70 protein-coding genes and 1 tRNA gene (2 of these 71 running past the window's edge) are annotated in these 52478 nt (G+C 67.0%); 52 read left to right on the top strand and 19 right to left on the bottom strand.

Going from position 1 to position 52478, the window contains the following annotated elements; genetic code table 11:
• From G4Q83_RS08855 to G4Q83_RS08800, 12 genes are all read left to right on the top strand, one after another.
• Positions 1 to 94, top strand: the 3' end of a protein-coding gene (locus G4Q83_RS08855) for a potassium transporter Kup (RefSeq protein WP_128418694.1). It extends 1829 nt beyond the left edge of the window; only the last 94 of its 1923 coding nucleotides appear in the window; its start codon lies off the left edge, out of view; the stop codon is at positions 92 to 94.
• Between the two features lie 178 nt (positions 95 to 272).
• Entirely contained in the window at positions 273 to 1307 is a 1035-nt protein-coding gene (gene ruvB, locus G4Q83_RS08850) for a Holliday junction branch migration DNA helicase RuvB (RefSeq protein ID WP_128418695.1), read from the top strand.
• Positions 1308 to 1359: 52 nt separating this feature from the next.
• Positions 1360 to 1815, top strand: a complete 456-nt coding sequence (gene ybgC, locus G4Q83_RS08845) for a tol-pal system-associated acyl-CoA thioesterase (RefSeq protein ID WP_128418696.1) — start codon at positions 1360 to 1362, stop codon at positions 1813 to 1815.
• 14 nt (positions 1816 to 1829) lie between these two features.
• Entirely contained in the window at positions 1830 to 2606 is a 777-nt protein-coding gene (gene tolQ, locus G4Q83_RS08840) for a protein TolQ (RefSeq protein WP_128418697.1), read from the top strand.
• Between the two features lie 37 nt (positions 2607 to 2643).
• Positions 2644 to 3081 (top strand): protein TolR, encoded by a 438-nt coding sequence (tolR, locus tag G4Q83_RS08835; RefSeq protein ID WP_128418698.1) that lies wholly within the window; start codon positions 2644 to 2646, stop codon positions 3079 to 3081.
• On the top strand, positions 3071 to 4072 hold the full coding sequence (tolA, locus tag G4Q83_RS08830; protein WP_128418699.1) for a cell envelope integrity protein TolA: 1002 nt from the start codon (positions 3071 to 3073) through the stop codon (positions 4070 to 4072). Before tolR ends, tolA begins: the two co-directional genes overlap by 11 nt.
• Before the next feature lie 196 nt (positions 4073 to 4268).
• Positions 4269 to 5588: a Tol-Pal system beta propeller repeat protein TolB gene (tolB, locus tag G4Q83_RS08825; RefSeq protein WP_128418700.1), complete on the top strand. Its 1320-nt coding sequence runs from the start codon at positions 4269 to 4271 to the stop codon at positions 5586 to 5588.
• A gap of 71 nt (positions 5589 to 5659) precedes the next feature.
• Positions 5660 to 6181 (top strand): peptidoglycan-associated lipoprotein Pal, encoded by a 522-nt coding sequence (gene pal, locus G4Q83_RS08820; RefSeq protein WP_128418701.1) that lies wholly within the window; start codon positions 5660 to 5662, stop codon positions 6179 to 6181.
• 3 nt (positions 6182 to 6184) lie between these two features.
• Complete coding sequence (ybgF, locus tag G4Q83_RS08815) at positions 6185 to 6979, top strand: tol-pal system protein YbgF (protein WP_128418702.1); 795 nt, start codon at positions 6185 to 6187, stop codon at positions 6977 to 6979.
• 46 nt (positions 6980 to 7025) lie between these two features.
• A complete protein-coding gene (gene queE, locus G4Q83_RS08810; protein WP_128418703.1) occupies positions 7026 to 7703 on the top strand; it encodes a 7-carboxy-7-deazaguanine synthase QueE in 678 nt (225 codons plus the stop codon).
• A 181-nt stretch (positions 7704 to 7884) separates the two neighbouring features.
• A complete protein-coding gene (queC, locus tag G4Q83_RS08805) occupies positions 7885 to 8550 on the top strand; it encodes a 7-cyano-7-deazaguanine synthase QueC (protein WP_128418704.1) in 666 nt (221 codons plus the stop codon).
• A 63-nt stretch (positions 8551 to 8613) separates the two neighbouring features.
• Positions 8614 to 8689, top strand: a tRNA-Lys gene (locus tag G4Q83_RS08800).
• Positions 8690 to 8703: 14 nt separating this feature from the next.
• On the opposite strand, the gene G4Q83_RS08795 is transcribed toward G4Q83_RS08800, so the two are convergent.
• From G4Q83_RS08795 to G4Q83_RS08740, 13 genes are all read right to left on the bottom strand, one after another.
• A complete protein-coding gene (locus tag G4Q83_RS08795) occupies positions 8704 to 9918 on the bottom strand; it encodes a site-specific integrase (RefSeq protein ID WP_128418705.1) in 1215 nt (404 codons plus the stop codon).
• On the bottom strand, positions 9918 to 10238 hold the full coding sequence (locus G4Q83_RS08790; RefSeq protein WP_386272022.1) for a hypothetical protein: 321 nt from the start codon (positions 10236 to 10238) through the stop codon (positions 9918 to 9920). The genes G4Q83_RS08795 and G4Q83_RS08790 overlap by 1 nt, the downstream gene beginning before the upstream one ends.
• Positions 10239 to 10366: 128 nt before the next feature.
• Positions 10367 to 10744, bottom strand: a complete 378-nt coding sequence (locus tag G4Q83_RS08785; RefSeq protein ID WP_128418706.1) for a hypothetical protein — start codon at positions 10742 to 10744, stop codon at positions 10367 to 10369.
• Between the two features lie 21 nt (positions 10745 to 10765).
• Entirely contained in the window at positions 10766 to 11200 is a 435-nt protein-coding gene (locus G4Q83_RS08780) for an Lcl C-terminal domain-containing protein (RefSeq protein WP_128418707.1), read from the bottom strand.
• Between the two features lie 40 nt (positions 11201 to 11240).
• The gene (locus G4Q83_RS08775; RefSeq protein ID WP_128418708.1) at positions 11241 to 11654 is read right to left on the bottom strand and encodes an Lcl C-terminal domain-containing protein; all 414 of its coding nucleotides are present in this window, start codon (positions 11652 to 11654) and stop codon (positions 11241 to 11243) included.
• Positions 11651 to 11773 carry a hypothetical protein gene (locus G4Q83_RS24075; RefSeq protein ID WP_281401997.1) on the bottom strand — a complete coding sequence of 41 codons (123 nt, stop codon included), beginning with the start codon at positions 11771 to 11773 and terminating at the stop codon, positions 11651 to 11653. The genes G4Q83_RS08775 and G4Q83_RS24075 overlap by 4 nt, the downstream gene beginning before the upstream one ends.
• 76 nt (positions 11774 to 11849) lie before the next feature.
• Positions 11850 to 12182, bottom strand: coding sequence for a hypothetical protein (locus G4Q83_RS08770; protein ID WP_128418709.1), 333 nt, complete (start codon positions 12180 to 12182; stop codon positions 11850 to 11852).
• Positions 12179 to 12895 carry a hypothetical protein gene (locus tag G4Q83_RS08765; protein ID WP_185817384.1) on the bottom strand — a complete coding sequence of 239 codons (717 nt, stop codon included), beginning with the start codon at positions 12893 to 12895 and terminating at the stop codon, positions 12179 to 12181. Before G4Q83_RS08765 ends, G4Q83_RS08770 begins: the two co-directional genes overlap by 4 nt.
• Entirely contained in the window at positions 12892 to 13194 is a 303-nt protein-coding gene (locus G4Q83_RS08760) for a hypothetical protein (protein WP_128418710.1), read from the bottom strand. The genes G4Q83_RS08765 and G4Q83_RS08760 overlap by 4 nt, the downstream gene beginning before the upstream one ends.
• Positions 13191 to 13466 (bottom strand): hypothetical protein, encoded by a 276-nt coding sequence (locus tag G4Q83_RS08755; protein WP_128418711.1) that lies wholly within the window; start codon positions 13464 to 13466, stop codon positions 13191 to 13193. Before G4Q83_RS08755 ends, G4Q83_RS08760 begins: the two co-directional genes overlap by 4 nt.
• A complete protein-coding gene (locus G4Q83_RS08750; RefSeq protein ID WP_128418712.1) occupies positions 13466 to 14137 on the bottom strand; it encodes a hypothetical protein in 672 nt (223 codons plus the stop codon). Before G4Q83_RS08750 ends, G4Q83_RS08755 begins: the two co-directional genes overlap by 1 nt.
• 608 nt (positions 14138 to 14745) lie before the next feature.
• Positions 14746 to 16320 carry an MASE1 domain-containing protein gene (locus G4Q83_RS08745; RefSeq protein WP_128418713.1) on the bottom strand — a complete coding sequence of 525 codons (1575 nt, stop codon included), beginning with the start codon at positions 16318 to 16320 and terminating at the stop codon, positions 14746 to 14748.
• Between the two features lie 59 nt (positions 16321 to 16379).
• Complete coding sequence (locus G4Q83_RS08740) at positions 16380 to 16994, bottom strand: helix-turn-helix domain-containing protein (protein ID WP_128418714.1); 615 nt, start codon at positions 16992 to 16994, stop codon at positions 16380 to 16382.
• 82 nt (positions 16995 to 17076) lie between these two features.
• Here G4Q83_RS08740 and G4Q83_RS08735 point away from each other — a divergent pair, with 82 nt between their 5' ends.
• Positions 17077 to 17352, top strand: a complete 276-nt coding sequence (locus G4Q83_RS08735; RefSeq protein WP_128418715.1) for a transcriptional regulator — start codon at positions 17077 to 17079, stop codon at positions 17350 to 17352.
• 17 nt (positions 17353 to 17369) lie between these two features.
• On the opposite strand, the gene G4Q83_RS08730 is transcribed toward G4Q83_RS08735, so the two are convergent.
• Positions 17370 to 17717 carry a hypothetical protein gene (locus G4Q83_RS08730; RefSeq protein WP_128418716.1) on the bottom strand — a complete coding sequence of 116 codons (348 nt, stop codon included), beginning with the start codon at positions 17715 to 17717 and terminating at the stop codon, positions 17370 to 17372.
• Positions 17718 to 17949: 232 nt separating this feature from the next.
• Positions 17950 to 18198: a hypothetical protein gene (locus G4Q83_RS08725; RefSeq protein ID WP_128418717.1), complete on the bottom strand. Its 249-nt coding sequence runs from the start codon at positions 18196 to 18198 to the stop codon at positions 17950 to 17952.
• A 123-nt stretch (positions 18199 to 18321) separates the two neighbouring features.
• Here G4Q83_RS08725 and G4Q83_RS08720 point away from each other — a divergent pair, with 123 nt between their 5' ends.
• The 14 genes from G4Q83_RS08720 to G4Q83_RS08655 all read left to right on the top strand — a co-directional run bounded on the left by G4Q83_RS08720 (position 18322) and on the right by G4Q83_RS08655 (position 29280).
• On the top strand, positions 18322 to 18948 hold the full coding sequence (locus G4Q83_RS08720; protein ID WP_185817383.1) for a hypothetical protein: 627 nt from the start codon (positions 18322 to 18324) through the stop codon (positions 18946 to 18948).
• Positions 18948 to 19244, top strand: coding sequence for a hypothetical protein (locus tag G4Q83_RS08715; RefSeq protein WP_128418719.1), 297 nt, complete (start codon positions 18948 to 18950; stop codon positions 19242 to 19244). The genes G4Q83_RS08720 and G4Q83_RS08715 overlap by 1 nt, the downstream gene beginning before the upstream one ends.
• A 105-nt stretch (positions 19245 to 19349) precedes the next feature.
• Positions 19350 to 19697, top strand: coding sequence for a hypothetical protein (locus G4Q83_RS08710; RefSeq protein ID WP_128418720.1), 348 nt, complete (start codon positions 19350 to 19352; stop codon positions 19695 to 19697).
• Between the two features lie 34 nt (positions 19698 to 19731).
• Complete coding sequence (locus tag G4Q83_RS08705; RefSeq protein WP_128418721.1) at positions 19732 to 20673, top strand: helix-turn-helix domain-containing protein; 942 nt, start codon at positions 19732 to 19734, stop codon at positions 20671 to 20673.
• Positions 20561 to 21244 (top strand): hypothetical protein, encoded by a 684-nt coding sequence (locus tag G4Q83_RS08700; RefSeq protein ID WP_185817382.1) that lies wholly within the window; start codon positions 20561 to 20563, stop codon positions 21242 to 21244. The genes G4Q83_RS08705 and G4Q83_RS08700 overlap by 113 nt, the downstream gene beginning before the upstream one ends.
• Positions 21241 to 21765, top strand: a complete 525-nt coding sequence (locus G4Q83_RS08695) for a hypothetical protein (RefSeq protein ID WP_128418723.1) — start codon at positions 21241 to 21243, stop codon at positions 21763 to 21765. Before G4Q83_RS08700 ends, G4Q83_RS08695 begins: the two co-directional genes overlap by 4 nt.
• Entirely contained in the window at positions 21762 to 22256 is a 495-nt protein-coding gene (locus G4Q83_RS23235; protein WP_246432328.1) for a hypothetical protein, read from the top strand. Before G4Q83_RS08695 ends, G4Q83_RS23235 begins: the two co-directional genes overlap by 4 nt.
• Entirely contained in the window at positions 22253 to 22876 is a 624-nt protein-coding gene (locus G4Q83_RS08685) for a KilA-N domain-containing protein (RefSeq protein ID WP_128418724.1), read from the top strand. The genes G4Q83_RS23235 and G4Q83_RS08685 overlap by 4 nt, the downstream gene beginning before the upstream one ends.
• On the top strand, positions 22870 to 23523 hold the full coding sequence (locus tag G4Q83_RS08680) for a hypothetical protein (RefSeq protein ID WP_246432327.1): 654 nt from the start codon (positions 22870 to 22872) through the stop codon (positions 23521 to 23523). The genes G4Q83_RS08685 and G4Q83_RS08680 overlap by 7 nt, the downstream gene beginning before the upstream one ends.
• A complete protein-coding gene (locus G4Q83_RS08675) occupies positions 23516 to 26173 on the top strand; it encodes a DNA methyltransferase (protein ID WP_128418725.1) in 2658 nt (885 codons plus the stop codon). The genes G4Q83_RS08680 and G4Q83_RS08675 overlap by 8 nt, the downstream gene beginning before the upstream one ends.
• An 11-nt stretch (positions 26174 to 26184) precedes the next feature.
• Positions 26185 to 26358 carry a hypothetical protein gene (locus G4Q83_RS08670; protein WP_158254954.1) on the top strand — a complete coding sequence of 58 codons (174 nt, stop codon included), beginning with the start codon at positions 26185 to 26187 and terminating at the stop codon, positions 26356 to 26358.
• 7 nt (positions 26359 to 26365) lie between these two features.
• Positions 26366 to 26785 carry a hypothetical protein gene (locus G4Q83_RS08665; protein ID WP_128418726.1) on the top strand — a complete coding sequence of 140 codons (420 nt, stop codon included), beginning with the start codon at positions 26366 to 26368 and terminating at the stop codon, positions 26783 to 26785.
• Complete coding sequence (locus G4Q83_RS08660; RefSeq protein ID WP_128418727.1) at positions 26782 to 28530, top strand: SNF2-related protein; 1749 nt, start codon at positions 26782 to 26784, stop codon at positions 28528 to 28530. The genes G4Q83_RS08665 and G4Q83_RS08660 overlap by 4 nt, the downstream gene beginning before the upstream one ends.
• Positions 28531 to 29280 carry a hypothetical protein gene (locus tag G4Q83_RS08655; RefSeq protein WP_128418728.1) on the top strand — a complete coding sequence of 250 codons (750 nt, stop codon included), beginning with the start codon at positions 28531 to 28533 and terminating at the stop codon, positions 29278 to 29280.
• On the opposite strand, the gene G4Q83_RS08650 is transcribed toward G4Q83_RS08655, so the two are convergent.
• From G4Q83_RS08650 to G4Q83_RS08635, 4 genes are all read right to left on the bottom strand, one after another.
• Positions 29281 to 29856, bottom strand: coding sequence for a hypothetical protein (locus G4Q83_RS08650; protein WP_128418729.1), 576 nt, complete (start codon positions 29854 to 29856; stop codon positions 29281 to 29283). It abuts the gene before it with no gap.
• 99 nt (positions 29857 to 29955) lie between these two features.
• Positions 29956 to 30939, bottom strand: coding sequence for an IS5 family transposase (locus G4Q83_RS08645; RefSeq protein ID WP_185817191.1), 984 nt, complete (start codon positions 30937 to 30939; stop codon positions 29956 to 29958).
• A 193-nt stretch (positions 30940 to 31132) separates the two neighbouring features.
• Positions 31133 to 31429 (bottom strand): addiction module antidote protein, encoded by a 297-nt coding sequence (locus tag G4Q83_RS08640; protein ID WP_128420728.1) that lies wholly within the window; start codon positions 31427 to 31429, stop codon positions 31133 to 31135.
• A gap of 79 nt (positions 31430 to 31508) precedes the next feature.
• Complete coding sequence (locus G4Q83_RS08635; protein WP_128420727.1) at positions 31509 to 31799, bottom strand: type II toxin-antitoxin system RelE/ParE family toxin; 291 nt, start codon at positions 31797 to 31799, stop codon at positions 31509 to 31511.
• A 342-nt stretch (positions 31800 to 32141) separates the two neighbouring features.
• Between G4Q83_RS08635 and G4Q83_RS08630 the strand changes: the two genes are divergently transcribed.
• From G4Q83_RS08630 to G4Q83_RS08515, 25 genes are all read left to right on the top strand, one after another.
• Positions 32142 to 32813, top strand: a complete 672-nt coding sequence (locus tag G4Q83_RS08630) for a glycoside hydrolase family 19 protein (protein ID WP_128420726.1) — start codon at positions 32142 to 32144, stop codon at positions 32811 to 32813.
• Position 32814: 1 nt separating this feature from the next.
• Positions 32815 to 33273 (top strand): hypothetical protein, encoded by a 459-nt coding sequence (locus tag G4Q83_RS08625; RefSeq protein WP_128420725.1) that lies wholly within the window; start codon positions 32815 to 32817, stop codon positions 33271 to 33273.
• On the top strand, positions 33270 to 33761 hold the full coding sequence (locus G4Q83_RS08620) for a hypothetical protein (RefSeq protein ID WP_128420724.1): 492 nt from the start codon (positions 33270 to 33272) through the stop codon (positions 33759 to 33761). Before G4Q83_RS08625 ends, G4Q83_RS08620 begins: the two co-directional genes overlap by 4 nt.
• On the top strand, positions 33758 to 33883 hold the full coding sequence (locus G4Q83_RS24070) for a hypothetical protein (protein ID WP_281401996.1): 126 nt from the start codon (positions 33758 to 33760) through the stop codon (positions 33881 to 33883). The genes G4Q83_RS08620 and G4Q83_RS24070 overlap by 4 nt, the downstream gene beginning before the upstream one ends.
• A gap of 2 nt (positions 33884 to 33885) precedes the next feature.
• Complete coding sequence (locus G4Q83_RS08615; protein ID WP_128420723.1) at positions 33886 to 34323, top strand: XF1762 family protein; 438 nt, start codon at positions 33886 to 33888, stop codon at positions 34321 to 34323.
• Positions 34320 to 34805 (top strand): hypothetical protein, encoded by a 486-nt coding sequence (locus G4Q83_RS08610; RefSeq protein ID WP_158255036.1) that lies wholly within the window; start codon positions 34320 to 34322, stop codon positions 34803 to 34805. The genes G4Q83_RS08615 and G4Q83_RS08610 overlap by 4 nt, the downstream gene beginning before the upstream one ends.
• Before the next feature lie 32 nt (positions 34806 to 34837).
• Complete coding sequence (locus G4Q83_RS08605) at positions 34838 to 35179, top strand: hypothetical protein (RefSeq protein ID WP_185817381.1); 342 nt, start codon at positions 34838 to 34840, stop codon at positions 35177 to 35179.
• Between the two features lie 197 nt (positions 35180 to 35376).
• A complete protein-coding gene (locus G4Q83_RS08600) occupies positions 35377 to 35880 on the top strand; it encodes a DUF1441 family protein (RefSeq protein ID WP_128420721.1) in 504 nt (167 codons plus the stop codon).
• Positions 35858 to 37942 carry a phage terminase large subunit family protein gene (locus tag G4Q83_RS08595; RefSeq protein WP_128420720.1) on the top strand — a complete coding sequence of 695 codons (2085 nt, stop codon included), beginning with the start codon at positions 35858 to 35860 and terminating at the stop codon, positions 37940 to 37942. Before G4Q83_RS08600 ends, G4Q83_RS08595 begins: the two co-directional genes overlap by 23 nt.
• Position 37943: 1 nt before the next feature.
• On the top strand, positions 37944 to 38165 hold the full coding sequence (locus tag G4Q83_RS08590; RefSeq protein WP_128420719.1) for a phage head-tail joining protein: 222 nt from the start codon (positions 37944 to 37946) through the stop codon (positions 38163 to 38165).
• Complete coding sequence (locus G4Q83_RS08585) at positions 38158 to 39660, top strand: phage portal protein (RefSeq protein ID WP_128420718.1); 1503 nt, start codon at positions 38158 to 38160, stop codon at positions 39658 to 39660. Before G4Q83_RS08590 ends, G4Q83_RS08585 begins: the two co-directional genes overlap by 8 nt.
• On the top strand, positions 39650 to 41077 hold the full coding sequence (locus G4Q83_RS23230) for a S49 family peptidase (protein ID WP_170069173.1): 1428 nt from the start codon (positions 39650 to 39652) through the stop codon (positions 41075 to 41077). The genes G4Q83_RS08585 and G4Q83_RS23230 overlap by 11 nt, the downstream gene beginning before the upstream one ends.
• Before the next feature lies 1 nt (position 41078).
• Positions 41079 to 41756: a head decoration protein gene (locus G4Q83_RS08575; protein WP_170069172.1), complete on the top strand. Its 678-nt coding sequence runs from the start codon at positions 41079 to 41081 to the stop codon at positions 41754 to 41756.
• A 72-nt stretch (positions 41757 to 41828) separates the two neighbouring features.
• Complete coding sequence (locus G4Q83_RS08570; protein ID WP_128420717.1) at positions 41829 to 42836, top strand: major capsid protein; 1008 nt, start codon at positions 41829 to 41831, stop codon at positions 42834 to 42836.
• Positions 42837 to 42884: 48 nt separating this feature from the next.
• Positions 42885 to 43652, top strand: coding sequence for a hypothetical protein (locus tag G4Q83_RS08565; RefSeq protein WP_128420716.1), 768 nt, complete (start codon positions 42885 to 42887; stop codon positions 43650 to 43652).
• Positions 43649 to 43972: a head-tail joining protein gene (locus tag G4Q83_RS08560; protein ID WP_128420715.1), complete on the top strand. Its 324-nt coding sequence runs from the start codon at positions 43649 to 43651 to the stop codon at positions 43970 to 43972. The genes G4Q83_RS08565 and G4Q83_RS08560 overlap by 4 nt, the downstream gene beginning before the upstream one ends.
• Positions 43965 to 44399 carry a hypothetical protein gene (locus G4Q83_RS08555; protein WP_128420714.1) on the top strand — a complete coding sequence of 145 codons (435 nt, stop codon included), beginning with the start codon at positions 43965 to 43967 and terminating at the stop codon, positions 44397 to 44399. Before G4Q83_RS08560 ends, G4Q83_RS08555 begins: the two co-directional genes overlap by 8 nt.
• A gap of 33 nt (positions 44400 to 44432) precedes the next feature.
• Complete coding sequence (locus G4Q83_RS08550) at positions 44433 to 45188, top strand: phage tail tube protein (protein WP_128420713.1); 756 nt, start codon at positions 44433 to 44435, stop codon at positions 45186 to 45188.
• Entirely contained in the window at positions 45185 to 45628 is a 444-nt protein-coding gene (locus G4Q83_RS08545) for a hypothetical protein (protein WP_128420712.1), read from the top strand. The genes G4Q83_RS08550 and G4Q83_RS08545 overlap by 4 nt, the downstream gene beginning before the upstream one ends.
• A gap of 26 nt (positions 45629 to 45654) precedes the next feature.
• Positions 45655 to 45822 carry a hypothetical protein gene (locus G4Q83_RS08540; RefSeq protein ID WP_158255035.1) on the top strand — a complete coding sequence of 56 codons (168 nt, stop codon included), beginning with the start codon at positions 45655 to 45657 and terminating at the stop codon, positions 45820 to 45822.
• Positions 45822 to 48488 (top strand): phage tail length tape measure family protein, encoded by a 2667-nt coding sequence (locus G4Q83_RS08535; protein WP_128420711.1) that lies wholly within the window; start codon positions 45822 to 45824, stop codon positions 48486 to 48488. The genes G4Q83_RS08540 and G4Q83_RS08535 overlap by 1 nt, the downstream gene beginning before the upstream one ends.
• The gene (locus G4Q83_RS08530; RefSeq protein ID WP_128420710.1) at positions 48488 to 48844 is read left to right on the top strand and encodes a hypothetical protein; all 357 of its coding nucleotides are present in this window, start codon (positions 48488 to 48490) and stop codon (positions 48842 to 48844) included. The genes G4Q83_RS08535 and G4Q83_RS08530 overlap by 1 nt, the downstream gene beginning before the upstream one ends.
• Complete coding sequence (locus G4Q83_RS08525; protein ID WP_128420709.1) at positions 48841 to 49305, top strand: DUF1833 family protein; 465 nt, start codon at positions 48841 to 48843, stop codon at positions 49303 to 49305. The genes G4Q83_RS08530 and G4Q83_RS08525 overlap by 4 nt, the downstream gene beginning before the upstream one ends.
• Positions 49305 to 49697: a peptidoglycan endopeptidase gene (locus tag G4Q83_RS08520; protein WP_128420708.1), complete on the top strand. Its 393-nt coding sequence runs from the start codon at positions 49305 to 49307 to the stop codon at positions 49695 to 49697. The genes G4Q83_RS08525 and G4Q83_RS08520 overlap by 1 nt, the downstream gene beginning before the upstream one ends.
• On the top strand, positions 49688 to 52478 hold the 5' portion of the coding sequence (locus tag G4Q83_RS08515) for a host specificity factor TipJ family phage tail protein (protein WP_128420707.1). The gene runs 1247 nt beyond the window's last position; the window shows 2791 of its 4038 coding nt (coding positions 1–2791); its start codon is at positions 49688 to 49690; the stop codon falls past the right edge of the window. The genes G4Q83_RS08520 and G4Q83_RS08515 overlap by 10 nt, the downstream gene beginning before the upstream one ends.

Below are 52478 nucleotides of genomic sequence, written 5' to 3'. Positions count from 1 at the left end.
CGCGCTCATGCACCGCAACGCCGCGCCCGCCACCGACTTCTTCCGCATTCCGGGCAACCGGCTGGTGGAGCTGGGCGCGCAGGTGGAGATCTGATGGGGTCGGGACCCGGGACCCGGGACCGGGGACCCGGAAAAGCGGTGATTCGCGCTGTTGTTGCCTACAATGGCGGGATGCAATTTGCCGCTTCCTCTCCCTGTCATTTGCCGATGCTCCGTCGGACCCTGGATCCGCTTTCCGGGTCCCCGGTCCCGGGTCCCGGGTCCCGGCCCTGATGGACCGCCTTATCGCCACCGGCGCCACCCGCGAAGACGATGCGGTCGAGGCCAGCATCCGCCCCCGGCGGCTGGACGACTACCTCGGCCAGCAGCCGGTGCGCGAACAGCTGTCGATCTACATCGAGGCGGCCAAGGCGCGCGGCGAGGCGCTGGACCATGTGCTGATCTTCGGGCCGCCGGGGCTGGGCAAGACCACGCTCAGCCATGTCATCGCCAACGAGCTGGGGGTCAACCTGCGGGTGACCTCCGGCCCGGTGATCGACAAGGCCGGCGACCTGGCGGCGCTGCTGACCAACCTGCAGCCGCACGACGTGCTGTTCGTGGACGAGATCCACCGCCTGTCGCCGGTGGTGGAGGAAGTGCTGTACCCGGCGATGGAAGACTTCCAGATCGACATCATGATCGGCGAGGGCCCGGCCGCGCGCTCGATCAAGATCGACCTGCCGCCGTTCACCCTGATCGGCGCCACCACCCGCGCCGGCCTGCTGACCGCGCCACTGCGCGACCGCTTCGGCATCGTGCAGCGCCTGGCGTTCTATACCCCGGAGGAGTTGGCCCGCATCGTGCGCCGTTCCGCCGGCATCCTCGGCATCGCCTGCGACGGCGACGGCTGCGCCGAGATCGCGCGCCGCGCGCGGGGCACCCCGCGCATCGCCAACCGGTTGCTGCGGCGGGTCCGCGACTTCGCCCAGGTGCGTGCCGGCGGGCACATCGACGTGGCGGTCGCGCAGGCGGCGATGCAGATGCTCAAAGTCGACCCGGAAGGCTTCGACGAGCTCGACCGGCGCCTGTTGCGCACCATCATCGACTATTTCGACGGCGGCCCGGTCGGGGTCGAGTCGCTGGCCGCCTCGCTGTCGGAAGAGCGCGGCACCCTGGAGGACGTGATCGAGCCCTACCTGATCCAGCAGGGCTACCTGATCCGCACCGCGCGCGGGCGCATGGCCACCAACAAGGCCTATCTGCACCTGGGCCTCAAGCCGCCGCGGGACTCGGGACTGGGGACTGGGGACTCGGGAGAGCTGTTTTGAGTCGCGCCGCCGCCGCGCTGCGCCTGGTTTTCTCATCGACCGGGCGGAGTCCATGACCACCGAGTCCCCAGTCCCCAGTCCCCAGTCCCGGCATCTATTCAGTTGGCCGACACGCATCTACTGGGAAGATACCGACGCCGGTGGCGTGGTCTACCATGCGCGCTACGTGGCTTTCCTGGAACGGGCGCGCACGGAGTGGCTGCGCGCGCTGGGCCACGGCCAGGAACCTCTGCGCCTGCAGCACGACCTGGTGTTCGCGGTGCGCGCGATGCAACTGGATTTCCTGCGCCCGGCACGCCTGGACGATATGCTGCAGGTCGGCGTCGCGCTGTCGCAATGCAGGCGCGCCAGCCTGCTGTTCGCGCAGTCGATCCATCGCGACGGCGAGCTGTTGCTGCGTGCGCAGGTGAAGGTGGCGGCGCTGGGCGCCGGCAGTTTCCGCCCGCGCGGCATGGACGACATGTTGTACGACGCATTGAAAATTCTCGAAATCACTGAAGCGGAATGACTGAGGAACGACGGATGATCGCATTGCTCCTGGCCCTGCAGGACACGGTGGTGGAGGCGCTGCCGCAGGACGTGACCGGTACCGCCGCGCAGGCTGTCGCCAGTACCGCCGCCCACGGCGGCATCAACTATCTGGACCTGATGCTCAAGGCCAGCCTGCCGGTCAAGGTCATCGTGTTGCTGCTGCTGCTCGGCTCGCTGATCAGCTGGGTGATCATTTTCCGCAAGGCGCGGGTGTTCAAGCAGGCCAACCGCGAGGCCGACGAGTTCGAGAACCGCTTCTGGTCCGGCACCGACCTGACCAAGCTCTACGCCGGCGCGGCCGACCGCAACCGCGTGGTCGGCGGGCTGGAGGCGATCTTCGAGGCCGGCTTCCGCGAGTTCGCCCGCCTGCGCGACAAGCGCAAGCTCGACGCGCGCATCCAGCTGGAAGGCGCGCAGCGGGCGATGCGCGCCACCTATGCGCGCGAAGTGGACCGCCTGGAACGCAACCTGGAACTGCTGGCCAACATCGGTTCCACCGCACCGTACGTCGGCCTGGTCGGCACCGTGTTCGGCATCATGGTGACCATGCACGACATGCTCAACAGCGGCCAGCAAGCGGGGATCGCCGCGGTCGCACCGGGCATTTCCGAGGCGCTGTTCGCCACCGCCATCGGCCTGTTCGTGGCGATCCCGGCGGTGTGGGCGTACAACCGCTTCACCACCCGGGTCGAGCGCCTGGCCGTGCGCTTCGAGACCTTCTCCGAAGAATTCAGCTCCATCCTGCAGCGCCAGGCCAGCGGCGACTGAGCGCCGCGTCCCGCCCAAAAGATCCCAGGATTCCCGCATGACCGCCGCCATTTCCCGCCGCAAGCGCCGCAAGCTCAAGTCCGAGATCAACGTCGTGCCGTACATCGACGTGATGCTGGTGCTGCTGATCATCTTCATGGTCACCGCGCCGTTGCTCAGCCTGAGCGTGGACGTGGACCTGCCCGATTCCACCGCGCGCTCGGTGGAAAGCAAGAAGGATCCGGTCATCGTCACCGTCGACGGCGAGGGCCGCTACACGCTGACCCTGCAGGACGGCAAGCCGGAGAAGATCGGCGCGCCGGAGCTGGAGGCGAAGATGCAGGCCTTCGTCGGCCAGAACAAGGACGTGCCGGTGTTCGTCGCCGCGCCCGGCAGTTCCAACTACCAGCTGGTCATGGACACCATGGTCATGCTGCAGCAGGCCGGCGTTCCCAAGGTGGGCCTGATGAGCCAGCCCGGTACCAATGCACGCTGAAGCCGATTCCCGACCGCATCTGGCCCAGGGCGACAATGATGGCCTGATGTACGGCATCGTCCTGGCGGTGGCCGTGCACGTGCTGCTCGCGCTGCTGTTCTTCCTCGCCTGGTGGTGGTCGCCGGTGCGCGAGGTGGAGCCGGCGGCGGGCTCGCCGATGGTCGAGGCGTCGCTGGTGGTGTCGTCGGCGGATGTGCGCTCGGCGCAGAAGGCCGTGCGGGACGCGCCCAAGCCGGTCCCCGAGCCGCTGCCCGAGCCGGTCAAGGAAACGGCCGAGGAAGACACGGTGCCGCCGCCGCAGCCGGTGCCCGTGCCCAAGCCGCAGCAGGCGCCGACCCCGCAGCAGCAACAGGCCCAGGACGTCATCCCGGTGCCGGACAAGATGGACCAGGACCGCGCGTCCCGCACCGCGATCTCCCAGGAAAAGGAGAAGCAGGAGCAGGAAGCCAAGCGCCGCCAGGAACAGGTCGACCTGACCGAGCGGAAGCGGCAGCAGGAAGCCGAGCAGAAACAGCGCCTGGCCGCGCAGCAGGAAGAGGAGCGGCAGAAGAAGATCGCCGAGATCCGCAAGCAGCGCGAGCAGGCCGACCGCGAGGCCAGGCTGGCCGAGCAGAAGCTGCGCCAGCTGGCCGACGTGCGCGCCCAGCAGGCCTCGGCCGCCGCCGCGGCCACGCCGCAGGCCGCGCCCGGGCAGAACGGCACCAATACCGACCTGTCGGCCAAGTACGCCGCGGCGATCCAGCAGGCGGTGCTGAGCCAGTGGGTGCGGCCGGATTCGGTGCCGCTGGGGCAGAAGTGCAAGATCGCGATCAAGCAGATCGTCGGTGGGCAGGTGATCGAGGCTAGGGTCAGCCCCGACTGCCCCTACGACGAGGCGGGGCGGCGCTCGATCGAGGCCGCGGTGCTGCGGGCGCAGCCGCTGCCGTACCGGGGTTTCGAATCGGTGTTCGCGCGCGACCTGACCTTCAACTTCACCGCGCAGGACCGGTGAGGCCGGGTGGCGCGGAAGCGCGCGGCACCCGGACCCGGGCCCGCGATCGATGGGCGGGCTCCCGGCGGCGTCGCGATGGGCGATAATCCGCGTATCCTGCCACCGGCTTCACATCGCGGTGTTCATGGTTGGGAATATGTTCACCCGCGCATTGCTATCTCTACTTTGCGCCTTTCCGAGTACCGTTGAGCGATCCATGAAGAAACTGCCACGCTGGCTTGCCGTCCTGACCGCCCTCTTGCTCCCCTTGGCCGCGTTCGCCCAGGACAAGGGCTTGGAAATCGATATCGTCGGCGGCAACGCGTCGGCGACCCCGATCACCGTCGTGCCGATGCCGTACCAGGGATCGGCTGCCGCGCCGTCCACCGACGTGGCCGCGGTGGTCCGCGCCGATCTGGACCGTTCCGGCCAGTTCCGCAACCTGCCCGAGGCGCAGATCGTCGAACGCCCGACCCGCGGCAGTGAAGTGCAGTACGCCACCTGGCGCGCGCTGAAGCAGGACTACCTGGTCGCCGGCCGGGTGATGGACGCCGGCGAGGGCGCCTACCGGGTCGAGTACGAACTGTTCGACGTGGCCAAGGGCGAGCGCATGCTCGGCCTGGCGATGACCGCACGCGCCAGCGCGATGCGCGACGTGGCGCACCAGATGGCCGATGCCATCTACGAGAAGATCACCGGCGTGCGCGGCGCCTTCTGGACCCGCATCGCCTACGTCACCGCCAGCGGCAAGGGCGGGGCGATGCGCTATGCGCTGATGGTCGCCGATTCCGACGGCTACAACCCGCAGACCATCGTGCGCTCGGCCGAGCCGCTGCTGTCGCCGAACTGGAGCCCGGACGGCAAGAAGCTGGCCTACGTGAGCTTCGAGCGCGGCAACTCCTCGATCTACATCCAGGACATCGCCACCGGCGCCCGCCAGCTGGTGTCCAGCTTCCGCGGCATCAACGGCGCGCCCTCGTTCTCGCCGGACGGCCGCAAGCTGGCCCTGGCGCTGTCGCGCAGCGGCAACCCGGAGATCTACGTGATGGACCTGGGCAGCAAGCAACTGACCCAGCTGACCAACCACTTCGGCATCGACACCGAGCCGACCTGGGCGCCGGACGGCAGCACCCTCTACTTCACCTCCGACCGCGGCGGCCGCCCACAGATCTACCAGGTGGCGGCGACCGGGGGCAGCGCCAGCCGGGTGACCTTCCAGGGCAACTACAACGCCACCGCCAGCGTGTCCTTCGACGGCAACAAGATCGCCGTCGCCCAGGGCAGCGGCAACACCTACAAGATCGCGATGATGGATCGCAGCCTCGGCGCGCCGCGCTGGAGCACTCTGTCCACCGGCTCGCTGGACGAGTCGCCAAGCTTCGCGCCCAATGCCAGCATGGTCCTGTACGCCGCTCGCGAGGGTGGGCGCGGCGTGCTCTACGCAGTCTCGGCCGACGCCCGCGTTCGCCAGCGCCTGGTCCTGGCCGATGGCGATGTGCGCGAGCCGTCGTGGTCCCCGTACCGGACCGCGCGTTGACATGAATGTTTGATGTTAATATTTCGCTGCGTTGAACCCCTCATCGGCTCAGGAGCCACAAAGGTATCGCCATGAACAAGACCACCCGCGTTCTGCTTGTTTCGCTGTTGTCCGTCGCAGCCCTGGCCGGCTGCTCCAAGAAGGTCAAGGAAGTTCCCCCAACGACCGACACCACCGGCACCACCGGCACCACCTCCCCGACCGGCCCATCGACCTCGGGCCTGTACGGCCCGGGCGACCTGGACACCGATGCCTGCCTGCGCCAGCGCGTGGTCTACTTCGATCTGGACCAGGATTCGCTGAAGCCGGAGTTCCAGGCCATCATGGCGTGCCACGCCAAGTACCTGCGCGACCGTCCGTCCTCGCGCATCACCCTGCAGGGCAATGCCGATGAGCGCGGTTCGCGCGAGTACAACATGGGCCTGGGCGAGCGTCGCGGCAACGCCGTGTCGTCGGCGCTGCAGGCTGCCCGCGGTCCGGCTGCGCAGCTGAGCGTGGTCAGCCACGGCGAAGAGCGTCCGGTCTGTACCGAGTCGAACGAGTCCTGCTGGTCGCAGAACCGTCGCGTCGAGATCGTCTACACGGCGCAGTAATAGATGCGTATCGGTGTCCTCACATCGATGATCGTCGCGGCGACCCTGGTGGTCGCCGCGCCGGCTCATGCGCAGCGCGCAAGCCTGGCCGACCGCGTGTCCGCGCTCGAGCAGCAGGCGATGAACACCCAGGCCAACACCGACATGCTGAACCAGCTCAACCAGCTGCGGACCCAGATGCAGTCGCTGCAAGCCACGATCGAGCAATTGCAGCACGACAACGAACAACTCAAGCAGCGCGCCAAGGACCAGTACCTGGACCTGGACGGCCGCCTGAACCGGATCGAGGGTGGCGCGATGCCGCCGGCCGCCGCCGCCGCACCGGCCGCACCCGCGGCCAAGCCGGCTGCGGTGTCCGAGCGCGCGCCGTCGGTGCATGGCGATGCCGGGACGCTGGCCGCCGCCGGCGATGAGCGCACCAGCTACAACGTCGCCTTCGATGCGCTGAAGGCCGGCAAGTACGCCGACTCGGCGAACCTGTTGCAGAGTTTTCTCGAGCTGTACCCGAACGGCGTCTATGCCCCCAATGCCTTGTACTGGCTGGGCGAAAGCTATTACGCCACCAAGAATTTCCCGCTGGCCGAGGCGCAGTTCCGCGATCTGATCGGCCGCTATCCGACCCACGACAAAGCATCCGGCGCCCTGCTCAAGCTGGGCCTGTCCCAGTACGGCGAAGGCCGCGCCCAGGAGGCCGAGCAGACCCTGCAGCAGGTCATCAGCCAGTATCCGGGATCGGATGCTGCGCGGACCGCGCAGGATCGTTTGCAGTCGATCCGCATCGGCCAGCACCTGCACTGAGCCCCGAACGCTGCCGCCATCGCCGCGGGAGCAACCTTCTCCCGCCATGGCCGCCGTTCCCAGCGATATCGTGCAAAGCCCGCTGCCGCGCCTGAAGCTGACGGAGATCTTCCTGTCGCTGCAGGGCGAGGCCGACAGCGCCGGCTGGCCGACCGTGTTCGTGCGCCTGACCGGTTGCCCGCTGCGCTGCAGCTATTGCGACACCGCCTATGCCTTCCATGGCGGGCAGTGGTGGGACATTGGCGCGATCCTGGCCGAAGTGGCGCGCCATGGCGTGCGCCACGTCTGCGTGACCGGCGGCGAGCCGCTGGCGCAGAAGCGCTGTCTGCACCTGCTGCGCCAGTTGTGCGACGCCGGTTACGACGTATCGCTGGAGACCTCCGGCGCGCTCGACATCGCCGAGGTGGACCCGCGCGTGTCGCGGGTGCTCGACATCAAGACCCCGGCCTCGCAGGAAGCGCAGCGCAACCGCTGGGAGAACCTGCCGCTGCTGACCGTGCGCGACCAGATCAAGTTCGTGCTGTGCAGCCGCGCCGACTACGACTGGGCGCGCGCGATTGTCGCCGAACACCGCCTGCACGAGCGCTGCACCGTCTGGTTCTCGCCGAGCAAGAGCGAACTGGCGCCGCGCGACCTGGCCGACTGGATCGTCGCCGACCGCCTGCCGGTGCGCTTCCAGATGCAACTGCACAAGCTGCTGTGGAACGACGAGCCGGGCCGTTAGCTGCGCGGACGTGCAGCCGGGAGTCGGGAATGGAGAAACGGCAATCGGCAAGGCGCTGCGCCGCGGACGTGTTGTCGGTTGCCTCGCTTCTGCTTCTCGAAAGCCGGCGATCTCCCATGTTCGGTGCAGCTGTTACGCTCTGTCCATTCCCGTTTCTCCATTCCCCATTCCCAGCACCCACATGAAAAACGCCGTCGTCCTCCTCTCCGGTGGCATGGATTCCGCCGTCGTCGTCGCCATCGCCCGCGAGCAGGGCTATGCCGTGCATGCGCTGAGCGTGCGCTATGGCCAGCGCCACACCTCGGAGCTGGACGCGGCCACGCGCGTGGCCGGCGCGCTCGGCGCGGTGGCGCACAAGACCGTCAACGTCGACCTGCGCAGCATCGGCGGTTCCGCGCTGACCGACGACATCGAGGTGCCGGACGCGGGCGGCGGGGGCATCCCGGTCACCTACGTGCCCGCGCGCAACACCATCATGCTGTCGGTGGCGCTGGGCTGGGCCGAGGTGCTGGGCGCGGCGGACATCTTCTGTGGCGTCAACGCCGTGGATTACTCCGGCTATCCGGACTGCCGCCCGGAGTTCATCGACGCGTTCCAGACGCTGGCGAACCTGGCGACCAAGGCCGGCGTGGAGGGCGCCGGCCTGCGCGTGCATGCGCCGCTGCAGCGCATGAGCAAGGCCGACATCGTGCGCGAGGGCATGCGCCTGGACGTGGATTTCGGCCTGACCGTGTCCTGCTATCGCGCCGATGCCGACGGCCGCGCCTGCGGCCACTGCGATGCCTGCCGCCTGCGTGCCGCCGGCTTCGTCGACGCTCGCGTGGCCGACCCGACCCGCTACGCCTGATTTCGCGTTGGCCCGGGGCTGGGGTAGACTACGCACCCCGGCGCAAGGCCGGGGCATTGTTTTGGGCCGTTAGCTCAGTCGGTAGAGCAGAAGACTTTTAATCTTTTGGTCGATGGTTCGAATCCATCACGGCCCACCAAAAAAATCAGGGATTTAGGCGTCGCCTTTGGTGGTTTTTTCGCCACCTCCTGAAATCACTCCTGAAAACGCGGGCAGTTTTGCCGGTTCCACGGTGGGCACCTCGTGGTTGTAGCGCTGACGCATCGACTCGGTCACGTGGCCGCCGGACGCCTTGTCTTCGCTGTCGGTGATCCCGCGGTGCTTGATGCCGTGCAGCGTGAAACGGTCCTCCGGCGCGAGCAGGGGCGGCTGGTCACCGACCTGCTTCGTGGCCACGTCCATCAGGCGCTGCCAGGCCGAGTCGAGCGACGATTTGCTGAGCGGCTGGCCCGTCTCCGACACGACCAGTGGGCGATTTTTCGGCATCAGCTGCACCACCGTGTCGATGTCGTGCCGTTTGTAGGCCGCCTTGCGCAGCTCTACCAGCGCATCCCAGGCACCGCGCAGCTCGGGGGTCCACCGCGTCACGTTGTCCCTTGAGCCCTTCCTACGGTTGCTCAGGACCCCCACCTCGGTGGCGTTCGCGTCGGTGAGCGTCACCAGCTCGATTCCGCGTAGCCGGCACGCATAGGCGATGACCATCAGGTGCCCCAGGTACGGTGCGACGCTGCCCTTAGTGTGAGCCTTACGCATGCCGCGCTCGGTGGCGAAGGCTACGAGCCGGGCGAACACATCCGGGGTGGGCATCCGAAAGCGAGCGCGCTCCCTCGCCTGCCTGACGCCGGCGGCGGGGTTCGAGGCGCATGCGCCGTGCCGAATGCCCCAGGCGAACGTGCGCCGGAGGTAGCGCAGCAGGTGGTTCGCCTTCGTCGGCTGGCCGACCTTGCCGTCCTTGCCCTTCGCGATCGACTCGACGATGCGCTGGATCGCCGCCGGTCCAAGCCGGCTTACCTGCAACGTGTCCAGCGTCGCGCCCATGGGCGTCCGGTATGCACGCACCAGTTTGGCCTGGTGCTCGTAGCCCTTGCGCGTCCCGGCGGCCAGCTCCGCAAACTCAGTGCTCGCTTCGAACTGCTCAATGACGAACCCCACGGTTCCGCGCGCCGCGCCGCCGGCGCGGGCCTCCATGATCGCGTGCAGGTCGGACAGTTGCGCGTCGCACCCTGCCACCGTGACAGCCCTGCGTGGGTGCTCCAGCACGTACCAGCGGCCGTTGCCGCTCTTGTCCCAATACACGCCCTTCGGCAGCTTCGCCTGGTCGATGTGGGGCGGAATGCTCGGGTTGTGTTTGGCGCGGGGTCGCGGCATTACGCGATGTCCTCGGGGTCATACGGTGCGTCTGGTTCTTCGGCTTGCCTCAGGCCCAACGCCTGATTGAGGGCTTCCCTGGTGGTCCAGATCCCGCCGACACCATCGTAGCGGTATGGGATGTGCTCGCGCTTCGCCCAGGCCTCGACGGTCGCGCGACGCGGCGCGCGGCGCGGCCGCCCAGGCAGATCCGGGCGACAGAGCTTCTGCAGATCCTCGTAGGTGAGGATGTCGGGAAGCCTTTCAGCTGCGGCCACCAGCCCCTCCCTTCCCGACTTCATGTCCTCCCAGAATTCGCGGAAGCGGAAGTCCCCAAACACCGCGGCATGAGCAGGAGGTTCCGGGCCGGCGGAACCGCAGGTGCCGGTGCAGCCCCTGGTCGAGCACGATCTCGAGCTGATGGTCTGCGGTGTCGCCGGCGAACCGATGCATCGCTTCCTTCTGAATATCACGCATAGCGCACCTTCCTGGGGATAGCTTTTTGGGTATGGCGAATCCGTATAGAGATCTGGATCGAAGAGGCATGTACAGCGCCCTGCAGCGACGCGCCGGCGAACTGATGAAACCCTCGGGGCTGCGCACGCCGGACGAACGCGCTGCGCTGGCGCAGGACACGGCGTATCTCCTGCTCGCCGTCGCGTTCTTCGTGGCGCGCAGCGAGCATTCGGCGGCGTCGCCGCAGAAGTCGATCGCTCACGGCACGATGGGATTCGCGGAGGCCTTTGCGGAGGACTACGAGGCGCTCAAGCGCGAGGCGCACTGCCACCTCGACGTCCGCGCGCAAACGGCGGACATCCTGCACGAGCTTGGGGACTTGGTAGCTCATCGCGCTCAGTCCAAAATCAAATTACTGACCGACCACGCGCACCGCGCGCGCGAACGCGCGGCCGTCGGCGTCGTGGTCGTAGACGTAGCCGCCGTAGAAGCCGACGACGACGCGGCCACCCTCGAACCAGGGCGTTTCCTGGCTGGTCCAGTACGGGCCTTCCTTCAGGCTCTCGTCGCGGGTGTAGGCGCCGTGCTTGTTCTTGTGGCCGTAGTCCACCAGGCCGAACAGCTCGTGCGGTGTCTCCAGGCGCCAGCCGGTGCCGAGCTCCGCGACCTCGCGCAGGGCCTGTGCCTGTGGGATGCGATCGCCGCCGCCGAGATCGCGGTACTCGCTCGGCACCTGGACCCCTTCGGCGACCGAGGAAAGCACAGCGGACAGTTCCGCGCCGCGCGGCGGCTGGGTGATGTTGATGGTCAGCCGCTCGACGTTGAGCAGGATCTTCTGAGGATTCATGGTTGAATGTCCTTGAAAGGAGGAAAGGCCCAAGGGCCAATTACTGACCGACCACGCGCACCGCGCGCGCGAACGCGCGGTAGCCGGCGAGGTCGTAGTCGACGTAGCCGAGGTCGAAGCCGACGACGACGCGGCCACCCTCGAACCAGGGCGTTTCCTCGCTGGTCCAGTACCAGCCCGCCTTGATGCTGTCGTCGATGCTGTGCGCCTTGTTCGCGTTCTCGTGGGTCAGCGGCGAGCGCAGGGCGAAGAGCTCGTGGGGCGTCTCGAGACGCCAGGTCGTGCCGGCGGGCGCCGTCTTGTTGAGCTGCTCGAGCTCGGCCAGGAACTCGCGCTGCAGGAGCCTTTCGCCGCCGCCCAGGTCCCGCACCTCCAGTGCCAGCGCGCTGGCGTAGCTGATTTGCGGGATGACGGTCGGGGAGATGGTGGAGCTTTCGGTGGTGGCACTGTTCACTGCGGATCCTTTGCCGGCTCGCCGGCGGTGGTGTATTGGGTGGGGTGCTGCTCGGCGATCTCGGCGACCTTGCGCTCAAGCAGGTCGTTGACCACCGAGCCGGGGTTGCGGAAAAACATGGGCTGTCCCCGGCGGGTTCGGAGTTGGCGAGGAACACGTGTGGCCGCGCGACACCGGGGATGTAGACGCTGACGCTCAGCACGGGAGTCGGCTCCGCTCGATGCGCGCCAGATCGCGCGCAATCGTGACAAGGCGAGGCCAGCGGCCGCGGCGCCAGGCGGCCTGGTAGCCCTCGCCGATCATCCGGCGCAGTTCCGCCTGGCGGTCCGGCCGCGCCGCGCAGGCGCGCTCGTAGCGAGCCAGGCGCTGCGCGGCAGTCACTGCAGGCTGGTGCCGCTGGTGCTGCATGAAGGCGTCCTCAAGCGACAGCTCCAGGAGCGTGCGTTGCACGATCGCGTCCAGGCCGGCGCCCATCAGGTGCAGGCCGACCAGCGCCTGCGTGCGCGGCGAGCGAACCGGCCGGCTCACAGCTTCACCAACCTGGCGTGCTCCGGCACGACCCGCTCGGCGCGCGCGTGGTGCGCTGCGACGGCCTTGGGCGCAGGGTGGTGCCTGCGGTAGGGATGCGTCTTCGGCGCCTTCGCGCGGTCCATCGCGGCGCGCTGTTCGTCGATCGGTTTGCCGGTGGCGATGACGTCGCGATTGAGCGCGCGGCCGTAGGGGGCGTTGAATTCAGCCGCTGTGGCCAGATCGCGCAGCGCTGCGCACAGCTCTTCCTCGCCCGGGAGCCACTCGGGGCTGCTGTCGTCCGCCGCCACCACAGCGTTGGCGCGCGCGCACGCGGCCGGTGAGGGCGTGTAGTCGCCGCTGCGCACCGCGTCGACGGCGTCGAGCGCGGCCTGCCAGCGACGCGGGTCGAACTGGTGGCTCAGCGCTGCGGTGACGGGGGCCGCGCAGTCCGGCGGCCCGCCGGCGGCGGCGAACGCGTTCAGCGCGGTCTGCGCCAGCGTCGTGCGCAGGCCCCAGTCGTCGGCGCTGGCCATCCGGTAGACCACCAGCGCGGCGCATAGGCGCGGCGACGTGATCGACAGCCCGGCCGGCACGTGCACGGGCTGCTCGCCGCGCGCGTCCGCGGTGGCCGCGCCGGCGGCGAGCGCCACGGCGCCGCCAACACACAGTGAGCCCAGGCCGAGCCAGAAGAACGAAGCGCGCCGGCCGCGCGCGGGCTGGTGGCGCTTCATGCAGCCACCCGCTGCGGTTGCGGCTTGCCGATCGCGTCGACCTTCTCGACGATGGCCCGGGCCGCTTCGTTGTCCGCGCCCAGCTCCGCCAGTTGCTGCAGCGCGACGCGGAGGTGCTCGACGGCCGAGGCGCCCAGCGCCAGCAGCTGCGCGTTGGCGGCGTTCCCGGCAGGGCTCAGGTGCGGGGACTTGCACTCGGCGACCAGGGTCTCGCCGTTGGCCGTCCAGACGGTGCAGGCGCCGCGCGGCGCGACGAACGGGCCGCGGCTCGGGGTGGCGTACCGCATGTCGGCGCTCATGCCGATGCCTGCGCGGGCTGGGCGACGGCCGGAGCGATCCGGTGGTCCCACCATTGGAAGACCACGGTGACCGAATTAGAACCCATGTCGCCAAGCGTCTTGGAGGTGCAACGCCGCTCCCACTGTTTGCCGTCCGCCTTAATCAGCGTCGTGGTGGCGTCCGGCTTCCAGTCGTGCACGGTGGCTGGAAGCTCGAGGCGGTCGAAGTCCTCGCGGCTGCTGGGGCCGGCGTAGACGAGAGTGGGGGTGGGAATACCGCAGTAGGCATCCATCACACGATCTCCTGGCCGACGAAGACGTAGCGCACCCCGCCGAAAGCCTCGGTCCAGGCGCTGGTCGCGTAGTTGTACGAGTCGGTCATCCCGTCGAAGGAGCCGAGCTCGAAGGACGTGGCGATCGCGTTCGCCGCCTGCAGGTTGGCTTCGGTCGCGTCGGCCGGCAGCCGCACGTGGTACGCGCCACCGCTGGCGCGCACGCGCGCCTTGATGCCGCGGTGCTTCAGGTGCGCGCGCAGGTTCTTGCCGACGGCGGCGAGCCCGCGGTGCTCGGGGCCGACAGGCGTGAGGTGCGGGTGGGCGGCGATCAGCGCGGCGACGTTGTCCAGCAGGCGCTGCGCGGCGGTCGCCTTCTTCAGCGACTCCGCCGCTGCCACGTCCGCGGCGTTCTGCTTCACCACCTCGATCAGCCGCGGACCGTGGACGCGGTCCAGCAGCTGCCAGGGGCGGACACCGGAGAAAGCAGCCTTCGGGAGGCGGCGGAACGCCCGGCCGTCGAACAGGAGCGCGTCGACGTGGTGGTCGGAGACCGCGACGATGAGGCCTTCGCCGCTGTGGGAGGCCATGTTGCCGGGGTAGCGGACGCGGCGCCCGCAGGAAAAGGGGGCGACCTGCAGCGCGGCGCTGGGCTGCGCCTGGAGCGTCTGGGTCTGCTCGGTGCTGATCATGGGTTCCGTCCGTCCCCTCCACCGGCGCGGTGGGTTTCAGTGGGCACGGTTCAAGTAAACATCATGTTTATCCTATCGTCAATGGCAAATACACAATATGTTGACTTTTCGTGCGGCAAAACCACTGTCTTTATGTTTGGAAATTCCCTACATGCCTGCCGTCTGCGTGTTACGGCGTAAGCCGCCACTTGTGCAAGAAAGAGGTGAGGCGGGTGCGTTAGGCTGTCGCTGCCAGAGAAGCTGGCATACAGGGAGTTGGACGTGAACGCAGTTCTTAAATTGGCGGCGGCTGCTGGCTTAATGGGGATCGGAGCTGCAGCGCATGCACAGGGGTGCTGCCCTTCGGGAGGGAGTGGTACACCTGCGGGGAAGGTCGCTGCCACAGGCCTGGGCGAGAGTGCGCCGAACGCGGTGGACCTATCGGCGGATCCGGAGTGGAGTGTCTACGAGTTCGAGCGCGAAGGCATTCGCTACGTCCAGATCAATGATCTGCGAGGTGTGGTGCGCGCCGCTGCGGGCGCGGTCGGAGATAGGGCGTGGGTGATGCCTATGGGTACCGATGTCGCTCGGGTCGCGATCGCTAGCGACAGTCAGCTCGGCTCGGTGATCTACAGTTCTGGCGACTTCGAGGTAAGGGTGATCAAGGGAGCTAGCGGCGTGTCGTGGGTGGTTACTCCGCGGGCTGCCCGTTGATTGGCCTCGGCGACGACGAAAGAGATGCGGCTCTCCCGGCGTCGGAACTGTCCGCCATAGGCGCGTAACTTCGCGGCAAACTGCGTTTGGGCGAGCCGCACGGATGAGTCGGCTGCGGTGGCGCACGCACGGTGCGCCACAACAGTTATAGCGATCTTCCTTTGAGTTCCGGTGGACCAAGCCCTGGCACGGACTGAGTATCGCGTGGCGCCCGCGAGCATCTCAATGGCGTGGCCCAGAAGCCGGTATGACACCAATTGCAAGGTGGTGCTGTGCTCGTCGAGGCTGCCACTGGCAGAAACTGTCGACAATCGATCGTCGGGTGCCTTCTCGAACTGCTGGCGCTTAAGCAAGCGGAACAGTCCTTCGTGCTCGATCTGCATTGGATAGATCGCCGAGGTGTGGTCGTAGAGCATGCGGGTGTTCAGGACCGCTTGCCTTGTGATTTGCATCGCCAGCGCATACTGGCCTTTGTTCTTCAACTGCTGCACGGCGTCGCGAAATTCCCGGTCAATCTGTCTCTGCTCCCGGGCCATGGCTTCCACGCGATCGCGTAGAGCCAGTTCCATGGTGAGGTGATTCGATTGCGCCAAGTGCAGAGATTCGCGTTCCGCGAGATCAAGCCTGGCGGCTTTGTCGAACTCACTGGAAACGCTTGATCCGACCACCTGGAGAAAGGTTCCGACCACCGCCAGAGTTTGCTGCGCAACGAAGACGACCATGTTGTGGTCGCCCATGAACTTCGCATCCGGGAGATAGAAGCCTATGGCGACGTCTGCGGTCACGAACCCCACCACTGCGCCGCGCCACCCATGTAGGAAGGCCAGTACTACGGTGGGAACTACCATGCCGCCCAACAGCGTGAGCTTCAGGGCGTTCCCCTGCGCGCCGGGGAAAATCGCGCACATGACCGCTAGGGTTGCTGCCGACAAGACGGCATCCCGGAGGAAATTAGGCGGGGTCACCTGACGATCGCGCCTGCGATGCCAGAGCAGCACAGGCAAGACAACTGCGAGGATCGCCAGATACTGGCCGACGCTGAAGCGGTAAGAGTAGCTGACTAAGTCTGCGGGACGCGGTCCATCGAACACGACATTCAAAATGGTACTCGCTGTCGATCCCCACACGGCAATAGCTAGCAATGCGAGGGGAAGCCAGCGTTCGTGCTGCTGGAAGTCGGGCTTCAGCTTACGCAGTGCGAGAGGGCCTATTGAGACCAGAGCGCACAGGAGGAATGGCGTGACATACGGCCAGAGTGGCCCGGCATTCAACTCCTGAGCGATCGGGATTCGAAGTGCCAGCATTGCCGCGGCGTCGCCGACAAAAATTGCGGGCCACCGGCTATATGGCGCAAATAGCAACGCCGCGATCCTGAGGCCTGCAGGAAGATAGAATTGATCGGCCGAGCATCGCCATGCGATGAAGAAAGCCGCTGCGTAGCTGAGGCTCTGCAGCAGAAAAATACCTGTGTGCTTCAGCTTGCCGCCCATTTGCTGTTCCCTGTCCTTGGGCGCAAGTTACAGTGCAAATCAACGCTCCGTGTAGACAGTCATCCGGTCGGAGACTTGGGCGGTTGCAGCTCGGCACCTTGCTTGCGATATTCCTCAAGCTCCGCCTCCATGTCAGCGATGCGCTGTTGCCACTCCGGCACCAGCTGAGCCCGGTCGGTAACGTCGCCGGTAGCAACGCGAGACTTCTCCTCGTTGGCCCACTTCACGAAATTCATCAGCGAATCCGGGGTTGGGTCACCGCTCTCGATCTTCGAGGCAATCCAGCGATGAGCGTCTGCAAATAGCTGCGCCTCCTCCCTATGCGCAAGCGTGTAGTCGCCATCCCGGGACATGAACGCGTGCGTCCGCATTAGGGCCTCGGTGGCCGCGGCGCCACCGCCAGAGCTCCTGCCTGCGTCTGCCGCGGCGCCACTGTCCCGCAACAACATCGGGCCGTCGTTGTCATTGAGCCAGTCAATCGATATCCCGCACCGGGCGAGCGCCTTACGTTGCTTGTCGGGCACGCGCTGATCGCGCTCGTACCAGTTGTAGAGCGTCTGCGACGAAGTGACACCTATGGCGCGGCCAAATGCCACCCGATTCGGAGTCTTCAAGTACTCCATTGCGGCTTGGAATCGCTGCTGGAACGCGGATTTGGGCTTGCCATCAACCATTGGTTGATGGTCCGCGGGCCGCGCCTTGGGGGTCAATGAACTATAAGTTGACACTGAAGTAAACATAGTGTGTAGTTGCGCCATGAACATCGTGCATACCGTGATCGGCCGACTCGACCCGCCTACCCAGGCGCAGCTCGCAAAAACGTGCAAACGGACCCCGCAAGCCGTGACTCGCTGGATCAGCACGGGCCTTATCCCGCCTAAGCACGTTCTGGTCGTTGAGAAGGCGAGTGGGGTATCGCGGCATCAGCTCCGTCCAGACGTGTTCGGCGTCGGAAACGAGGGCGAGTCCGTCACGGAGAGGGCGGTCGAGGACCCCGACGCCGCGCGCATCGTCCCGGTCGAGGGCGCCTGACGTGTCGAGCGATCCGTTCAATGCGCCGCCCTACCTTCGTCGGGAATTGGAAGCTCTGTCGCAAGGGGCTCGTCGCGAGGTGTTCCCCAGGCAACGATGCTCAGCGCGACCGGTGGTGTTCGCTGGCGAGCTTTCGCCAGGAGCGTCAATTCTAGTGTGTCCAAATCGGCAGGTCGCTCGAGCGATACAGGCCGAACGGCTTTCAATTCGCCAGCAAGCCACCGATGCGACATCAGCAGCGATTGCGCCATCAGCTCAGCTTCGGGCTGCGATTCGCAAAGGCTGCAGACGTCTACATATCCGCCTTGCACCTCTGCCGTCGGCGCTGCTGGAGCAGCTTCGTAGTGCAGAAAAAAAGCCTTCATATGCCGGTGCTCCTGTAGGTGAGGTTGGGTCGCACCTCCAAGCCTACATGGACGCCGGCACCCATCCTGCGGACGACACGGACGCCGCGCGCATCGTCCCGGTGGAGGGCGCCTGACATGCGCGCGATCCCCGACCGCTGGAATCCCAGGCTCTGGCTGCGCGACTGGTTGATCAGGCCGTCGCGCGATGAGCAAGCCCGCGCCGAAGCGCGAGCCACCGAAATCGTCGACTTCAATGCGGCAATACAGGCGGCGTTGGAGAGGGCGTTTTTGCCAGGTACTGGCGTATTGCATCGAACAGCTTCTGATTCGGCTGTTGCTCCTCCGTCGGGAGGCGCCGAATGAAGTCCTCGATGATCGCCGCGCCAGCAGGACCATTCGCTGCAGCAACAGCTTCGGCCAGATCGGCGATCGCGCGAGCGGTCGAAGCCATCACTTCGCCTACCAGCATTCCAACCGCCTGTTTCGCTCTTTCGTCCATGTCGCCCTCCTTGCGGGCTGCGCGTGTCGTAACCGCAGCGTACCGCAGGCCGGGCGGTGCCTTTCATCCCTGAGTTGATCGTTTCCATGGCAACGACGATGAATCCTCTGCTGGAGCAAGTAAATGACGCGCGAGTGTCAGATCCCCTCGGTCGAAAATCAGTACCGTGAACCGCGCTCGGCCGTGATCTGCCGGGTCACCACGGAGTGCATCCGCAACAGCGGGCATACCGACACAAGCTTTGCGCAGGCCGTTGCCGAGAGCTACATGCAGCGGGTGGCGCCAGCCGAGCGCGTGGTCCAGTTCCACGTCGGCACGGATCTGGCCAGCATCGACGTCGCGCACAAGCGCAATGCCAAGATCGTGGAGCGCTTACGCGACGGGACGGTCAAGCTGCCGGCGGACCTGGAAGAGGCCTGGGTCGCGGCGATGCCGCAGCCCTGGCGCGACGACTGCGAGCGTGAGCTGGCCAGACGCTACGGGTTCCTCGGCGCGCGCGCGCCCGAGATCGTCCCCAACGCCGGCGTGCTGCAGGTCGCCGGCCTCGCGCTCGAGGTCGGCCATACCCTGGAGGCGTTGGCGCAGGTGATGGCCGACGGCAAGGTGGACGCGTCCGACGTGCCTGCGTTGCTGCGGGCGCTGCGAGAGAGCAGGGACCTCGCAGCCGAACTGGAGACGCTGCAGGCCCGGATACACGCTGCCCTGCAAGAGCAGGGCGCGCGCGTCGTCAACATCGGAGCGCCGCGCTGATGGCCTCGAGCGGCGAAATCATCTTCGAGTGGGCAGTCGGCTTCGTAGACGAGTGCGCCGCCGCCGGAGTTGAGCTGCCGCCGCAGGTCACCCGCATGCTGCCCTATGTCGACGTGGTGCTGTGGGTGCGCCGACAGCGCAAGCCGCCGACCTGGCGCGAGATAGCTGATCGCTGGAATGTGTGCCGCGCAACGGCGTATCGCTGGAAGCGCGTGCTGCGAGCGAGTCCCGAGTGCCAGCAGGAGCTGGAAGCACATGCCTGGTATCAGGGCCTCAATCAGGGGCCGACGCGATGAGCGCAGGGGTGATCAAGTTGGGCCTCGGCATCCAGCTCGCGCTGGCGTTTCCGGTAACTATGCCGATAGGATTTCCTACCCTTGACTCTGCAATGGAGATGCTTCGTGCTCGAGAAATCAACCATCGTTCAGGTCCTTCGTGCCGCTCAGAAAGTCGGCTGCGAGCTGGTGGTAAACGTCGCTGCTCCTTGCGGCGGCGCTACATGCGTCGCAACCTCGGAGCAGATCGCCGGGAGCATCGTCGGCGAGTTGCATTTGCCATCGTCCCTTGTGGGGCTGACGCCCGGCGAGTATGCGGACTGGGTCGGACTGAATGGGCATGTGCAGTGCTGTTCGTCGACTGCGTCCGGGCGCCAGTGTCGGAACTGGGCAACGGGGTTGCCGATCACCGATGCCAAGCAGTGGAAAGCTTTCCGGGATACCCACCCTTACTGCCACGTGCACGGCGGGTAGCACACATCTCGGTTTTGTCGCATGCAGGTGACCAATGAGCGTCAAGGTCACCGGAATGGTGTTCGAGCGGTACAGTGTCGGTGGCGGCGAGATGCTCCTCGCCCTGGCGCTCGCAGATCATGCCCACGACGATGGGACGCACATTTTCCCCTCGATCGCGAGGCTGGCGGCCAAGACGAGGCAGTCGGAGCGTTCGGTGCAGTACCAACTGCGCCGCATGGAGGCGTCTGGCTGGCTGATCCTGGTGAACTCGGGGACGGGCGGCCGAAAGGGCGGCTACGTCGATGCTGGCCGAACACGCGAATATCGCATCAATCCCGAGTGGATGAAGGGTGCAGAAATTGCACCCATCGAGCCAATCGCAAAGGGTGCAGAAATTGCGCCCTTGGAGCGACCTTCAAAGGGTGCAATCGGCGACGCCCAAGGGTGCAAATTGGCGCGCCCAAGGGTGCAAAAAGAACCCTCTAAGGGTGCAAAGCTTTTGCACCCGAATCAAAAGCAACCAAAAGCAACCGTCATAGAACCACACAGCACTGGCGCGGATGCGCCGAGCGGCGGTGTGTGTGGAACCTCGGCCGGACGTCTGGCCGCCGCCCTCAACCGTGCCGCCCTGGCGACGGGCCGCACCAATCACCGCATCGCGAGCCAGAACCCCGAGCTGATCGCCGCGGCTGCCGAAGGCGTGAACGCCGAGCACTTGCTCGAACTCGCCGACATGTACCCCGACAAGCCAGCCGGCTACCTCATCGCCGCAGCTCGTCGTCAGCACTCCGCTATCGCACCTGCCACCACCACGGCCTCAGCCCATGCAACGACTCTTCGAGCAGGTCCCCAATCCCTCGCCGACCGCAGCGCCAACGACGTTGCCGCATACCAGTTCCGCCGACGAACTGAAGGCGACGCAGAGGCAGCTGGCAGCAATCGTGGCGACGGCGGAGACGACGACGCCATCGACGCCGAGTGGGAGGCCGTCTGACCGGCTCGTCGAGGGCCTGGCCGGCCTGTGGCAGGCCATGCTCGGGACATTCGGGCACGCCTGGTCGAGCCAGTACGGCATGAGCCCGATCAATTCCAAAACGGGGGAACTGAGCCAGGCCGGCAAGGCCTGGGCCGAAGCAGTGCAGGGGCTGACCGGCCGGCAGCTCGCCGCTGGCGTGCTAGCCGCCCAGCGTACGGGACACGAGTTCCCGCCAAACGCCGCACGCTTCCGCGTCATGGCGCTGGGCTTGCCGAGTCTGACCGAGGTTGAGCGGCAACTGGCGCCAGGCCAGAGTCGCAGCAGCTATGCCGTGCTGGTCTGGTCGCTCGTCGATGCGTACCGATACCGCAGCGCTGACGGCCGAGACCAACAACGCATGCTGCGCGCAGCCTTCGACGCCGCGATGCAACACATCCTGGCGGGCGGCAAGCTTCCCGCGACGGTAGCGGCTTCAATCGCGTATGAGCGGCCTACCGCGCCGGCCGTCGCCGATCCGGCGCGCGCACGCGAGGCCATGCTGCGCGCGGCAAGCGAGTTGGGTCTTGGCGTCGACGGAGCGGGCGCATGATCGCGGCCGAGGACCTCCGACGCTACCACGTGCAGCTGGCGCGGTACTGCCTGCAGCGTGCCGGCGAGTGCACCGCGGCCGACTTGCTCGAGCAGATGGGCGTGACGTCCATGCAGCGCCAGCATCCGCCGGAGTGCTTCACCAGCCTCAGCGTCGCCAGCGTCGCCGGGATCCTGCGACACCTGGATGGCCAGGGCCAGGTCCGGCGCTGCGAGAACCGCAGCAATCCGCGGCATGGCCGCATGGAGCCGATGTGGAGCGCCGCCGGCGAAGACGTCGTGGACGCGCCAGCGGCGCCGAGCGGCGGCACGGCGCCGCGGCCGGCCCAGGTAGCGGTCGCTGCCGCGCAGCGGCCGGCCGCCAGCGCGCCGCCACTGCTCGGCGGGCTGACCCAGGCACAGCGCCTGGCGCTGCTGCAGATCGAGTTCGAGGAGATGCAGGGCCGCATCAACAGCGAGTGGGAGGCTTTCCGCGGCCGCGCCGCGCGCGTGCTGGGCTTGCCTGCCGAGGTCCAGTCATGAGCAAGGGAAAGCGCGTGCTGCGCTACCGCGATGCGTCGGAGATGCCCGAGGGCATGCGCAAGCTGGTCGCCGCGGCAGCCCCCGGCCCGGGTTCCGCAGCACGGCCGTACACCCCGGGCGCGCTGGCGGCGCGCGCCGCGGCCAGCACCGCAGCCGCCGGCCTGGTCGCCCGCGGTCGGCCGCGCCACGTCGCCGACGAGATGAACAAGACCGAGGCCGCTTACGCTGCGGTGCTCGATCAGCGCATGGCGGCGGGCGAGATCCTGTGGTGGGTGTTCGAGTCGGTGAAGCTGCGCCTGGCGAAAGCCACGTTCCTGACCGTGGACTTCTTCCTGATGACCGCGGCCGGCGACTTGGAGGCGCATGAAGCCAAGGGGTACTGGGAAGAAGATGCCCGTATCAAGATCAAGGTCGCCGCGGCCATGTACCCGTTCCGGTTCGTGGCGGTACAGTGCGACGGTGCTGGCTGGAAGGTCGAGGTGTTCTCTTGAGCGCCCTGACCATCGCCGGCACCGAGATCGCCAGGGACTCGGCCGGCCGCTACTCGCTCAACGACCTGCACCGCGCCGCCGGCGGCCTGCCGCGGCACCGGCCGTCCCGCTGGGTCGAGAACCAGCAGACCCAGGCGCTGGCCGCGGCCGCCGCCAGCGAAGCCGGAATTCCGGCCTTGGTCTCGCAGCACGGCGGCGCCGCGCCGGGGACGTACGTGGCCGAGCCGCTGGTGATCGCCTACGCGGCCTGGATCAGCCCGCGGTTCCACCTGCAGGTGCTCAACACCTTCCTCGCCGCCCAGCGGCCGGCGCCGGCGCCGGCCCAGGATCCGCTGCAGCTGCTGGCCGACCCGGCGGCGCTGCGCCAGCTGCTGCTGGGCTACACGGAGAAGGTGCAGGCGCTGCAGGACCAGGTGCACCACCAGGCCCCCAAGATCCAGGCGCTGGACGCGCCGGCGGCCGGAACTGGTTGGCGTACCAGCCGCGCCTGCTGTCGGGCGTGCTCGTTCACAAGGCGGCCGTCGTGCGCGATCAGGACGGCGTGGAGCACGTGCGCGTCGAGCGAGGTGCGCTGTTCGTGGTCAGCCACTCTGGTGGAAAGGACTCCCAAGCCATGCTGATCAAGCTGCTGGAGCGCGTCCCGCCGGCCCACCTTCTCGTCGTCCACGCATCGCTCGGCGCATCCGAATGGCACGGCGCCCTCGAGCACGCGCAGGAGCAGGCCGAGGCCGCAGGCCTGCCGTTCCTCGTGGCGCGCGCCCGGAAATCGTTCCTCGACATGGTGGAGCACCGGTTCAAGGTGCGCCCCGGTCCCAACTCAAGCTGCGGGCCCTCGGCCGCGAACCGGCAATGCACGATGTTGCAGCCGAACAAGCGCAACACGATCCGCGGTCGCGAGTGGTGGGAGTGGCTTCCGATCCACGAGATGCCGACCGATGAGGTGTGGCACACGATCGCAGCCGCCGGCCAGGTACCGCATCCGGCGTACCTCGCTGGCAATCAGCGGCTGTCGTGCGTGTTCTGCATCCTGGCCAGCCCGCGGGATCTAGCCAACGGCGCGCGCCACCGGCCCGAGCTGTTCGAGCGCTACCGCGAGGTCGAGCAGCGCACCGGCTACACGATGCACCAATCGCGACGATCGCTCGCTGAGCTGGTCGAGCAAGGCCGCGCGGAGCTGCAGCGCGGAGGATTCGACTTGGACGAGCCGGCGTTCCTGGATGGCGCCGGCCGTACTCACCACGACACGGACTCCCAATCCCATGACTGATCCCTATCTTGAGTTCTTGGCGCGCAAGGTGCGCGTGGCGCCATCGCTGGGCTTCGAAGTGGCGCCGGAGGAGGTGAATCCGATCCTGATCCGGCACCAGCCCGACGCCGTGCGCTGGGCCTGCGCCGGCGGCCGCCGCGCGCTGTTCGAGCGCTTCGGCCTCGGCAAGAGCGTGCAGCAGCTGGAGATCTTGCGGCTGGCGCGCGCACACGCCGGCGGCGCTGTCGGCCTGGTGCTGCCGCTGGGCGTGAAACAGGAGTTCGCGCACGACGCGCGGCTGCTGGCAACCGGGGAGCATGACCGCGTCACCGATGCACAGCGCCGCGAGCTTCGGGAATGGCTCGAGCAGGATCCTCGGCGCGTCCAGGCGGTGCGTTTCATCCGCACGAGCGAGGAGATCGATCCGACGTTCGAGGGCATCCACCTGACGAACTACGAGAGCGTGCGCGACGGCAAGCTCGATCCGAACCTGTTCACCGCGGCCAGCCTCGACGAGGCGTCGGTGCTGCGCAGCTTCGGGTCGAAGACCTACCAACAGTTCCTGACCCTGTTCGACGACGTGCGGTATCGCTTCGTCGCCACCGCCACGCCCAGCCCGAACCGCTACAAAGAGCTGATCCACTACGCTGGGTTCCTCGGCGTTATGGACACCGGCCAGGCCCTCACTCGGTGGTTCAAGCGCGATAGCAGCAAGGCCGGCAACCTGCAGCTCTACCCGCACAAAGAGCGCGAGTTCTGGCTCTGGGTCGCGAGCTGGGCGCTGTTCCTGCAGCGGCCGTCCGACCTGGGCTACAGCGACGAAGGCTACGACCTGCCCGAAATCCGCGTGCACTACGTCGAGGTGCCGGTCGACCACGGCGGGGCCGGCGCCGAGCGGGACGGCCAGGGCAAGCTGTTCCGCGACGCGGCCATCGGCGTGCGCGACGCCGCGCGCGAGAAGCGGGACACCCTGGGCAGCCGCGTCGCCGCGGTCCAGCGGATCGTCGGGGAGCGGCCGTCGGAACACTGGCTGCTGTGGCACGACCTGGAGGTGGAGCGGCACGCCTTGCAGGAGGCCATCCCCGCCGCGGTCAGCATCTACGGGGACCAGGATCTGGAGGAGCGCGAGCAGGCGGTGATCGACTTCAGCGAAGGCCGGATCCCGATCCTCTCGGCGAAACCCGTCATCGCCGGCAGCGGCTGCAACTTCCAGCGGCACTGCCACCTGGCTGTCTATGCCGGCATCGGCTTCAAATTCAACGACTTCATTCAATCCATTCACCGCATCCAGCGGTTCCAGCAGGCGCACCCGGTCGAGGTGTGGATCGTCTACGCCGAGAGCGAGCGCGAGGTGCTGGCCAGCCTGAAGGCGAAGTGGACCCGACACGAGGAAATGGTGGAAAAGATGAGCGAGATCATCCGGGAATTCGGCCTCAGCGACGCGGCCATGGCGCAGGTGCTGACACGCTCGATCGGCGTCGAGCGCATCGAAGCGCGGGGCCAGGGCTGGCTCGTGGCGAACAACGACTGTGTGCTGGAGGCGCGCGGCATGGACGAAGACAGCGTCGACCTGGTGGTGACGTCGATTCCGTTCGCCAACCACTACGAGTACAGCCCCAGCTACAACGACCTCGGGCACACGGACAACAACAAGCACTTCTGGCAGCAGATGGATTTCCTGACGCCGGAGCTGCACCGGATCCTGAAGCCTGGGCGCATTGTCGCGGTTCACGTGAAGGACCGCATCCAGTTCGGCAACGTGACCGGCGCCGGCGTGCCCACCGCGAGCCCGTTTCACGCGGAGACGATCTTCCACTTCCGCGATCACGGTTTCGACTACATGGGCATGATCACCGTCGTGACCGACGTGGTGCGTGAGAACAACCAGACCTACCGGCTGGGCTGGTCCGAGCAGTGCAAGGACGGCACGAAGATGGGCGTCGGCTCGCCCGAGTACATCGTGCTGTTCCACAAGCCGCAGACGGATCGCAGCCGGGGCTACGCGGACACGCCGGTGCGCAAGGAAAAGGCGGACTACACCCGAGCACGTTGGCAGGTCGACGCGCATGCATTCTGGCGGTCCAGCGGCGAGCGCCATCTCACCGCCGACGAACTGGCGCAGTTGGGCCCGGACAAGCTCGCGAAGCTGTTCACCGAGTTCAGCTTGCGCGAGGTCTATGACTTCCACACGCACGTGCGCATCGGCCAGGAGCTCGAGGCACGTGGGGCGTTGCCGTCCAGCTTCATGTCGCTGGCGCCGGGCAGCCACCACCAGGACGTATGGCACGACGTCAACCGCATGCTGACGCTCAACGGCGACCAGACAAGGCGCGGCCTGGAGAACCACATCTGCCCGCTGCAGTTCGACATTGTGGATCGCCTAATCGAGCGGTTCAGCAACCCCGGCGAACTGGTGTTCGATCCGTTCGGCGGCCTGTTCACGGTTCCGTACCGCGCGCTGAAGCTGGGGCGCCAGGGCCGCGCATCCGAGTTAAGCACCGCTTACTTCATGGACGGCATCCGGTATCTCGAGGCCGCGGAGCGGGAGATGTCGATGCCCGGCCTGTTCGACACGCTGCCGGAGAGGTCGCGCGGCGGCTACGCGCTGGGGCGCCGAGCGACGCGGCTGCGCCCGCCGCTCGGACCGCCGCCCCAGGGAAAAAGCCGCTGAAGAAGCGCTCGGTGTGGGCGCGAGAAAAGGCGGCTGGCCTGCGCGAGCAGCTGGAGGGGATCAGGAACGAGCGCGTGATCGGCGATAAGGAGCTGCAGAGGAAGCAGCAAGCGATCCGCATCAACGAGGCCGAGATCGTCAAGTTTGAACGAATTGCCGCAGCAGCGGAAAGGAGAGGGGAATGATCATTCAATGATCATTCAATCGGAGCCGGCGCCGCTGCGCCTGGGGCGGCCGTCGGAGGAACACATGCGCCTGGCGTCGCTTGCGCGGCTGCTCGGCGGCTACCGGTACCGCTACGGCAGCGAGGTCCAGCTGCACGACGCGATGGCCAGCGTGCTGGAGTCGGCCGGGCTGACGTTCGAACGCGAGCTCCGGCTGGACGCGCGGAACCGGGTGGACTTCTGGCTCGACGGGATCGTGATCGAGGTGAAGGTCGGCGGCTCCCTAAGCGAAGCGCTGCACCAGGCTGACCGTTACGTCCATCTGCCGATGGTGACCGGCGTCCTGCTGGCGAGTACAGAGCGCTGGGGTGACACCTCGCTCAGGGAGCGGCCGGCGTGGAACGGCAAGCCCTTCCAGCTCGTGCGCCTGTCGAGGCAAGCGCTATGACCGCGACCACCTACGGTGAATTGAGGCTGGGCGGCGGGGACTGGCTGATCACCTGCGAGCCGCAGGTCCGCGCGCGGTTGAAGCGCGTCTTCCCGCGCGTGAAGCAGGGGGCGGCTACCCACATCTGCCTGAAGGCGACGCCGGAGAACAGCCGCGAGCTGCGCTGGTTCCTCGGGCGGTACCCGATGGAGGCAGCGGAATCGGTGCAGGCGCGGCTCGAGGACTTGGCCGAAGCGCACATCCACATGGAGACCAGCCTGGCGCAGCTGGCGGCCGGTCGCGGCCAGGTGCCGCCGTTCGAGCTGGCGAAGCCGCCGCGCGAGTACCAGCGCTACGCCGGCGCGCAGGTAACGATCCGCGGTGGCCTGCTGCTCGCAGATGATCTGGGCCTCGGCAAAACGGTGACGGGCATGTGCCCGATGGCGGTCGCAGAGAACCTGCCGGCGGTGGTCGTCTACCCGGCCGCGCTGCCGAACCACTGGCCGGAGAAGCTGGCCGAGTTCGTGCCCAACCTGCGCGTGCATCACATCCGCAGCGGCCGGCCTTACCCGCTGGTACGCCAGCCGCGGCAGCGCATCCCGGACCTGTGGGACACGCTCCCGGAGGTGATCCTGGTCAGCTACCACAAGTTGCGCGGTTGGGCGGAGACCCTGGGCGAGTTGGTGCAGTATGTGGTATTCGAGGAATGCCAGCAGCTGCGCAGCCCGGGCACCGAGATCCATAATGCCTGCCGGTACCTGGCGCGGCGCGCGCGGCTGCGCATGGGCCTGACGGCGACTCCGATCTACAACTACGGCGCCGAGTTCTACCACGTGGTGGACCCGCTCATCCCGGATTGCCTCGGGAGCTACGAGGAGTTCCTGCGCGAGTGGTGCATTGCCGCGCCGGGAGGCAAGTCGAGGCTGTCCGACGCCGAGCAGTTCGGGGCATACCTGCGCCGCGAGGGCATCATGCTCCGCCGGACACGCAAAGAGGTCGGCCGCGAGCTGCCGGCGCTGTCCAAGATCGCGCACGAGATCGAATCCGACGCCAAGGTGCTGGCCGCGATCAGCGGCGACGCCATGGCGCTGGCCCGCACGATTCTGCGCGCTAACGAGCGGTACCGCGGCGAGCGCATGCAGGCGGCCGGCGAGTTCGACCGGCTCGTCCGCCAGGCCACCGGCATCGCCAAGGCACCCTACGTCGCCGAGTTCGTCCGGCTGCTGCTGGAGAGCGGCCAGCAGGTACTGCTATTCGGGTGGCACCGGGACGTCTATGCCATCTGGCGCGACAAGCTCGCCGCGTACAACCCGGTCATGTACACCGGCAGCGAGTCGCCGGCCCAGAAGCAAGCGTCCAAGGACGCGTTTGTGTCCGGGCAGAGCCGCCTCATGTTGATCAGCCTGCGCGCTGGCGCCGGCATCGATGGGCTGCAACACGTCTGCAGTACAGTGGTGTTCGGCGAGCTGGACTGGTCGCCGGGCGTCCACGAGCAGTGCATCGGCCGCGTTCACCGGGATGGCCAGGCGGAGCCCGTGCAGGCCTTCTTCTTGATCAGCGACGAGGGGAGCGACCCCATCGTGTCCGACGTACTGGGCGTGAAGCGCGAGCAGATCGAGGGCGTGCGGAACCCGGGCGAGCACCTGGTGGAGCGTCGCGACACCGGCGAGAACCAGATGCGGCAGCTGGCCGCGCAGTTTCTGCGCCAGGCCGGCCAGCCAGTCCCCAGCACGACGACCGTCACGGCTATCTGCGAGACCACCTGAATGGAGACGAGCAACAGGAGCCTCGCGGCGTGCGGCGAATGCGGCAGCGACCGAGTGACGTTGCTGCGGACCGATCGCGGCGACCGCGCGCAGGCGCGTTGCAGGGACTGCGGCGCTTTCGGTCCGGAGTGCACCGGGGCGCACGCCCTGGACGCGGCGGAGTGCGCGTGGAATCGCCGGCCGCCGGCTCGGCGCGTGCCCAGGCCGGCAGCGGCCGCGCCCCTGCTGCCCGCGCGCGCGCCCCGCGGCGGTGAGGCTTGGAGCGACGAGCGGGATCCGCTGGAGCTGATGGCGCGCCTGTTGGTGGGCGGCGTGTACCGCGTGCCGGTGGCAGGCCGCAGCACGGTTGCCACGCTCGGCAGCGGCGACATCGCCGCCGCGGTGGCATACATGCGCGACCCGGTGGAGAAGGCCACCGCGCTGGCCGTGGCCACGCGTGCGGATGCGGCGGCGATCGGGCGGCTGGCCGCGCTGGCCTATCGGCTGGTGTATCGGCAGATCCGGGCTCAGCGCCCGCGCCCCCTGGTGCTTTCCGACCCGGCGGACCGGTGGCGGCTGCGCCTGGTGATCTACGACGCGGCATACGAGATGGTGTGGCCCGAGCGCCGGCGGCCGTACTCGGAGCTCGCGCGGGCGGCCAAGATGCGCAAGGTGCTGTACATGCAGACGCACAAATGTGCCACGGCCGCGCTGCAGGCAGCGCTTAACACCGGGCGCCGCGAATTTCGGTCGAGGCTGTTTGCACCGTAACTACGGAGCGGGCGCGCCGCCGGCTTGGCGCTGCTCCGCCGCCTTCTTCATGCGCACCTGCATGGCATGGGGTGTCTTCCGCCCTTCGCGGGAACGAGCGAGGGCGGTGGTTTGCGCACGCCGCGTCGCCTCGTAGGCATCCTCGAAGCCCGCTCGTAGTTCGTTCAGACGGGTATAGGCCGCCTCTTTGCTCATGCTGAAGATCAGCAGGGCTGAATCGACGGCTACAAGCGTGGCTGCAAGCATGTCCGCGACAGCTTCGGATAGCGCCGGCGTGAGCGAGGTGTTGGACTCTAGCATCCGCTCGAGGCGCTCCGATCGCACTTTCGGGGCCAGGGCGCTCAGGAACGCGAGGGTCGCCTTAATGTCGAAAACAAGCACGGCATCCCATTCGTCCTGTGTCTTGTCCGCTCGCGCGTAGAGGCGGTTCTTCATGACGGCAAGATGGGCGAGGATCCGAATCGTCTCCGTGTACACGAGCTGCGCCGCAAGACGGCCGTCTGCTTTCACTTTGCGGCGCTTTTCGCGCCGGTCGACCAGCCAGATAATCAGGGCGATTAGGGATAGTCTGATCAACGCGGTCGGAGGATGAGGCAAGCCATATCGACCACGCCCACGGCGCTCAGACCCTCGGTTTTTCGCCGTTTCCGGCGCATTTCCGGGGTATTTCCCGGATTACAGGCACACCCTCCCCACGACAGGCAGCAACTGCTTTCGCTTCAGCCACAGGTTCGACAGCGCAAACAGCGTCAGCACTTGCGCCGTGTTCTTCGCCAGGCCGCGATAGCGCACCTTGACGTAGCCAAACTGGCGCTTGATCACCCGGAACGGATGCTCCACCTTCGCCCTCAGGCTGGCCTTGGCGTGCTCCCAGCGCTGTGCCCACTTCAATTCGCGCTTGCTCTTGATCTGCTTCAGCTTCGAGGGCTTCTCCGCGATCAGATAGCGCAGCTTGCGCTTGCTCGCCATCTCCTCGCGCTTGGCCAGCCCGGTGTAGCCGCTGTCGCCGCATACCGTGTCTTCCTTGCCGTGCAGCAGCTTGTGCGCCTGGGTGATATCTGCGGCGTTGGCCGCCGTGCATTCCAAGTGGTGCACCAGCCCGGACTCATCGTCCACGCCGATGTGCGCTTTCATCCCGAAGTAGTACTGATTGCCCTTCTTGGTCTGGTGCATTTCCGGGTCGCGCTCGCCGTTCTTGTTCTTGGTCGAGCTGGGCGCGGCAATGATCGTGGCGTCCACGATGGTGCCGCCGCGCAGGCTCTGGCCCTTGCGCGATAGGTGCGCGTTGACCCGGTTGAACAGCGTGCGCGCCAGATCGTGCGTCTCCAGCAACCGGCGGAAGTTGAGGATCGTGGTCTCGTCCGGCACCTCATCCAACCCGCCGATCCTGGCGAAACGGCGCATCGACGCCGTGTCGTACAAGGCTTCTTCCGCGCCCGGGTCGCTCAGTGCGTACCACTGCTGCAGAAAGTGGATGCGCAGCATTGTCTCCAGCGGGTACGGCTGACGGCCCGGATGGCCCGACTTCGGATAGTGCGGCGCGATCAGCGCCAGCAGGTCTTTCCACGGCACCACCTGATCCATCTCGGCCAGCAACCTTTCGCGCCGCGTCTGCTTGCGCTTGCCGTTGTACTCCGCGTCGCCGAAAGACAATTGCATCGTCGTTGTCCTGTTGGGCTTTGTACGATTGTCGCAGGATCAGAGGGAGTTGTTCAGACCATCCTTAGCGCCGCTGCACTGGTCCCGACGGCAGAGATGGCGTCCCAGCTGAGCTTGGCGTTCGTGCAGATCCAGAGCATCGTTCGTCCTTACATGAATTGAACGCGACGCGGCAGGGGCCGCGCACGCCTACCTATGCCGCCTTCACCGGTTCGACGCTCAGGCGCACGCCGACCGCGGCCAGTACCCGCTGCACGGTGTCGAACCGAGGCTGCGTGCCCGGCTTCAGCGCCTTGTACAGGCTCTCGCGACCCAGGCCAGCAGCTTCGGCAATCTGGGACATGCCGCGCGCGCGCGCTACGGTCTGCAGCGCCTCTTGGAAGTGCGCGACGTCGTCGGCGGCGAGCGCCTGGGTCAGATACGTGGCAAGCGCCTCGTCGTCGGTGAGGTATTCGGCCGGGTCGAACGGGATGGTTTTGGTCTTGGACATGGGGTTCTCGATTTGCCGTGTTGTCGCTGGTCCGATTTACTGGGCTACCTTGCTACTCGGTTGTGGTGCCGCCGCTGGCTCAGAGACCTGCGGCCAAGGCCTGCGCCTTCTTGATGTCCCGCGGCTGGCTGGCCTTGTCGCCGCCGCAGAGCAGGATGACCAGCTTGCCGCCGCGCCGGGTGAAGTACACCCGGTAACCCGGGCCGAAATCGATCCGCAGCTCGCTGACGCCGCCGCTGACGGACTTCACATCGCCCGGCAGGCCATTGGCGACGCGCTGGATGCGCTCGACGATCACCGCGCGCGCCTTCGAGTCGCTCAGCTTGCGAATCCACTTGCTGAAGTCTTCGGTCTGGGTGATCGTCGCCATGCGTCGATTGTATCCTATGGGATACAAGTTGCAACGGGGGCGGCAGCCGGCAGGGTTGCGCCGCGGCCTGCCGCAGTTTCCTCATGAGGAACAATTTTTCCTCATGAGGAACCTCAGTTGCCTCGGGAACCAGAACTAGGGCTAAATCCCTACCGTGGGCGCAGGTGTGCATGAGCGCCGAAACAAGTTGGTCGGCGGCTTCGTCGTTCTACGGCCGGTAGTCACGGCCACCACTCAAGCCTGCATCCGGCCGTCGGGAGACCGCCGCAGGCAGTCGCGCGAGAGGTCCCTTGGCGGGGAGCGGCGGTGGTGGGTCGTGCCGGCCACCTATTCGAGGCAACTATGGAACTGACCGCGAAGAAGCTGCAGCTGGCCCTGGCCTGCTCGCCGGCGACGGCCGAGCGCTGGGTGGAGGCGCTCGGCGAGGCCTGCAGCGTCTACGGCATCGAGTTCCTGCCGCGCACGGCCGCCTACCTCGCCCAGATCGGGCACGAGTCGGAAGGGCTGGAGAAGCTGGCCGAGCGCCTGAGCTACAGCCCGCAGCGGTTGCGGGAGGTGTGCCAGGCCGCGCGCGCAGGATCGCGGTGGCGATCGCTGTTGCCGCGCGTCGACGAGCTGGCGCGCAACCCTGTCGGGCTGGGCAACGCCGTCTACGGCGGGCGCATGGGCAACGGCCCCGAAGTCAGCGGCGACGGCTACCGCTACCGCGCGCGTGGGCCTATCGGGATCACCGGTCGGGGCAACATGGCTGCCGTCACGCAGTTGCTGGGCAAGAAGCTCGGGGATGTGCCGAACTTCGTGCGGGAGCCGGAGCTGCTGGAAACGCCGAAGTGGGGCGCGTTCAGCGCCGCAGCGCTCTGGAGCGACTGGGGGCTGAACACCTTGGCCGACGCGGGCAACGACTTGGCGATCAGCCGGCGCATCAACCTGGGCGACGCGAAGTCGACGGTGACGCCGAACGGCTGGAGCGACCGCCACGCGCGCTACATTCGCGCGCTTCGGGTGCTGGCCTGACATGGGCCGCATCTCGCTCGCGCAGCTGACCGCGGCGGTTCCCGTTGTCGCCGGCGTCGTCGCTATGGCGGACAACTGGCCGTCCGTGAAACTGTTCTTGGCCGACGTCGGCGCCTACATGTCTAAGCCGCTGGCGGAAGCCATGTGGCAGAGCCTGGTGGTGAGCGTCGGCGTCGGCCTGGTGCTGCCGCACCTGCCACAGCAGATCGGGATGCGCGCGGTGTGGTCCGCGGACAAGACCAAGGCGCGGATCCGGTTCTGGAGCTGCTTGCTCGCGATCGCCATCTGCTGGGCGAGGGTGCCGACGCCCCGCGGGTTCTGGTACGCGCTCATCTGCGGCTTCGCGGCGATGGGCCTGTGGACGACGGCCGCGGGCTGGCTCTACCGCATCTGGCCCTGGGCCAGGCCGGAATCGCTGAAGCCCAACGAGCCGCCGGCGGCCGGGACGGGGACGGAATGATGCCGGACCTGGACGACGCCGCGCTTGCCACCTCCGAGAAGGTCGCATGCGAGAGGGCGGTCGAGCTGCTCAAGGAGTGCTGGCCGATGCGACCGCTGCCCGGGCGCGACGGCAACCGCGTGCTGCGACACGGCTATGGCCGGCCGATCGAGGTGCGACCGCAGAGTCGCAAGGTCGCCGCGGCCGCGCTGTTGGACGACGTGGAGTGGTCGCAGGGCGTGCTGCGCGGCCGGGTGTTCGAGCTGCTGGCGGTGCACCCGGAAGCGCAGCCGAAGCTGCCGTACATCTACGCGCTGGCCGACATCTTGGGCCCGGAGCGCATGCGCGACTGGGGCGAGCTGTGGGCGGTGATCCGCAAGGGCGACTGGGAGGCCGCCGTCGCGGAACTGCTGGTCTGCAACTGGGACACGGTCTACGGGGCCAGCGCCAACGATCGGCGCGCGGTCGTGAAGCTGGTGCTGGGCCTCGAGCGGGCCGAGACCGAATGAGCGATCGCTGGGACCGCGGCCTGCCGCCGGCGGGCGATCCGCCGGGGTGGCTCATCGCCGCGCTGTGCGTGGGCCTGCTCGCGGTCCTGGCGGCGGGCATCTACATCAACGTGAGGGGCTGAGCATGCTGTCGATCGCCCCCTGCACGCTGCGCCAGGCCAAGGCGTACGTCGCCGAGCACCACCGCCACCATCGCGCGCCGCAAGGCGGTCTGTTCGCGCTGGCGGCGATGTCTGGCGACCGGCTCTGCGGCGTGGCGATCGTCGGCCGGCCCGTGGCGCGCGCCCTCGATGATGGCCGCACCGCGGAAGTCACGCGGCTGTGCACCGACGGCACGCGCAATGCCTGCTCGGCGCTGTACGGCCGCGCGCGCAGGGCAGCCATGGCGTTGGGCTACACCAAGGTCTTGACCTACACGCTGCCGGATGAGGGCGGGGCAAGCCTCCGCGGCGCCGGCTGGAAGCCGGTGGCCACAACGCGTGGCGGATCGTGGGACACGCCGTCCAGGCGCCGAGCAGACAACCACCCCTTGCAGAGCAAGATTCGTTGGGAGGCAGCATGAACCGGATCCTGATCACCATCGTCGGGCTCGTTGTCTGGACGGCGCTCGCGTTCTGGGCCGGCCGCGAGTGGCGCGACCGCAGCGCGGACGTGGACACCGCCACCATAGCCACGGCAGCCGCCCAGGGTGAGGCCACTGCCCAGGCCAGCGCCCGCGAGATCGAGCACAAGCAGGCCGACACCATGGCCGACATCGGAGTGAAGCATGAAGAAGACCGCACCGCGGCCCAGGCCGTCCCTGCTGCTGTTGTTGCTGGCGTGCGTGACGGCAGCCTCCAGCTGCGCGACGACCTCGCCACCTGCAGCACCAGCCTACTGTCCCAAGGCGTCGCCGGCGCCGTCGAACGTGATGCGCACGCCCAACTACGAGCAGAGGTTGCGGGAGCTGTTGTTCAAGTCGGGCGAGACGCCGACGACCAAGTCCACGCCGCCCAAGCCGTGATCGCGGCAGATCGTGCGTCACCGACCCAGGAGCATCAATGAGACCGCGCGGTCCGTGCGTTGGCCAACTCGTGATGTACACGCTCAACGCCATAGATGCGCAGCAGATCAACGCGCGGCGGCGCAGTGCGGCCCAACTGCAAGAGGCGATCCTCGCTGACGCATGGCCCGTAGGTGCGCAGGCGCACATGGGCAACGCTGTGGCCGCTGGTGATCGGTTCGGTGCGGTGGTGGTGAGGGTGGGCGAAGGCAGCATCATCAACCTACAGGTGATGCTCGACGGGACGGACACGCATTGGGCGCGGGCAGCACGGCGAGGTGGACGCTCGGAGCATGGGAGCTGGCAGCCGATGCCGCGGTGCGTGTTCCACGGCCGTGGAACATGGATCTGCCGTGAAGCTGAACGGCGAAGCTGAACGAAAGTGCGAGTTCATGAAGCTGAACGAATGGCGGGGGCCCCTGGGTTATCCACAGGCCACCGGGGGGAATTCGGACCCCGGTCATCGACAGTTTTTCGGCCCTCCAGATGCTCCACCACAGCGGGCGTGATTTGCGCGCATCTCCGGGGAAAACCCGCAATCGGACACTGAGCGAGCAGTACATCAGGTAGGACATGGCTGACACCCTGAACTTCTCGCCGGGCTGGTCCATCGCCAGGCTGGCGGATGAGTTCGGGATGGACCGCCGCACGGCGGCGAAGCGCTTGCGCGAGGCGGGCGTTCCGCCCAGCGGGAAGCGTGGCGCGAACGACGTCTATCGGCTGGCCGACGCGGCGGCGGCGCTGGTTGACCGGTTTGCTGCTGCTGGCGGGGAAGGTAGCGTGGTCGATCCGCGCGACCTGCCGCCGATGGAACGCCGGGCGTTCTACCAGTCCGAGAACGAGCGGCTGAAAGTCGAGACGACGACTGGTTTGCTCGTGCCGGCCGCTGAAGTTGAGTCGGACTACGCGGAGTTGGTGAAGAAGGTCGTCCAGTTCTTCGACACCCTGCCCGACGTGCTGGAGCGGAAGGCCGGGTTGACGCCGGATCAGGTCATCAAGGTCCAAGAACAGTGCGACCGAGTGCGCCAGTCGATGTACGAAGCGATGACCGAAGATGCAGTACGCGACAGCGCGTGAGGTGCGGCTCGGCGTAGCCGAGATGATTCGCCCGCCGCGTCGCATCGCAGTCAGCACTGGCGCGAAGCATCTGCACATCGCGAATGCGAGCGGCGCCGCCGGTCCCTGGGACCCGGCGGTGGCGCCGTACATGGTCGAGCCGCTGGATCTGACCGGCAGCCGGCTCTACGAGGCGGTGGTGTTCGTCGGTCCCGCGCGGTCGGGCAAGACGATTGCGCTGATCGATGGGCGGTTGGCCTACACGATCACCTGCAATCAGGCCGACACGATGATCGTGCATATGTCCAAGGACATGGCCGAGGACTACAGCAAGACGCGTATCTCGCGCGGCATCGCTGCCAGTCCGGAACTGCGGCGGCGGCTGAGCCCTCGGTCGCATGACGACAACATCCTGCTGAAGTTCTTCCGGTCCGGCATGTCGCTGCGGTTTGGGTGGCCCTCTGTGTCGGTACTGTCGGGCAAGGACATCCACGACGTGCTGATGACCGACGTCGACAACTACACCGGCGACCTCTCGATCGACGAGGCGTTCGGCCTGGCGCTGAAGCGGACGCAGACGTTCATGTCGGCGGGCATCTGCGTTGCAGAGTCCAGCCCGGCGAGCGACTACGCAGACGGCAACTGGCGGCCGGCGCACCCGCATCACGGCCCACCGGCGCCGGGCATCGCCGCGCTCTACATGCGCGGCGATCGGCGCCGCTGGTACTGGCCGTGCCCCAGCTGCAGCGAACGGTTCCAGGCCGCGCCGGGCTACGAAGGCTTCGCGCTGCCGCCGCTCGCGGAATTGCTGGAGCGAGTCGTGGTAGACGACATCCAGGCGATGGCGCGGCGCTACTCGCTGCTGCATTGCCCGCACTGCGGCGACGGGCTGCAGCATCGCTGGAAGGAGCAGATGAACGCCGCCGCGCGCTGGGTCGGCGAAGGGCAGGTGATCTACCCCGACGGCACCATCGAGGGCGATTCGCTCGACACGCGCATCGCGAGCTACTGGCTGGGCGGCGTGGCCGCGGCATACCAGTCCTGGGAGTCGCTGGTCGAACGACTGCTGCAGGCGCTGCGCACGTTCGCTACGACCGGCGAGGAGAAGCCGCTGAAGTCGACGTACAACGTCGACGGGGCGATCAACTACGTGCCGATGGCGGCGCGCTCGTCCAGCGACCCGAACGAGTTGCGCGAGCGCGCCGAGGACTGGCCGGTCGGCAGTGTGCCGGCCGGGGTGCGGCTCCTCCTCGCGACGGTCGACGTCCAGGGCAACCGGTTCGTGGTGCTGGTGCTGGGGTTCGGCTTCAGCGATGAGGGCCACCTCGAGCGTTGGGTGATCGATTCGTTCACCCTGAGGACGTCGAAGCGCGAGGACGGCAGCGGCGGTTTCCTGCCGCTGGATCCGCCGGGCTACATCGAGGACTGGGAGCGCCTGGTCGAAAAGGTCATTGCGAGGCGCTACCCGCTCAACGACGAAACGGGCCGGTCGATGCCGGTGCGTGCGGTCGGCATCGACTGGGGCGGCAAGGCAGGCACCTCCGTGCGTGCGCTGGAGTTCTGGCGATCGCTCAAGCCGCGCGGCTTGGCCGCGCGTGTCCGACTGGTGAAGGGCGACCCGCGGACCGGCGGTCCCTTGATCCAAGAGACCTACCCGGACAGCCGCAAGCGAAAGGACCGAAAGTCCGGATCGGCCGGCGACGTACCGCAGCTGCTCATCAACTCCAACCGGATCAAGGACACGGTCGACGCTAACGTGAAGCGTGCCGAGCCGGGGCCTGGGTTCTACCACTTCCCGTCCTGGCTTCCCGAGACCTACTACGCGGAGCTGACCGCGGAGACTCGCACGGCGCGGGGCTGGGAAAACATGGCAGGCCGGCGCAATGAAATCTTCGACCTCACCGGCTACGCCGAAGGCCTGGCCTTGTGGCTGAAGGTGCCCGCGATCCGCCGGGAAGCACCGCCGGCCTGGGCCGCGGAGTGGGATCGCAACCCGGAAGTGGTCGTGGGCGGCGTCGCGGAAGTCCCGCGACTACGCGCGCCGCGCCGCCGGGTCGTACGCAGCAAATATCTAGGACGCTGAGATGGCATTTACGAAAGAGCAGATCACCGCGCTCGAGACCGCGATCGCGTCCGGCACGCTGTCCGTTCGCTACGGCGATCGCGAGGTCCGGTACCAGAACCTCAACGCGATGCGCGCGGTCCTGACGCAGATGCGCGGGGAGGTCGAAGGCGCCGCCGGCGTCACCCCGCGCCCGCGCCGAAGCACCATGCGTCTGTACCAGTCCGGCACCGGCAATGGCTGAGGTCCAGGAGAGCTACCGCGCCGCGGGTTTCGGCCGTCGGCTGCGCACGCTGCAGCCGGTGATGCGTGGCCCAAACTCGGCCATGTTGGGCTTGCCCACGGTGCTGGCGCGCGCGCGGCACCTGGCGAGGAATGACCCCTGGGCCGTCAGCGCGCTCAACAAGAGCGTCTCGAACGGCATCGCCACGGGCATCCAGGCGAAGCCGCTGTGGGGCAGCGCGGAGCTGAAGCAGCGCGTGGCCAGGCTGTGGAAGCGCTGGATGAAGCACAGCGACGCCGATGGCGTGCTCAACTTCTATGGTCAGCAGGCGCTGGCGTGGCGCGAATGGAAGGAGGCCGGCGAGGTGTTCGCCCGCCTGCGCTTCCGGCGTCCGGAAGACGGGTTGCCGGTGCCGTTGCAAGTGCAGCTGATCGAATCCGAACAGTGCCCGCGCAGCTACTACTCGACCGCGAGCAACGGGAACGCGATCCGCGAAGGCATCGAGTTCGATGCCATCGGGCGTCGGGTCGCCTACTGGATGTTCCGGGAGCACCCGGGCGACCAGTCGATGACCGTCAATGGCAACGAGCTGGTGCGCGTGCCGGCCGAGCAGGTGATCCACCTATACAGGCCCAACCGGGCCGGCGCGTTACGCGGCGTGCCCGCCTCGGCTGCGGTGCTGCTGCGCATGTTCAATCTGGATCGGCTCGACGATGCGGTACTCGAGCGGCAGGCGATCGCGAATCTGTTTGCGGGGTTCTACACCGTGCCGGAGGTGCCCGACGATGGGACCGGCGGCGGCACGCCGATGGTGGAAGACCTGCAGTCAGGATTGGATGCCGACGGCACGCCGCTGGCCGGCTTGGAGCCGGCCACCATGCAGGAGCTGCCGCCGGGATATGGGGTCCAATTTTCCGAGCCGCCCGGCGCTGGCGCCGACTACGCTGAGTTCCTGCGCGGCCACCTGATGGCGATCGCCGCCGGCCACGACATCCCCTACGAGGTGCTGACCGGCGACCTGCGCAATGTCTCCGACCGGGCGTTGCGCCTGATCCTTAACGAATTCCGCCGGGTGATCGAGGCGGACCAGTGGCTGTACATGATCCCGATGTTCTGCCAACGCGTCCGCGATGGCTGGTTCGACCAGGCGGTGCTGGCGGGCCTGCTGGAGGTGCCCGGCTACGCGGAACTGCGCGATGACGTCACCGAGACGCTGTGGGTGCCGGAGGGCTGGCCCTGGAGCCATCCCGTGCAAGACGTCGGTGCCGAGAAAGCGGCGGTGCGCGCCGGTTTCAAGTCGCGCGACAAGGTCATCCTCGGCGCCGGCGAAGATCCGGAGCAGGTCGACGAAGAGATCAGGGCCAGCAACGCCCGGGCGGACAGTCTTGGCCTGGTGCTGGACAGCGACGCGCGCCGCACCAACACCTCGGGCGCCGCGCAGAAGGATGCGGACGCCGCCGGCGGCGACGACGCATCACCAGACCCCAACGAACAAGGAAATCCCGATGACCAGTAAGCCCGGCCTCCTGGCCCGCCTCTTCGGGCGCAGCAAGCGCCCCGTCGTCGCATCGCTGGCAACGGCGGCGCTCAACCAGCCGTTGCTGGTACACGCCGCCATGGGCGAGGCGCTTATCGGTGCCTACCTCGAAGGCGCCGTGACCAGCGACGACACCGTGCTCACGTGCGATCGCATGGTGATCGATGCCGCGTCCACCGTGACGCTGCTGCCGCCGGAAGAAGCCCCGCCGGCGGAGCGCGCCGGCACGACCATCGCGGTCATCAACGTGACCGGCGGCCTGGTGAATCGCCCGATGCCAGGCCCCAGCGGCGGCGGACCCGTCAGCTACGCGGCGCTGCGCGACGTGTTCGACGAGGTGATCAGCGACGACGGTATCGACGCCGTCGTGCTGCGGCTGGATTCGCCCGGCGGCATGGCCGCGGGATGCTTCGACCTGGTCGACCGCATCCACGCTGCGCGCGGTTCCAAGCCCATCCATGCGCTGGTGGACGACTGTGCGTATTCGGCCGCCTACGCCCTGGCCAGTGCGTGCCACGAGATCTGGGTCAGCCGCACCGGCGGCGTCGGCTCGATCGGCGTGGTCGGGTTCCACTACGACTGGAGTGGCAACAACGCGCAGGTGGGCCTCAAGGTGACGCCGATCTACGGCGGCGAACGCAAGATCGACCTCAATCAAAACTTCCCGATCAGCGAGGAGGCGCGGGCCGCGGCTCAGGCGGAGATCGACATGCTGTACGGCCTGTTCGTGGAAACGGTAGCGCGCAACCGCGGCATGGACGAAGCGGCGGTGCGGGCCACCGAGGCGGCTACCTTCCGCGGCGCCGGCGCGGTGTCGGCCGGATTCGCGACGAGGTTGGGAACCTGGGATGACCTGGTCGCACAACTGGGTTTGGCCTCCGCTGCGCCGCCCGAGCAGCCCGGCGATCCCGATGCCGGCGAAGAGAGCAGCGCGGCGGCCGCACCTGGCGCCGCGGCCGACGCCGTCGTGACTGAAGCTGCCGCGGTTGACCGCGCGAACCTCGGCGCTGATGTCGCCGCTGTGGCGCCGCGGCTCGCCGTCGCCGCACTCTCCGAGGCGGTCGCCGGCAGCGAACTGCCGGCTGAGCTGAAGGTCGCACTGATCCGCCGCGGTCCACGCGCCGACGAGGATCCGGCCGCGGCCATGGCATACGCGGTGGCAGTGCGCGATGCATGCGCCGCGGCGACGCGCGGCGGCGAGAGCCTCGCAGCCGACTACATCACCAGCAACACCGATCTGGCCGCGGTGCGCAGCCAGCTGCTGGCGCTGAAGGCCGAGGAAGGCCGCGCCGCACAGATCGTGACCACTCTTCCGGCATCGGACGCCGCGAAGCGGGAGGCCGATGTCAAGGCTTCCCTCAATCCCGCAACCATCTACCAAAAGCGAGGCAACTGAGATGGAAATTTCCCGAGCTGGCGTCCGCAACGCCGAATTCCTGCTTTCTGAGAGCAACGGCGAGCGCAGCCGCGAGCTCGTCTATATCCCGGCCGGTCAGGGCATTCTGCCCGCTGGCACGCTGCTGAAGGCCGACAACACCAAGGCCGTCGACGGCGCCGACGCGATCAAGGTGCTCTACGGTCAAGTCGATACCGGTAAAGCCGGCGGCCTGGCCGTGAAGGGTACGGCGGTCGCGCGCGATGCCGAAGTCCACGGCGAGCTGCTCGGCTGGGCGGCCGATACCACCGCCGACGAGAAGCTGCTGGCGGCGCAGAGCCTGTCCGCCTCCGGCATCTTGATACGCTGGACCTCCGTGCCGATCAAGTCCGGCGCCGCGCACCACCTGGAGTTCACCCAGGTCCCCGTGGCCGGTGTGACCGGCCAGTCGATTGGCCCGGTGGTGGCGCAGATCAAGGACGTGTTCGGCGCCCTGGTCAAAGGCAGCAGCGCGTCCGCCACGCTCACCAAGACCAGCGGTTCCGGCACGCTCACTGGCGGTGGCGCCAAGGCGGCGGTCAACGGCGTCGTTACCTGGGACGCGGTCGCGTTCAGTGCCGCAGGCACTTTCACCCTGACTGTCGCATCGTCGGGCCTCACCTCCGACGTCAGCGACGACATCGTCATCACCGCCGCCTGATCCGCCAACCCCGCTTTTCCCGGGCCCCGCTGACGCGGGGCTTTTTCTTTTCCGACGTATGAGGAAACACCCATGGATCTGCAAACCCTCCTGGCGCTGGGCGTCCTGAGCCTCGACGCGCTGAATGCCTACATCAACAACCTGCCGCGCGTGCCCACCCGCATCGCGCAGCTGGGGCTTTTCAGCGAATCCGGCCTGACCGGAACCAACATCGTCAAGGTCGGCATCACCGACGGCAAGCTGGTGCTGGTGCCCAATGTGCCGCGCGGCTCGCCGGGCCAGCCGAAGAACCTGGAGCGCGGCAAGGTCAAGCTGTTCGAGACCGCGCATCTGCCGCAGCGCTCCACCGTCATGGCGGACACGCTGCTCAATGTCTATGACCCGACCACGGATCCGGCCGGCGACAGCGTCGCAGCGGTGGTCAACGCATTGCAGCTGGTCCACCGCCGCGACGTCGACTACACCATCGAGTACCACCGCATGGGTGCGTTGCGCGGCCAGGTGCTCGACTCGGATGGTTCCGTGATCTGGGACATGTACCAAGAGTTCGGCGTGGAGCAGATCGTGATCCCGATGGGCCTGGGCACCGATAGCACGAAGGTCCGCCCGAAGCTGCTGGCGGTGAAGCGCCAGATCGAGGACGTGCTCGGGGGCGTCCCCTACAGCGGCGTGCGCGTGTTCTGCAGCCCGGAGTTCTTCGACCTGCTGATCGACCACAAGGATGTGCGCGATGCGTACGCGCGGTTCCAGGAGGGAGCCGCGCTCCGGGACGACCCGCGCGCGGGCTTCACCTTCGCCGGGATCGTGTTCGAGGAGATGGTCGGCGCTGTGGGCGGAACGCCGTTCATCCCGGCGGGCGAGGCTCTGGCGTTCCCGATGGGAGTGCCGGACATGTTCATCACCCGCTTCGCGCCGGCCGACTACATCGAAACGGTGAAGGGTACCGGTCTGCCGTACTACAGCAAGATCGCGAAGCTGCGGATGGACAAGGGTGTCGAGCTGGAGAGCCAGTCCAACCCGATCAACCTCAACACGCGGCCGCGCGCGGTGATCCGCCTGAAGGCGAGCGGCACGGCCTGATCGGCGCAGCCCGGCCCACAAGCGTGGGCCGGGCCTGCGGGATAGACCATGAGCGACATCAGAATCGAGGTCGACGCTAACAATCTGTTGGGTCGCCAGTTCACCGAATTGGAGCGCGACCAGCTGCCGTTCGCGGTTATGCAGGCATGCAACGCGACGGCGTTCGAGATCCGCGAGACGTGGAAGCGGACAGCGCCACGGGTGTTCGATCGGCCGGCGCCGTTGACTGTCAATGCGGCGATGTACCGGAAGGCCACAAAGGACAAGTTGTTCGCGGAGATTTTCCTGCGCGACGAGACCTTCAAGGGCACGCCACCGTCTAAGTACCTGCTGCCGGAGGTGCAGGGTGGAGGGCGCCGCCAGAAGGGGCTTGAGGTGCTTCTGCAGGCCAAGGGTTTGATGCCGCGAGGCCATTTCGCGGTCATCGGTCGTGGCGCCACGCCTGATCAGTACGGGAACGTGCGGGGAGGGCAGATCACCGCGATCCTTTCGCAGCTCAAGGCGCAGCGCGACGACTACCAGAACCAGAGCAGCGGCAGCGTCCGCCGGCGCGCCTCACGCCGTAAGCGTGGTGGCAAGTACTTCGTCCTGACGAAGCAACGCGGGCGGCTCAAGCCCGGCATCTACGAGCGCATCGACACCGGTTTCGGCAGTGCCGTGCGCAGCATCTTCTTCTTCACCGCGCGCGCCACGTACAAGCCGCGCTACGACATCTTCGGCCTCGCCCAGCGCACCTGGGACAAGTTGATGCCGTTCTACCTCGATCGCGAGCTGGAGAAGGCAATCCGGACCGCTTTCGACAGGACCCGACCATGAGTCAACGAGATTTTCTGCAGCGCTTCGATGCGGCCGCCTTCTCTGCATTCTCCGCCGTCGGTATCGCTGACGCCGCCAACTACCTCGCGCCCGGTGGCACCGAACCACTGCCTTGCACCGTGACCGTCGATCGCGATGTCGTGGACTTCGGTGATGACGGCGCCCCGGTGAGCGCCCCGCAGACGCTGGTGTCGTTCCAACGCGCCGAGGTCGAGCCGGCACGCCTGGGGCGCGTCGTTCTGCCCGGCGAGACGTTCGTGCTCGAGAAGCGGGTGCGGCAGGACGAGTCGCGTAGCCAGTGGGTGGTGGCGAATGGCTAGCCCGCGCGCACGGTTGCGCGCGGCGATGGGCGAATGCCTGGGCCGCATCCGTAGGGTCGATGGATTTGCAACCGACGCCGGCCAGGCCTTCACGCTCGAACCTGGCCAGGTCGATGCGGATGAGAGCGCAGTCCTGACCGTCCTGATCACCAAACAGCAACGCGCGACCCAGCCGGCGCTGGTGCGCACCCATCGCCTTACCACGGCGGCCGTCGTGATCAAGGTGCCGTCGCCCCCGGGCGCCGAGCAAAGCGAGCTCGACGACGCGATCAGTGACGTGGAGACTGCGTTCACCGGCCAGCAAAGCCGATTCCCTCAAGGAATCGAGTTCCCGCAGTACGTCTCGATGGAGCCCGTACCGCCCGAGCCCGGCTCCGGCTGGGTGGGCGCGGTGGTCACCTACCAGAGCCACATCCCGATTCAGTAACGCCGCCCAGCGGCCAACCAGAAGGACCAATCCATGGCACTTAACTCTCCCGATTACAGCTACCTGGGCAGCGGCGAAATCCACCTGCGCAAGCGCGGCGCCCCGAAGCCGTTCCGCGGCATCGGCAACTGCTCGGCCTTCAGCTTCTCGCCGCAGACCAACCGCATCAATCTGCTGGACTCGACCCAGCCCGGCGGCGGCAATCGCAACTCCGTGGATCGGATCACCGAGGTGCAGGTCAGTTTCACGATGCACGATTTCAGCGCCGAGAACTTCGCCGATGTACTCCGTGGTACGGCCACGAACATCATCGCGGGGAACGCCGTCGATGAACCCGTGGTCGCGTACAAGGACGGCGTCACGCCTCTGCTCAATCTGGCAACCGAAATCACCGCCGTGAAGCCGGCGAGCGGTAGCACGACCTACGCGAAGGGTGACGATTGGGACATCAAGAACGGGGCGCTCTACATCCCTGCCGGATCCTCGATCACCGAACCAGCTTCCGGCGCCTCCAACCTGAAGGTGTCCTACTCCTTTGGCGCGGCCGAGCGCTTGCAGGCGCTGGTCAACCCGAACGAGGAATACGAGCTGCTGTTCCTCGGCTTCAACGAAGCGCGAAGCGGCAAGAAGGTGCGCGCTCAGGCCTACCGGGTATCGGGTGGCGTCATCGGCGAGCTGGCGCTGATCGGGGAGCAGCACGGCGCTGGCACCGTGACCGGGACCATCAACAAGGACACGAGCAAGCCCGCCGGCGTCTCGCAGTACTTCACCTGGGACGCCGAGAAGTGAGCGACGACGTCGATGTGATCACGCCGCCTGTTCGGCGGATCGCCTTGCGCGGCGAGTCGCTGGATATCTCGCCGCTGACGCTTGCGCAGGTCGGCCCCTTCATCACCGCAACCCGGCCCATCATCGGCCGGGTCTTGATCGCTGCGAGCATGGCGGGCGCCGGCGGCACCATTGAGGTCGCTGCGCTGATGATGGACATCCTGGAGCAGGACGGTGCCGCCTTCGCGCGCGCGGCGGCGATCGTGACCGGTCGGCCGGAGGACTGGATCGCCGGCGCTTCGTTGGCCGACGTCGCGGGACTGGCGGAAGCGGTGGTGGAGCTGAACGAGGATTTTTTCGGCCAGCGCCTGCCGAGCCTGATGCTGGCGGCCAGCAAGGCCATTCCCGCAGCGGTGGCGACGCAGGCGCAACCGGATGGGCAGACATCCTCCACCACCTGATCGCCAACGGCCATCAGCGAACCGACGTGCTGACCTACACCCTGGCCCAGGCCAAGGCCTTCACCGCATCTGCAGCGCGTGACGAGCTCCGGCGCGACCGAGAACACGAAGCGCGCACTGCGATGGCCGTGCGGATGGCGATGGGGCTCGAGCACCCGGCCTGGACGAAGTACATCAACGAGCTCACGACGTAATGGCTGATCAGTCCGCAAATCTGCGCGTCCGCATCAGTGCGGACGTCAACGACATCAAGCAGGGCCTAGCCGTGCTTCGGGGCCAATTGTCGGACCTGCGCAAGGACGCGGGCCGCTCGATTCCGTCCAACAACGCCATCACCCAGCTCGGCGTCACCGCTGGGCAGACGGCCAATGCGATGCGCCAGCTCCCGGCGCAGTTCACGGACATCTTCACCAGCCTGCAAGGCGGTATGCCCTGGTTCACCGTGCTGGTGCAGCAGGGCGGTCAGATTAAGGACAGTTTCGGCGGTGTTGGTCCCGCTCTATCTGGCGTCTCGGCGGCTGTCGCAGGCATGGTCAATCCGTTGACAGTCACTGCTGTCGCTATCGCGGCCGTTGCGCTCGCCTGGAAGCAAGGAAGTGACGAAGGCACTGCATTCCGGCAGGCGCTGATCCTGACTGGTGATACGTCGGGGCGGACGGCCGAGCGGCTTGCCGAGGTGGCCGCGGAGATGGACGGCCTGGCTGGTGTGACCACCGCAAGCGCCGCAGCTGCCCTGACCCAGGTGGCCGCGACCGGCAAGTTCACTGCCGATCAGATGGAACTGGTTGGCATCGCCGCCGAGACCATGCGGGCGGCTACCGGCCGCTCCGTGGCCGACACCATTGCAGAGTTCGTCAAGATCAAGGCAGATCCTGTCGCTGCGCTGCTCGAACTCAACGAGACGATGCACTTTCTTGATCAGACGCAGCTTGCGAACATCAAGACGCTGGTCGAGCAAGGCAACCAGGTCCAGGCGGTAGCCGCCGCATTCAAGATTTACTCAGACACGCTGAAGGATCGATCGGCGGAGGTCAGCGAAAACCTGGGATACATGGAGAAGGCCTGGCGGGCAATCCGTGGAGCAGCGTCCGAAGCTTGGGACGCGATGCTCGGGGTGGGGCGCGATGCCACAGCAGCAAGCAGGATCAAAGAGTTGCGATCCAACATTGAGGGTATCCGCTCCGGTGGAGCTGTCTATCAGGGGATGAGCGAGTCCAGCAAGGCCAAGCTGATCGCGCAGTTCGAGCAGCAAATCGCCGACCTGCAGAAGCAAGCAAACAAGAAGCCGGTCGAGGTGAAGTTCGCCGGCATCTACTCTGAGGTGGACTCCGCCCAGGCCCGCGCGCACGCCAAGTTCGAAGAGCAGGGCACGCAGTACCTGAGCAAGCAGCTCCAGCTCGAAGAGCGCATCAAGGACATGCGCAAGCTCGCGGCGGAAGCGGGCATCACCGACACCAAGGTGCTGCAGCAGCGTGAACAGGCGATGCGCGCCGCAGCGGCACCAAAGAATCAAGGCGTGGCCTCGTCCGGTCGCTCTGCGGGCGTGCAAGCGCTGAAGGATGCGTGGGAGAAAGAGGATGCGCAGATCGTCACGAGTACCAAGGTGCTTCAGGCGCAGTACCAGGCACGCGAGGTCACTGCGGAGACCTACTACCAGCGCATGCGCGACCTGACGCAGCAGGGAACCACGGGCGAAGCCCAGGCGCTGCAGAAGCAGATCGACTACCTGAAGAGCCGGAACCTCGCAGGCAAGGACGCGATTGATGTCGGGAAGCAGGTAGGCCAGTTGGAGGCCGAGCTCGCGAAGGTGCGCACCGAGGGGGCCGCCAGGCTGGAAGTCCTCTCCGCGGAAGAGCGGAAGTTTCTTGAGCAGCGCAAGCAGGCGATCGCGTCCTACAAAGCAGCGTTGGACGCCAGCACCACTGCGCTGCAGGAGCAGATGGACGCGATGGTCGCGCGCGTGGGTTCCGGTGATCGCGAGTACGAGGTCCAGCAGAGGCTGAACGACGTTTACCGTGAGCAGGCTCAGCGGCTGACAGAGCTGGCGCTGCAGAAGAACGCCGGCCGCATCGACGCGGAGACCGCCACTGCGGAAGAGCAGGCCGTTCGCGCGGCCACCGAGCACCGTGTACAAGTGATCCGGGACGGATACCTGCGAATGGCGGAGGCGCAGGCCGATTGGTCCTCTGGCGCCTCGGCCGCGTGGGCGAACTACCGCGACGAAGCACTGGATGCCGCTGGTCAGGTCGAGAGCGCCTCGACCTCTGCGCTCAGCAAGTTCGAGGACATGGTCGTCAAGGCGACGAAAACCGGGAAGCTCAGCTTTTCCGATATGGCCGATTTGATCATCGCGGATATAACGCGGATCGCTGTGAAGCAAGGTCTTACTGGGTTGCTCGGCCTGTTCGGCCAGTCGACAGCAGGCGGCGTCCAGCGCGAAGCCATTTCCCTGCAGGGCTGGGACACCGGCGGCTACACGGGGCCAGGCGGCAGGCTGCAGTCTGCCGGCATCGTGCACAAGGGGGAGGGCGTCCTCAGCCAGGGCGACATCGCTGCGATCGGCGGTCCAGGTGCATTCCTATCAATGCTGCGGGCGATTCGTGGCAAGGGATATGCCAGCGGTGGTCTGGTCGGCATGTCCACAGTGCCGGCAGCGGGCTCCCGCGGTGCGGGCGATTTGGCCGTCGAGATCAACAACTACTCGGGACAACAGGCGACACAGCGTGAACAGATCCAGCGTATGCCGGATGGAACGGAGCTCAGGAAGCTAATCGTTGATATCGGCGCCGCCGACATAGCGGGTGGCGGGAAGATGGCCGGTGCCATGAAGAGCCGCTTTGGCCTAAAGGAAGCACGCTGATGGCATCTCTGCCTGGATACGTTGGCATCCTCTATGACTCGTATGGAGAAGAGTTCGACCCGGCGGTTATTGAAAGCGAGATGGAGCGCGGTCCGGCCAAGCTTCGCGTCGGCAATTCGCAGGTGGTGATGAAGCTTCCGGCAACGCTTGATTTCGCCACGCTCGACGATGCGGAAGCTTTTGAGGATTGGTACTTCACGGTCATCAAGCGGATCGACTGGTTCGACATGGCGCATCCGCGGACGGGTCGGACGATCCGCGCTCGCTTCGAGAGCGGCAAGATCGGCAAGCTGCAGCTGGTGCCTGGCACCACGCCTGGCGCCCAGCGAGATGTCACCTTCGAGTACATGCGATGAGCAGTTTCACCGAGCGCAAGCAGCGCGTAACCGACACGTCGGGCGATTTGGTCTTTTTAGAGCTGTCGGCGCCCTCCTTCACCGCCACCCTGCGGCTGGTCAACGACACGCGCAACTGGGTGTCCAACGGCAACGAGTACATCGGGTTTCCGTTCGGCTTCACCCTGCCGGAGGACACCGCCGGGCAGACGCCCAAGGCGCAGCTGCGGATCGACAACGTCGGGCGCGGGATGACCGACGACTTGGAGCGCTTGCAGCCCAACGAAACGGTGATGGCCAAGCTACTGATCTCCGACCGCGCCGACCCCAACGCGATCGAGCGCACGTTCTACCTGCCGCTGACCGGCGTAAGCGTCAATGGAGCAACGGCCACGGCAAGCGCCGGCGTGGACTTCATCATGCGGCAGCAGGCGGTGAAGCTGCGCGCCACGCCGTACACGCTGCCGGGCATCTTCTCGTGATGCGCGCCGAGCAGGTGGAGCGGTTCACCGGTATTCCCTACGACGAAGGCGCGATGGACTGCGCCGACTTGGTAGCGCTGGTCCAGCGCGAACTGTTTGGCCGGCACGTGTGCATGCCCAGCAACCGCCCGCGCGGCATCGCAGGGCAGGCAGTGATGGGGGCCATGTCACGCGTGTATGCCAAGCCGGTTTCTCGGCCGTCGGACGGCGACCTGGTGCTGATGTTCGACAGGGGCCGTCCGCGCCCAGGCCACGCCGGCACCTACTTCCACCTCGCGCACGAGGGCTGGGTGCTGCACACAAACAGTCGCCTGGGCCTGAGCGTGCTGCACCGCGCACGCGAACTGGCTGATTTTGGTGCACGCATTGAAGGGTTCTACCGATGGGTCTGATGGATGCCAAGCCGCTGGATGGGCAGCTGGTCGTGACGCCGCACCCGGTGCTGCTGGACGGGCAACGCCACATCCCGATGGACCTGCGGCCGGGGGAAAGCTTGTACCTGTTCCTGCAGCGCCACATTACCGATCTGGACGGCGAGCAGTGGACCGTCGCTATCGGCGGGCGCATCGTGCCGCGCCACCTGTGGCACCACGTGAAGCCCAAGGATGGCCAGGTGATCGAGGTACGCGGCGCGGTCGGAAAGAACGCGCTGTACATCGTGGCCTACGCGGCGCTGATCTACTTCACCTTCGGCTTCGGCGCGGCGACCGCGGGCGCGTGGGGTGCCGGCTACGTTGCTGGGAGCTACGGCGCGCTCGCCGCCACTGCGGTGTACGTCGCCGGCTCCATCGTCATCAACAAGGTACTCGGGCCTAAGCTGGAATCCGCGTCTGGTGCAAGCGCGGACAGCGTCTTCTCGCTCAGCGGATCCCGCAATCAGTCCCGACCGTATGAACCGCTCGGCTTGCTGTTCGGCTCGGTGCGCATCGCGCCGGACATCGCGAGTCTGCCGTATACGGCCTACGAGGCGAACGATCAGTACCTGAGCATAGTGCTGTCGCCGGGCATCAACGTCGATCGCATCGACACGATGTACAACGGGGATGCGCTGCTGTCCTCGTTCGAGGGCGTGCAGGTGTTCACCGCTGGCATGCCTGGCATGCCACAACAGCAGATCCCGCTCTACAGCAATGCCGACACCGTCGCCGGTGGTGAGCTGGATACCGACGAGAAGAAGGGTGTGCCCAGCGCGTGGGTGCTTCGTACCACCTCGGCCGGCACCATCCGGGTCCAGGTGGAAATGGAATTCCTCCTGTTGGACACGACCAGCAAGGGCAAGCCCAAAACGAACAAGGAGACGATCCAGGTCCAGTATTGCCCGACCGGCACCGACGCATGGCAGATGCTGGGCACGCGCACTGTCCAAAACGACGACCAGAACACCCAGCGGGTCTCGATCGCGGCCGATGTGGCGGAAGGGCAGTACGACGTGCGCGTGCGCATTGCCGGCCTGAACACCGATGGCAGCGGCGCCACCGCCAAATTCACCTGGTCCTCGATGACCAGCGTGCAGCGCGACACGGCGACCTACGCCGGCATCGCGCGCATCGGCTTGCGGATCAAGGCCACTGGCCAGCTGAGCGGATCTCTGGACGAGGTGCGCTGTGTCGCGCACCAGCGGGCGATACCGTTCTGGCGCGATGGCGCGTGGACCGTGGCCACGACACGGGAGACCGGCACGTCCAACCCCGGCGCGCAGATGCTGGCCTACGCGCGCGGCTTCCGCGGCGAAAACGGAAAGCTGATCGCCGGGATGGGTCTGACCGACGAGCAGATCGATATCGAGGCGTTCAAGGGCTTCATGGCCCACTGCGAGGCAAACGGCTACACGTATGACTTTTGGGTGCGCGACGCGCGCAGCCACGACGATGTCATGGATGCCGTCGCCCTGGCCGGCTTCGGGGAAAAGACCTGGGCCGGCGGCCGGTTCTCGGTGGCCTGGGCCGGCGATGGGCAGCCGCTGTCGGGCATCGTCAACATGGCGACGATCAAGAAGGCGTCGTTCCAGGTGGACTACACCCTGGCGAACGCCGCCGACGGCATCGAATACACCTACTACGATCGTGCGACGTGGGAGACCAAGACCCTGCGAGTGGCCGCGCCGGGGGTCGAGGCCATGCTCAACCCTGCCCGGATCACGGGCGAGGGCATAACCGACGAGGCGCGCGCCGCGGAGATGGCGCGCTACCACCTGGGGCAGTCGCTCTACCAGTACAAGGAAATCAGCTACAGCACCGATATCGAGTTCCTCAGCTACCGCCGTTTGTCGATGCTGGCGCTGCAGCACGATCTGACGCAGTGGGGCTACGGCGGCCGCATCCGCCAGGCCGTCATGGGTGCCGGCCGCGTGGTGACGCTGCAGCTGGACGACCCGGTGCCGCCGCCGGCATCCGGCAACGCCTACATCGGCCTGCGCATCCCCGGCGAACGCGTGTACCGCGTCTTCACCATCCAGCCGTTCGCCGGCGAGCGGGATGTCGTCGTGCTCGGCGAGCCGTGGCCCAACGACGCCCCATTGCCCGGCGATGCCGACGACAACCCGGCACAAGACACGATCTGGATCTACGACTTCAAGCAGACGCCGGGGTATCGGGTGCGCGTGGTGGCTATCTCGCCGGAGAGCGAGCTGCAAGGCGCCAAGGTGACCGTGGTCCCGGAGCCGCCCGAGCTGTGGGTCTACGTCAAGACGGGCGAGTACATCCGGCCGCCCAATCAGTCTCTGTTGCAAACCCGGCCAGTGGCCAGCGACTTGCGGGTGACCGAGAACCAGGTAGTACAGGGCGACACCGTGTACACCGAGCTGCAGGCCACGTTCTCGATCAGCGGCCCGGTGGGTCGCACGGTCGTACTGTCGGACCTGGACGGCAATCTGGAGCTGGAGCAGGTGGCCGAGACCACCACCCGCACCGCGCGGTGGCGCATCCCCGGCGCCGGCACCTACGCCGTGGTGGTGCGGCCATTCAATCCGGACGGCCTGCAGGGCGTGTCGGTGTCCGGCACCTACACCACGACCGGCGCCGGCTCGGCGCCGGTGAACGTGGACTTCGCGCAGATCGAGGAACTGGCCGGCGGCATCCGGCGCTATTCCTGGGGCTTCAACGCCACCACGATCCAGTCGCCGGACTTCGCTGGCGTGCAGGTGCGCTACATCGCCGGCAGCGTGCCGACGCCCA

Origin of the sequence: Xanthomonas theicola (assembly GCF_014236795.1) — a bacterium.
GTDB lineage: Bacteria > Pseudomonadota > Gammaproteobacteria > Xanthomonadales > Xanthomonadaceae > Xanthomonas_A > Xanthomonas_A theicola.
This window is presented reverse-complemented; position numbering and strand designations above follow the sequence as displayed.

Excerpts from the sequence above, each read along its gene's own strand:
- ruvB (WP_128418695.1), top strand. The coding sequence starts at position 273 with ATGGACCGCCTTATCGCCACCGGCGCCACCCGCGAAGACGATGCGGTC.
- ybgC (WP_128418696.1), top strand. The coding sequence starts at position 1,360 with ATGACCACCGAGTCCCCAGTCCCCAGTCCCCAGTCCCGGCATCTATTC.
- tolQ (WP_128418697.1), top strand. The coding sequence starts at position 1,830 with ATGATCGCATTGCTCCTGGCCCTGCAGGACACGGTGGTGGAGGCGCTG.
- tolR (WP_128418698.1), top strand. The coding sequence starts at position 2,644 with ATGACCGCCGCCATTTCCCGCCGCAAGCGCCGCAAGCTCAAGTCCGAG.
- tolA (WP_128418699.1), top strand. The coding sequence starts at position 3,071 with ATGCACGCTGAAGCCGATTCCCGACCGCATCTGGCCCAGGGCGACAAT.
- tolB (WP_128418700.1), top strand. The coding sequence starts at position 4,269 with ATGAAGAAACTGCCACGCTGGCTTGCCGTCCTGACCGCCCTCTTGCTC.
- pal (WP_128418701.1), top strand. The coding sequence starts at position 5,660 with ATGAACAAGACCACCCGCGTTCTGCTTGTTTCGCTGTTGTCCGTCGCA.
- ybgF (WP_128418702.1), top strand. The coding sequence starts at position 6,185 with ATGCGTATCGGTGTCCTCACATCGATGATCGTCGCGGCGACCCTGGTG.
- queE (WP_128418703.1), top strand. The coding sequence starts at position 7,026 with ATGGCCGCCGTTCCCAGCGATATCGTGCAAAGCCCGCTGCCGCGCCTG.
- queC (WP_128418704.1), top strand. The coding sequence starts at position 7,885 with ATGAAAAACGCCGTCGTCCTCCTCTCCGGTGGCATGGATTCCGCCGTC.
- G4Q83_RS08795 (WP_128418705.1), bottom strand. The coding sequence starts at position 9,918 with ATGCCGCGACCCCGCGCCAAACACAACCCGAGCATTCCGCCCCACATC.
- G4Q83_RS08785 (WP_128418706.1), bottom strand. The coding sequence starts at position 10,744 with ATGAGCTACCAAGTCCCCAAGCTCGTGCAGGATGTCCGCCGTTTGCGC.
- G4Q83_RS08780 (WP_128418707.1), bottom strand. The coding sequence starts at position 11,200 with ATGAATCCTCAGAAGATCCTGCTCAACGTCGAGCGGCTGACCATCAAC.
- G4Q83_RS24075 (WP_281401997.1), bottom strand. The coding sequence starts at position 11,773 with ATGTTTTTCCGCAACCCCGGCTCGGTGGTCAACGACCTGCTTGAGCGC.
- G4Q83_RS08765 (WP_185817384.1), bottom strand. The coding sequence starts at position 12,895 with ATGAAGCGCCACCAGCCCGCGCGCGGCCGGCGCGCTTCGTTCTTCTGG.
- G4Q83_RS08760 (WP_128418710.1), bottom strand. The coding sequence starts at position 13,194 with ATGAGCGCCGACATGCGGTACGCCACCCCGAGCCGCGGCCCGTTCGTC.
- G4Q83_RS08755 (WP_128418711.1), bottom strand. The coding sequence starts at position 13,466 with ATGGATGCCTACTGCGGTATTCCCACCCCCACTCTCGTCTACGCCGGC.
- G4Q83_RS08750 (WP_128418712.1), bottom strand. The coding sequence starts at position 14,137 with ATGATCAGCACCGAGCAGACCCAGACGCTCCAGGCGCAGCCCAGCGCC.
- G4Q83_RS08745 (WP_128418713.1), bottom strand. The coding sequence starts at position 16,320 with ATGGGCGGCAAGCTGAAGCACACAGGTATTTTTCTGCTGCAGAGCCTC.
- G4Q83_RS08740 (WP_128418714.1), bottom strand. The coding sequence starts at position 16,994 with ATGGTTGATGGCAAGCCCAAATCCGCGTTCCAGCAGCGATTCCAAGCC.
- G4Q83_RS08735 (WP_128418715.1), top strand. The coding sequence starts at position 17,077 with ATGAACATCGTGCATACCGTGATCGGCCGACTCGACCCGCCTACCCAG.
- G4Q83_RS08730 (WP_128418716.1), bottom strand. The coding sequence starts at position 17,717 with ATGAAGGCTTTTTTTCTGCACTACGAAGCTGCTCCAGCAGCGCCGACG.
- G4Q83_RS08725 (WP_128418717.1), bottom strand. The coding sequence starts at position 18,198 with ATGGACGAAAGAGCGAAACAGGCGGTTGGAATGCTGGTAGGCGAAGTG.
- G4Q83_RS08720 (WP_185817383.1), top strand. The coding sequence starts at position 18,322 with ATGACGCGCGAGTGTCAGATCCCCTCGGTCGAAAATCAGTACCGTGAA.
- G4Q83_RS08715 (WP_128418719.1), top strand. The coding sequence starts at position 18,948 with ATGGCCTCGAGCGGCGAAATCATCTTCGAGTGGGCAGTCGGCTTCGTA.
- G4Q83_RS08705 (WP_128418721.1), top strand. The coding sequence starts at position 19,732 with ATGAGCGTCAAGGTCACCGGAATGGTGTTCGAGCGGTACAGTGTCGGT.
- G4Q83_RS08695 (WP_128418723.1), top strand. The coding sequence starts at position 21,241 with ATGATCGCGGCCGAGGACCTCCGACGCTACCACGTGCAGCTGGCGCGG.
- G4Q83_RS23235 (WP_246432328.1), top strand. The coding sequence starts at position 21,762 with ATGAGCAAGGGAAAGCGCGTGCTGCGCTACCGCGATGCGTCGGAGATG.
- G4Q83_RS08680 (WP_246432327.1), top strand. The coding sequence starts at position 22,870 with ATGCTGATCAAGCTGCTGGAGCGCGTCCCGCCGGCCCACCTTCTCGTC.
- G4Q83_RS08675 (WP_128418725.1), top strand. The coding sequence starts at position 23,516 with ATGACTGATCCCTATCTTGAGTTCTTGGCGCGCAAGGTGCGCGTGGCG.
- G4Q83_RS08665 (WP_128418726.1), top strand. The coding sequence starts at position 26,366 with ATGATCATTCAATCGGAGCCGGCGCCGCTGCGCCTGGGGCGGCCGTCG.
- G4Q83_RS08660 (WP_128418727.1), top strand. The coding sequence starts at position 26,782 with ATGACCGCGACCACCTACGGTGAATTGAGGCTGGGCGGCGGGGACTGG.
- G4Q83_RS08655 (WP_128418728.1), top strand. The coding sequence starts at position 28,531 with ATGGAGACGAGCAACAGGAGCCTCGCGGCGTGCGGCGAATGCGGCAGC.
- G4Q83_RS08645 (WP_185817191.1), bottom strand. The coding sequence starts at position 30,939 with ATGCAATTGTCTTTCGGCGACGCGGAGTACAACGGCAAGCGCAAGCAG.
- G4Q83_RS08640 (WP_128420728.1), bottom strand. The coding sequence starts at position 31,429 with ATGTCCAAGACCAAAACCATCCCGTTCGACCCGGCCGAATACCTCACC.
- G4Q83_RS08635 (WP_128420727.1), bottom strand. The coding sequence starts at position 31,799 with ATGGCGACGATCACCCAGACCGAAGACTTCAGCAAGTGGATTCGCAAG.
- G4Q83_RS08630 (WP_128420726.1), top strand. The coding sequence starts at position 32,142 with ATGGAACTGACCGCGAAGAAGCTGCAGCTGGCCCTGGCCTGCTCGCCG.
- G4Q83_RS08625 (WP_128420725.1), top strand. The coding sequence starts at position 32,815 with ATGGGCCGCATCTCGCTCGCGCAGCTGACCGCGGCGGTTCCCGTTGTC.
- G4Q83_RS08620 (WP_128420724.1), top strand. The coding sequence starts at position 33,270 with ATGATGCCGGACCTGGACGACGCCGCGCTTGCCACCTCCGAGAAGGTC.
- G4Q83_RS24070 (WP_281401996.1), top strand. The coding sequence starts at position 33,758 with ATGAGCGATCGCTGGGACCGCGGCCTGCCGCCGGCGGGCGATCCGCCG.
- G4Q83_RS08615 (WP_128420723.1), top strand. The coding sequence starts at position 33,886 with ATGCTGTCGATCGCCCCCTGCACGCTGCGCCAGGCCAAGGCGTACGTC.
- G4Q83_RS08610 (WP_158255036.1), top strand. The coding sequence starts at position 34,320 with ATGAACCGGATCCTGATCACCATCGTCGGGCTCGTTGTCTGGACGGCG.
- G4Q83_RS08605 (WP_185817381.1), top strand. The coding sequence starts at position 34,838 with ATGTACACGCTCAACGCCATAGATGCGCAGCAGATCAACGCGCGGCGG.
- G4Q83_RS08600 (WP_128420721.1), top strand. The coding sequence starts at position 35,377 with ATGGCTGACACCCTGAACTTCTCGCCGGGCTGGTCCATCGCCAGGCTG.
- G4Q83_RS08595 (WP_128420720.1), top strand. The coding sequence starts at position 35,858 with ATGCAGTACGCGACAGCGCGTGAGGTGCGGCTCGGCGTAGCCGAGATG.
- G4Q83_RS08590 (WP_128420719.1), top strand. The coding sequence starts at position 37,944 with ATGGCATTTACGAAAGAGCAGATCACCGCGCTCGAGACCGCGATCGCG.
- G4Q83_RS08585 (WP_128420718.1), top strand. The coding sequence starts at position 38,158 with ATGGCTGAGGTCCAGGAGAGCTACCGCGCCGCGGGTTTCGGCCGTCGG.
- G4Q83_RS23230 (WP_170069173.1), top strand. The coding sequence starts at position 39,650 with ATGACCAGTAAGCCCGGCCTCCTGGCCCGCCTCTTCGGGCGCAGCAAG.
- G4Q83_RS08575 (WP_170069172.1), top strand. The coding sequence starts at position 41,079 with ATGGAAATTTCCCGAGCTGGCGTCCGCAACGCCGAATTCCTGCTTTCT.
- G4Q83_RS08570 (WP_128420717.1), top strand. The coding sequence starts at position 41,829 with ATGGATCTGCAAACCCTCCTGGCGCTGGGCGTCCTGAGCCTCGACGCG.
- G4Q83_RS08565 (WP_128420716.1), top strand. The coding sequence starts at position 42,885 with ATGAGCGACATCAGAATCGAGGTCGACGCTAACAATCTGTTGGGTCGC.
- G4Q83_RS08560 (WP_128420715.1), top strand. The coding sequence starts at position 43,649 with ATGAGTCAACGAGATTTTCTGCAGCGCTTCGATGCGGCCGCCTTCTCT.
- G4Q83_RS08555 (WP_128420714.1), top strand. The coding sequence starts at position 43,965 with ATGGCTAGCCCGCGCGCACGGTTGCGCGCGGCGATGGGCGAATGCCTG.
- G4Q83_RS08550 (WP_128420713.1), top strand. The coding sequence starts at position 44,433 with ATGGCACTTAACTCTCCCGATTACAGCTACCTGGGCAGCGGCGAAATC.
- G4Q83_RS08535 (WP_128420711.1), top strand. The coding sequence starts at position 45,822 with ATGGCTGATCAGTCCGCAAATCTGCGCGTCCGCATCAGTGCGGACGTC.
- G4Q83_RS08530 (WP_128420710.1), top strand. The coding sequence starts at position 48,488 with ATGGCATCTCTGCCTGGATACGTTGGCATCCTCTATGACTCGTATGGA.
- G4Q83_RS08525 (WP_128420709.1), top strand. The coding sequence starts at position 48,841 with ATGAGCAGTTTCACCGAGCGCAAGCAGCGCGTAACCGACACGTCGGGC.
- G4Q83_RS08520 (WP_128420708.1), top strand. The coding sequence starts at position 49,305 with ATGCGCGCCGAGCAGGTGGAGCGGTTCACCGGTATTCCCTACGACGAA.